Origin of the sequence: Burkholderia sp. BCC1988 (assembly GCF_905339895.1) — a bacterium.
Lineage (GTDB): Bacteria > Pseudomonadota > Gammaproteobacteria > Burkholderiales > Burkholderiaceae > Burkholderia.
This window is the reverse complement of sequence record NZ_CAJPHA010000015.1, coordinates 1-57,310: the sequence shown is the minus strand read 5'-3', so window position 1 is coordinate 57,310 and position 57,310 is coordinate 1. Positions and strand designations below refer to the sequence as shown.

Annotated in this window: 51 protein-coding genes and 1 riboswitch (1 of these 52 cut by a window edge); of the genes, 23 read left to right on the top strand and 28 right to left on the bottom strand. The window is 68.8% G+C overall.

Translation table 11 applies throughout. The features are described from left to right. From U4012_RS21605 to U4012_RS21580, 6 genes are all read left to right on the top strand, one after another. A protein-coding gene (locus tag U4012_RS21605; protein WP_124487543.1) for an ABC transporter substrate-binding protein crosses the window boundary here: on the top strand, positions 1-739 show its 3' portion. It extends 290 nt beyond the left edge of the window; 739 of the gene's 1,029 nt are visible here — the last part of the coding sequence; its start codon lies beyond the left edge, outside the window; it ends in the stop codon at positions 737-739. 15 nt (positions 740-754) lie between these two features. Continuing rightward, a complete protein-coding gene (locus tag U4012_RS21600) occupies positions 755-1,579 on the top strand; it encodes an ABC transporter permease (protein WP_321801351.1) in 825 nt (274 codons plus the stop codon). A gap of 10 nt (positions 1,580-1,589) precedes the next feature. Continuing rightward, positions 1,590-2,486 (top strand): ABC transporter permease, encoded by an 897-nt coding sequence (locus U4012_RS21595; RefSeq protein WP_321801349.1) that lies wholly within the window; start codon positions 1,590-1,592, stop codon positions 2,484-2,486. A gap of 24 nt (positions 2,487-2,510) precedes the next feature. Then, positions 2,511-3,542 (top strand): ABC transporter ATP-binding protein, encoded by a 1,032-nt coding sequence (locus U4012_RS21590; protein WP_124487540.1) that lies wholly within the window; start codon positions 2,511-2,513, stop codon positions 3,540-3,542. 47 nt (positions 3,543-3,589) lie between these two features. After that, positions 3,590-4,414 (top strand): phosphodiesterase, encoded by an 825-nt coding sequence (locus U4012_RS21585; RefSeq protein WP_044844950.1) that lies wholly within the window; start codon positions 3,590-3,592, stop codon positions 4,412-4,414. A 465-nt stretch (positions 4,415-4,879) separates the two neighbouring features. Further along, complete coding sequence (locus U4012_RS21580) at positions 4,880-6,079, top strand: MFS transporter (protein ID WP_321801346.1); 1,200 nt, start codon at positions 4,880-4,882, stop codon at positions 6,077-6,079. 21 nt (positions 6,080-6,100) lie between these two features. Here U4012_RS21580 and U4012_RS21575 read toward each other — a convergent pair whose 3' ends face one another. Then, positions 6,101-7,300: an EamA family transporter gene (locus U4012_RS21575; protein WP_044848005.1), complete on the bottom strand. Its 1,200-nt coding sequence runs from the start codon at positions 7,298-7,300 to the stop codon at positions 6,101-6,103. A gap of 502 nt (positions 7,301-7,802) precedes the next feature. Here U4012_RS21575 and U4012_RS21570 point away from each other — a divergent pair. Next, positions 7,803-8,156, top strand: coding sequence for a type II toxin-antitoxin system RelE/ParE family toxin (locus U4012_RS21570; protein WP_044848006.1), 354 nt, complete (start codon positions 7,803-7,805; stop codon positions 8,154-8,156). Further along, a complete protein-coding gene (locus U4012_RS21565) occupies positions 8,153-8,434 on the top strand; it encodes a helix-turn-helix domain-containing protein (protein WP_124487536.1) in 282 nt (93 codons plus the stop codon). The genes U4012_RS21570 and U4012_RS21565 overlap by 4 nt, the downstream gene beginning before the upstream one ends. A 42-nt stretch (positions 8,435-8,476) precedes the next feature. Here the strand turns inward: U4012_RS21565 and U4012_RS21560 are convergent, their stop codons facing one another. From U4012_RS21560 to U4012_RS21550, 3 genes are all read right to left on the bottom strand, one after another. After that, complete coding sequence (locus tag U4012_RS21560) at positions 8,477-9,265, bottom strand: molybdopterin-dependent oxidoreductase (RefSeq protein ID WP_124487535.1); 789 nt, start codon at positions 9,263-9,265, stop codon at positions 8,477-8,479. Between the two features lie 29 nt (positions 9,266-9,294). Continuing rightward, positions 9,295-9,927, bottom strand: a complete 633-nt coding sequence (locus U4012_RS21555; RefSeq protein WP_321801342.1) for a cytochrome b/b6 domain-containing protein — start codon at positions 9,925-9,927, stop codon at positions 9,295-9,297. Between the two features lie 109 nt (positions 9,928-10,036). Further along, entirely contained in the window at positions 10,037-10,303 is a 267-nt protein-coding gene (locus U4012_RS21550) for a pentapeptide MXKDX repeat protein (protein WP_044848009.1), read from the bottom strand. A gap of 270 nt (positions 10,304-10,573) precedes the next feature. After that, a riboswitch (TPP riboswitch) is annotated at positions 10,574-10,690 on the top strand. A 124-nt stretch (positions 10,691-10,814) separates the two neighbouring features. On the opposite strand from U4012_RS21550, the gene thiC reads away from it, so the two are divergent. The 5 genes from thiC to U4012_RS21525 all read left to right on the top strand — a co-directional run bounded on the left by thiC (position 10,815) and on the right by U4012_RS21525 (position 16,518). Next, positions 10,815-12,746 carry a phosphomethylpyrimidine synthase ThiC gene (thiC, locus tag U4012_RS21545; RefSeq protein ID WP_044848010.1) on the top strand — a complete coding sequence of 644 codons (1,932 nt, stop codon included), beginning with the start codon at positions 10,815-10,817 and terminating at the stop codon, positions 12,744-12,746. A gap of 254 nt (positions 12,747-13,000) precedes the next feature. Further along, the gene (locus U4012_RS21540) at positions 13,001-13,216 is read left to right on the top strand and encodes a glycine zipper 2TM domain-containing protein (RefSeq protein WP_044848011.1); all 216 of its coding nucleotides are present in this window, start codon (positions 13,001-13,003) and stop codon (positions 13,214-13,216) included. Between the two features lie 209 nt (positions 13,217-13,425). Next, positions 13,426-13,686, top strand: a complete 261-nt coding sequence (locus U4012_RS21535; protein ID WP_044848012.1) for a hypothetical protein — start codon at positions 13,426-13,428, stop codon at positions 13,684-13,686. A gap of 166 nt (positions 13,687-13,852) precedes the next feature. Beyond that, positions 13,853-14,779 (top strand): DMT family transporter, encoded by a 927-nt coding sequence (locus tag U4012_RS21530; RefSeq protein WP_321801337.1) that lies wholly within the window; start codon positions 13,853-13,855, stop codon positions 14,777-14,779. Between the two features lie 458 nt (positions 14,780-15,237). Continuing rightward, positions 15,238-16,518 carry an EAL domain-containing protein gene (locus U4012_RS21525; RefSeq protein WP_044848014.1) on the top strand — a complete coding sequence of 427 codons (1,281 nt, stop codon included), beginning with the start codon at positions 15,238-15,240 and terminating at the stop codon, positions 16,516-16,518. Between the two features lie 43 nt (positions 16,519-16,561). On the opposite strand, the gene arfB is transcribed toward U4012_RS21525, so the two are convergent. The 4 genes from arfB to recC are packed head-to-tail and all read right to left on the bottom strand — an operon-like array spanning position 16,562 to position 26,305. Beyond that, the gene (gene arfB / locus U4012_RS21520; protein ID WP_044848015.1) at positions 16,562-16,966 is read right to left on the bottom strand and encodes an alternative ribosome rescue aminoacyl-tRNA hydrolase ArfB; all 405 of its coding nucleotides are present in this window, start codon (positions 16,964-16,966) and stop codon (positions 16,562-16,564) included. After that, positions 16,963-19,269, bottom strand: a complete 2,307-nt coding sequence (locus tag U4012_RS21515) for an AAA family ATPase (RefSeq protein WP_321801333.1) — start codon at positions 19,267-19,269, stop codon at positions 16,963-16,965. Before U4012_RS21515 ends, arfB begins: the two co-directional genes overlap by 4 nt. After that, positions 19,266-22,970 (bottom strand): exodeoxyribonuclease V subunit beta, encoded by a 3,705-nt coding sequence (gene recB / locus U4012_RS21510; protein WP_321801331.1) that lies wholly within the window; start codon positions 22,968-22,970, stop codon positions 19,266-19,268. The genes U4012_RS21515 and recB overlap by 4 nt, the downstream gene beginning before the upstream one ends. Continuing rightward, positions 22,967-26,305: an exodeoxyribonuclease V subunit gamma gene (gene recC / locus U4012_RS21505; RefSeq protein ID WP_321801329.1), complete on the bottom strand. Its 3,339-nt coding sequence runs from the start codon at positions 26,303-26,305 to the stop codon at positions 22,967-22,969. Before recC ends, recB begins: the two co-directional genes overlap by 4 nt. 181 nt (positions 26,306-26,486) lie before the next feature. Here recC and U4012_RS21500 point away from each other — a divergent pair, with 181 nt between their 5' ends. Both U4012_RS21500 and U4012_RS21495 read left to right on the top strand, forming a co-directional pair. Further along, positions 26,487-28,778 (top strand): FUSC family protein, encoded by a 2,292-nt coding sequence (locus U4012_RS21500; RefSeq protein ID WP_321801327.1) that lies wholly within the window; start codon positions 26,487-26,489, stop codon positions 28,776-28,778. 308 nt (positions 28,779-29,086) lie between these two features. Continuing rightward, complete coding sequence (locus tag U4012_RS21495) at positions 29,087-30,454, top strand: amino acid permease (protein ID WP_124487526.1); 1,368 nt, start codon at positions 29,087-29,089, stop codon at positions 30,452-30,454. Positions 30,455-30,618: 164 nt separating this feature from the next. Here U4012_RS21495 and U4012_RS21490 read toward each other — a convergent pair whose 3' ends face one another. Further along, entirely contained in the window at positions 30,619-30,780 is a 162-nt protein-coding gene (locus tag U4012_RS21490; RefSeq protein WP_124487525.1) for a hypothetical protein, read from the bottom strand. A gap of 243 nt (positions 30,781-31,023) precedes the next feature. Here U4012_RS21490 and U4012_RS21485 point away from each other — a divergent pair, with 243 nt between their 5' ends. Genes U4012_RS21485 through U4012_RS21475 form a run of 3 tightly spaced genes read left to right on the top strand, consistent with a single transcriptional unit; the run spans position 31,024 to position 34,508 of the window. Next, positions 31,024-32,064, top strand: coding sequence for a Fe(3+) ABC transporter substrate-binding protein (locus U4012_RS21485; RefSeq protein WP_321801323.1), 1,041 nt, complete (start codon positions 31,024-31,026; stop codon positions 32,062-32,064). Then, positions 32,054-33,730, top strand: a complete 1,677-nt coding sequence (locus tag U4012_RS21480; protein ID WP_321801321.1) for an iron ABC transporter permease — start codon at positions 32,054-32,056, stop codon at positions 33,728-33,730. The genes U4012_RS21485 and U4012_RS21480 overlap by 11 nt, the downstream gene beginning before the upstream one ends. Positions 33,731-33,734: 4 nt before the next feature. Further along, positions 33,735-34,508: an ABC transporter ATP-binding protein gene (locus U4012_RS21475; RefSeq protein WP_321801319.1), complete on the top strand. Its 774-nt coding sequence runs from the start codon at positions 33,735-33,737 to the stop codon at positions 34,506-34,508. Positions 34,509-34,602: 94 nt separating this feature from the next. On the opposite strand, the gene U4012_RS21470 is transcribed toward U4012_RS21475, so the two are convergent. From U4012_RS21470 to U4012_RS21455, 4 genes are all read right to left on the bottom strand, one after another. Next, positions 34,603-35,073, bottom strand: coding sequence for an Lrp/AsnC family transcriptional regulator (locus U4012_RS21470; protein ID WP_044848024.1), 471 nt, complete (start codon positions 35,071-35,073; stop codon positions 34,603-34,605). Between the two features lie 293 nt (positions 35,074-35,366). Then, positions 35,367-36,008, bottom strand: a complete 642-nt coding sequence (locus U4012_RS21465; protein WP_321801317.1) for an NAD(P)-dependent oxidoreductase — start codon at positions 36,006-36,008, stop codon at positions 35,367-35,369. A gap of 141 nt (positions 36,009-36,149) precedes the next feature. Then, on the bottom strand, positions 36,150-36,605 hold the full coding sequence (locus U4012_RS21460; protein ID WP_044848026.1) for an Rrf2 family transcriptional regulator: 456 nt from the start codon (positions 36,603-36,605) through the stop codon (positions 36,150-36,152). Between the two features lie 90 nt (positions 36,606-36,695). After that, complete coding sequence (locus tag U4012_RS21455) at positions 36,696-37,124, bottom strand: hypothetical protein (protein WP_044848027.1); 429 nt, start codon at positions 37,122-37,124, stop codon at positions 36,696-36,698. A 194-nt stretch (positions 37,125-37,318) separates the two neighbouring features. Between U4012_RS21455 and U4012_RS21450 the strand changes: the two genes are divergently transcribed. The 3 genes from U4012_RS21450 to U4012_RS21440 all read left to right on the top strand — a co-directional run bounded on the left by U4012_RS21450 (position 37,319) and on the right by U4012_RS21440 (position 41,050). Beyond that, complete coding sequence (locus U4012_RS21450) at positions 37,319-37,453, top strand: hypothetical protein (protein WP_321801581.1); 135 nt, start codon at positions 37,319-37,321, stop codon at positions 37,451-37,453. Between the two features lie 253 nt (positions 37,454-37,706). Beyond that, the gene (locus U4012_RS21445; RefSeq protein WP_321801313.1) at positions 37,707-38,900 is read left to right on the top strand and encodes an ammonium transporter; all 1,194 of its coding nucleotides are present in this window, start codon (positions 37,707-37,709) and stop codon (positions 38,898-38,900) included. A gap of 191 nt (positions 38,901-39,091) precedes the next feature. Further along, positions 39,092-41,050: a PhoX family protein gene (locus tag U4012_RS21440; RefSeq protein ID WP_321801311.1), complete on the top strand. Its 1,959-nt coding sequence runs from the start codon at positions 39,092-39,094 to the stop codon at positions 41,048-41,050. A 159-nt stretch (positions 41,051-41,209) separates the two neighbouring features. Here the strand turns inward: U4012_RS21440 and U4012_RS21435 are convergent, their stop codons facing one another. From U4012_RS21435 to U4012_RS21375, 13 genes are all read right to left on the bottom strand, one after another. After that, positions 41,210-41,824, bottom strand: coding sequence for a type II secretion system protein (locus U4012_RS21435; RefSeq protein WP_321801309.1), 615 nt, complete (start codon positions 41,822-41,824; stop codon positions 41,210-41,212). Then, positions 41,821-42,291 (bottom strand): type II secretion system protein, encoded by a 471-nt coding sequence (locus tag U4012_RS21430; protein WP_321801307.1) that lies wholly within the window; start codon positions 42,289-42,291, stop codon positions 41,821-41,823. The genes U4012_RS21435 and U4012_RS21430 overlap by 4 nt, the downstream gene beginning before the upstream one ends. A gap of 9 nt (positions 42,292-42,300) precedes the next feature. Further along, the gene (locus tag U4012_RS21425; RefSeq protein WP_044848032.1) at positions 42,301-42,834 is read right to left on the bottom strand and encodes a type II secretion system protein; all 534 of its coding nucleotides are present in this window, start codon (positions 42,832-42,834) and stop codon (positions 42,301-42,303) included. A 3-nt stretch (positions 42,835-42,837) separates the two neighbouring features. Next, positions 42,838-45,180 carry a type IV pilus secretin PilQ gene (locus tag U4012_RS21420; RefSeq protein WP_321801304.1) on the bottom strand — a complete coding sequence of 781 codons (2,343 nt, stop codon included), beginning with the start codon at positions 45,178-45,180 and terminating at the stop codon, positions 42,838-42,840. Continuing rightward, on the bottom strand, positions 45,181-45,816 hold the full coding sequence (locus tag U4012_RS21415; RefSeq protein WP_124894395.1) for a hypothetical protein: 636 nt from the start codon (positions 45,814-45,816) through the stop codon (positions 45,181-45,183). It abuts the gene before it with no gap. After that, positions 45,813-46,379 carry a hypothetical protein gene (locus tag U4012_RS21410; protein ID WP_124487511.1) on the bottom strand — a complete coding sequence of 189 codons (567 nt, stop codon included), beginning with the start codon at positions 46,377-46,379 and terminating at the stop codon, positions 45,813-45,815. The genes U4012_RS21415 and U4012_RS21410 overlap by 4 nt, the downstream gene beginning before the upstream one ends. Then, positions 46,376-46,906 (bottom strand): membrane protein, encoded by a 531-nt coding sequence (locus U4012_RS21405; RefSeq protein ID WP_044849141.1) that lies wholly within the window; start codon positions 46,904-46,906, stop codon positions 46,376-46,378. Before U4012_RS21405 ends, U4012_RS21410 begins: the two co-directional genes overlap by 4 nt. Then, positions 46,903-47,778 (bottom strand): hypothetical protein, encoded by an 876-nt coding sequence (locus U4012_RS21400; protein WP_321801300.1) that lies wholly within the window; start codon positions 47,776-47,778, stop codon positions 46,903-46,905. The genes U4012_RS21405 and U4012_RS21400 overlap by 4 nt, the downstream gene beginning before the upstream one ends. Further along, on the bottom strand, positions 47,759-49,477 hold the full coding sequence (locus U4012_RS21395) for a GspE/PulE family protein (protein WP_321801298.1): 1,719 nt from the start codon (positions 49,475-49,477) through the stop codon (positions 47,759-47,761). Before U4012_RS21395 ends, U4012_RS21400 begins: the two co-directional genes overlap by 20 nt. A gap of 17 nt (positions 49,478-49,494) precedes the next feature. Next, on the bottom strand, positions 49,495-50,697 hold the full coding sequence (locus U4012_RS21390; RefSeq protein ID WP_124487507.1) for a type II secretion system F family protein: 1,203 nt from the start codon (positions 50,695-50,697) through the stop codon (positions 49,495-49,497). Positions 50,698-50,753: 56 nt separating this feature from the next. Continuing rightward, on the bottom strand, positions 50,754-51,215 hold the full coding sequence (gene gspG / locus U4012_RS21385; protein WP_415750393.1) for a type II secretion system major pseudopilin GspG: 462 nt from the start codon (positions 51,213-51,215) through the stop codon (positions 50,754-50,756). A gap of 171 nt (positions 51,216-51,386) precedes the next feature. Next, the gene (locus U4012_RS21380) at positions 51,387-52,061 is read right to left on the bottom strand and encodes a response regulator (RefSeq protein WP_124571829.1); all 675 of its coding nucleotides are present in this window, start codon (positions 52,059-52,061) and stop codon (positions 51,387-51,389) included. Between the two features lie 29 nt (positions 52,062-52,090). Then, the gene (locus U4012_RS21375) at positions 52,091-52,741 is read right to left on the bottom strand and encodes an SCO family protein (RefSeq protein WP_321801570.1); all 651 of its coding nucleotides are present in this window, start codon (positions 52,739-52,741) and stop codon (positions 52,091-52,093) included. Between the two features lie 673 nt (positions 52,742-53,414). On the opposite strand from U4012_RS21375, the gene U4012_RS21370 reads away from it, so the two are divergent. Continuing rightward, a complete protein-coding gene (locus tag U4012_RS21370; RefSeq protein ID WP_321801294.1) occupies positions 53,415-54,533 on the top strand; it encodes a PAS domain-containing sensor histidine kinase in 1,119 nt (372 codons plus the stop codon). 13 nt (positions 54,534-54,546) lie between these two features. Here U4012_RS21370 and U4012_RS21365 read toward each other — a convergent pair whose 3' ends face one another. After that, positions 54,547-55,326: a response regulator gene (locus U4012_RS21365; RefSeq protein ID WP_044849151.1), complete on the bottom strand. Its 780-nt coding sequence runs from the start codon at positions 55,324-55,326 to the stop codon at positions 54,547-54,549. A gap of 533 nt (positions 55,327-55,859) precedes the next feature. Between U4012_RS21365 and U4012_RS21360 the strand changes: the two genes are divergently transcribed. Further along, positions 55,860-56,498, top strand: a complete 639-nt coding sequence (locus U4012_RS21360; protein WP_321801291.1) for a lytic transglycosylase domain-containing protein — start codon at positions 55,860-55,862, stop codon at positions 56,496-56,498. A 157-nt stretch (positions 56,499-56,655) separates the two neighbouring features. Here U4012_RS21360 and U4012_RS21355 read toward each other — a convergent pair whose 3' ends face one another. Further along, complete coding sequence (locus U4012_RS21355; RefSeq protein ID WP_321801568.1) at positions 56,656-57,165, bottom strand: DUF1269 domain-containing protein; 510 nt, start codon at positions 57,163-57,165, stop codon at positions 56,656-56,658. Positions 57,166-57,310: the final 145 nt, after the last annotated feature.

Sequence of the window (57,310 nt, the reverse complement as noted above, 5' to 3'; positions counted from 1 at the left end):
GAAGGACAAGGGCGTGATCGCGCCGTACAAGCCCGCGCACTGGAACGACATCCCCGCGAACCTGAAGGACCCGCAGGGCTACTGGTTCGCGATCCACTCGGGCACGCTCGGCTTCTTCGTGAACAAGGACGCGCTCGACGGCAAGCCGGTCCCGCGCTCGTGGGCCGACCTGCTGAAGCCCGAATACAAGGGCATGGTCGGCTACCTCGATCCGTCGAGCGCGTTCGTCGGCTATGCAGGCGCCGTGGCCGTCAACCAGGCGCTCGGCGGCAGCCTCGACGACTTCAAGCCGGGGCTCGACTGGTTCCGCAAGCTGAAGGCGAACGCGCCGATCGTGCCGAAGCAGACCGCGTATGCGCGCGTGCTGTCCGGCGAGATTCCGATCCTGCTCGACTACGACTTCGACGCGTATCGCGCGAAGTACAAGGATCACGCGAACGTCGAGTTCGTGATTCCGAAGGAAGGCACGATCGCGGTGCCCTACGTGATGAGCCTCGTGAAGGGTGCGCCGCACGACGCGAACGGCAGGAAGGTGCTCGACTTCGTGCTGTCCGACGAAGGCCAGAAGCTGTGGGCCAATGCGTACCTGCGTCCGGTGCGCGCGCAGACGCTCGGCGCCGACGTCGCCGCGAAGTTCCTGCCGGCGAGCGAATACGCCCGGGCAAAATCGGTCGACTTCGGCAAGATGGCGGCCGGCCAGCAAGCGTTCGGCCAGCAATACCTGCAAGTGATGCAGTAAGCGCCGGACCACGCCATGCTCGACCTGACTTTCCCGCTGCGCTGGCGCGTCGCCCTCGTCGCGCCGGCGCTCGCGGTGTTCGCCGCGTTCTGGCTGCTGCCGATGGCGGCGCTCGTGCGGGTGTCCGCCGACGGCGCGTTCTTCGCGCAATACGCGGCTCTGCTCGGCAACGCGCGTTACATGACGAGCCTCGGCGAAACGATTGCGTTGTCGGCCGGCGTCACGCTCGCGACGCTGGCGCTGTCGACGATCTCGGGCCTGCTGCTCGCGCGCCGCGAATTCGCCGGCAAGCGCGTGCTGCTCGCGCTGCTCACCTTTCCGCTCGCGTTCCCGGGCGTCGTGGTCGGCTTCATGGTGATCATGCTCGCCGGCCGGCAAGGGCTGATCGGCATGCTGTCCGCGAAGCTGACCGGCGACAAGTGGGTGTTCGCGTATTCGGTCGCCGGGCTGTTCGTCGGCTACCTGTACTTCTCGATCCCGCGCGTGATCGTCACCGTGATCGCGGCCGCGTCGAAGCTCGACGCGTCGCTCGAGGAAGCCGCGCGCTCGCTCGGCGCGTCGCCGTGGCGCATCTTCGTCGACATCGTGCTGCCGGCGCTCGCGCCGGGCCTGGTCGCGGCCGGCGCGATCTGCTTCGCGACCGCGATGGGCGCGTTCGGCACCGCCTTCACGCTCGCCACCGACCTGAACGTGCTGCCGATGACGATCTACACCGAGTTCACGCTGAACGCGAACATCGCGACGGCCGCCGGCCTGTCGATCGTGCTCGGCATCGTCACGTGGGCCGTGCTCGCGCTCGCGCGCCGGTTCACCGGCCACACCGCCGCCGCCGCGGCCTGAGGATTCCTTCATGCAATCGCTTTCCGGTTCGTCCGCGCCGTCGCCGGCGCCCGCTCCGTCGCACGCGAACGGCGCCGCCCGACGCGCGCCGCGCGTGTCGGGCGCGCGCGCGATCGCCGCGCTGCAATGGGGCGTCACGCTGCTGCTGTGCGCGTTCCTGATCGTGCCCGTCGTGATGTCGGTACTCGCGGGCCTCACCGTCAACTATTTCCGCGGGCTGTCGAGCGGCCTCACGCTGCGCTGGCTCGAACAGGTGTGGCAGCAGTACCAGGGCTCGGTCGCGCTGTCGCTCGGCGTCGCGTTCGCGACGCTCGCGATCGTGCTCGCCGTCGGCGTGCCGGCCGGCTATGCGCTCGCGCGCAGCAAGAGCCGCGTCGCCCGCGTGATCGAGGAAGCGCTCGTGCTGCCGGTCGCGCTGCCGGGCCTCGCGTCGGCGCTCGCGCTGCTGGTCGTGTACGGCGGCTTCACCGCGTTCCGGATGAGCCTGTGGTTCATCGTCGTCGGCCACGTCGTGTTCACGCTGCCGTTCATGGTGCGCGCGGTCGCGGCGGTCGCCGCCGGCGCCGACCTGCGCACGCTCGAGGAAGGCGCGGCGAGCCTCGGCGCGTCGTTCGTCACGCGCTTCGTCACGATCGTGCTGCCGAACCTGCGCCCCGGCATCGTCGCGGGCGCGCTCGCGGTGCTCACGCTGTCGATCGGCGAATTCAACCTGACCTGGATGCTGCACACGCCCGACACGAAGACGCTGCCCGTCGGGCTCGCCGATACCTATGCGTCGCTGCGCCTCGAAGTCGGCAGCGCGTACACGATCGTGTTCCTGCTGATGACGCTGCCGCTGCTCGTCGCGATGCAGTGGCTCGGCGTCGATCCGTCCGGCACGCGCGCGCCGAAGCGTCGCCCGCGCTGACCCTGCGCTGACCTTACCCTTCCCATGAAACTCGATTCCACCCCCATCACCCTGACCCGCTGCGCGAAGACGTTCCGCGGCACGCGCGTGCTCGAACCGCTCGACCTGTCGATCGGCGCGGGCGAGACGCTCGTGCTGCTCGGCCCGTCGGGCTGCGGCAAGACGACGACGCTGCGCCTGATCGCGGGCCTCGACACGCCGGATGCCGGCGGCACGATCCGGTTCGGCGGCGACGACGTGACCGCGCTGCCGATCGAGCGCCGCCAGGTCGGCATGGTGTTCCAGAACTACGCGCTGTTCCCGAACCTCACGGTGCGTGGCAACGTCGGCTACGGACTGAAGATCCGCAAGACCGAGCCGCGCGCGCTGCGCGAACGCGTCGACGAGTTGCTCGCGATGATGCGGCTCGACGCGCATGCGGACAAACCCGTCGATCAGCTGTCCGGCGGCCAGCGCCAGCGGGTCGCGCTGGCGCGTGCGCTCGCGGTGCGCCCGCGCGTTCTGCTGCTCGACGAGCCGCTGACCGCGCTCGACGCGAAGCTGCGCGACGTGCTGCGCCGCGAGATGAATGCGCTGTTGCGCGAGCTCGGCGTGACGACCGTCTACGTCACGCACGACCAGGCCGAGGCGATGGAGCTCGGCGACCGGATCGTCGTGATGGGCGCGGGCCGCATCGAGCAGATCGGCACGCCGCGCGACATCTACTACCGCCCGGCGAACCGTACGGTCGCGCAGTTCATCGGCACGCTGAACCGGCTTGCAGGACAATGGCAGGACGGCGCGCTCGTGACGACGGGGGGCGCGATCGTCACGCCGCACGCCGCCGACGAGTGGTTCTTCCGTCCGGAGGATGCGCAGCTCGCCGATCCCGCGCATGCGCCGCTGCGCGGCGCGATCGGCGCGTGCGCGTTCCTCGGCGAACGCACGCGGCTCACGATCGAGCATGCGGCACCCGACGCGCTCGTGATCGACGTGCCGGGCCGCATCGAGCTCGCGCGCGGCACGGCGGTCGGCCTCACGATCGCGCCGGAAGGCCTGATCGCACTCGCCGCGTAACACCGCCCCACCATAACCACGATAACCACACATTCCGAGGAACGACGATGCTGCTTGCTCAAATCAGCGATCTCCACATCAAGCGTCCGGGCCAGCTCGCGTACCGGCGCGTCGACACGGCCGCCGCGCTCGCGCGCTGCATCGCGAAGCTGAACGCGCTGGTGCCGCGCCCCGACGCGGTGCTCGTCACCGGCGACCTGACCGACTTCGGCCACGACGACGAATACCGCCACCTGCGCGACCTGCTCGCGCCGCTCGAGATTCCGTATTACCTGATGGTCGGCAATCACGACGATCGTGCGGGGTTGCGCCGCGCGTTCGCCGATCGTCCCGAATTGCAGGACGGCGAGTTCGTGCAGTACGCGCTCGACGTCGGCGCCGTGCGCGTGCTCGCACTCGATTCGCAGGTGCCCGGCACGAGCCACGGCGACCTGTGCGATGCGCGGCTCGCGTGGCTCACCGCGCAACTCGACGCTGCGCGCGACCGGCCGGTGATCGTCGCGCTGCATCACCCGCCGTTCGTGTCCGGGATCGGACATATGGACGCGCTGCGCCTCGCGCCCACCGCTGCCGCGAAACTCGACGCGCTGCTGCGCCGCTATCCGAACGTCGAGCGCGTGCTGTGCGGCCACGTGCACCGGACGATGTTCACGCGCTTCGGCGGCACGCTCGCGTCGGCCGTGCCGGCGCCCGCGCACCAGGTCGCGTTCGATTTGCGAGCGGACGCGCCGTCCGCGTTCCGGCTCGAGCCGCCCGCGTTCGCGGTGCACGTCCATACGCCGGACATGGGGATGACGTCCCATCACGTGTACGTGGACGAAGGCGACGGGCCGTATCCGTTCTATGAGCCGAGCGGGGAACTGGTCGACTGAACGGTACGCAATCGCGGATGCATGACGAGCGGTTGCGGCTGGTCGGGGCCGCGTCGAATGATTGCGGTTGATTGCGGCTGAGCACGGCCGGCGATGCTGTGATCGCGCCAGCCGCGCAGCCTCTGCGCCTGCGCTTCTGCCAGCCTCTGCGCCTGCGCTTCTGCGCTTCTGCGCTTCTGCGCTTCTGCGCTTCTGCGCTTCCGTGCTTCCGTGCTTCCGGGCTTCCGGGCTTCCGGGCTTCCGGGCTTCCGGGCTTCCGGGCCTATGGGCTTCTGGGCTTCTGGGCTTCTGGGCTTCTGGGCTTCTGGGCTTCTGGCCGCTGAGCCGCTGAGCCGCAGCGCCGCAGCGCCGCCGGCACGATTCCCGGTGCTCCGGTATGATCGGCACGCTCGATCGGCGCCCGGCCGCCTGCGCCACCGACGCCGCGCCGCGCGCCACGCCGCCCAACTCCGTTCCGTTGCCGCCATGTCCGCCGCCTCCACCGACCGTCCGACCGACACCGCCTCGCCCCACTACTCGCGCAGCCTGCTGTTGCTGCTCGCGACGATCGCGGGCGTGTCGGTCGCGAACATCTACTACAACCAGCCGCTGCTCGACAGCTTCCGCTCGGCCTTCCCGGACGGCGCGTCATGGATCGGCGCGGTGCCGACCGCGACGCAGCTCGGCTATGCAGCCGGGATGTTCCTGCTCGCGCCGCTCGGCGACCGCTTCGATCGCCGCGGGCTGATCCTGATGCAGATCGCGGGCCTGTCGATCGCGCTGATCGTCGCCGCGGCCGCGCCGTCGCTGGCGGTGCTGGCCGTGGCGAGCCTTGCGATCGGCGTGCTCGCGACGATCGCGCAGCAGGCCGTGCCGTTCGCGGCCGAGATCGCGCCGCCGGCCGAGCGCGGGCATGCGGTCGGCACCGTGATGAGCGGCCTGCTGCTCGGCATCCTGCTGGCGCGCACGGCGGCCGGCTTCGTCGCCGAATATTTCGGGTGGCGGGCGGTGTTCGGCGCGTCGGTCGCGGCGCTCGTCGCGCTGGCCGCGGTGATCGTGCTGCGGCTGCCGCGCAGCTCGCCGACGTCGACGCTGCCGTACGGCAAGCTGCTCGGCTCGATGTGGCACCTGGCGGTCGAACTGCGCGGGCTGCGCGAGGCGTCGCTGACGGGCGCCGCGCTGTTCGCCGCGTTCAGCGCGTTCTGGCCGGTGCTCACGCTGCTGCTCGCCGGTGCGCCGTTCCACCTCGGCCCGCAGGCCGCAGGGCTGTTCGGAATCGTCGGCGCGGCCGGTGCGCTGGCTGCACCGTACGCGGGCCGTTTCGCGGACACGCGCGGCCCGCGCGCGATCATCTCGCTCGCGATCGCGCTGCTCGCGGCGTCGTTCGTGATTTTTGCGCTGTCGGGGACGAGCCTCGTCGGGCTCGTGATCGGCGTGATCGTGCTGGATGTCGGCGTGCAGGCCGCGCAGATCTCGAACCAGTCGCGCATCTACGCGCTGAAGCCCGACGCGCGCAGCCGCGTGAATACCGTGTACATGGTGTGCTACTTCATCGGCGGCGCGCTCGGCTCGTCGGCCGGCGTCGCCGCGTGGCACGCCTTTGGCTGGATCGGCATGTGCGCGGCCGGCCTGCTGTTTACCGCACTCGCCGGCTGGTCCCACCATCGCGGCGCACGTCGCGACTGAACGCCGCGTCGCGCACCGGCGTCATGCGTCGGCCCGCGACGCGGCCGGATTGACGGCCGGCGGCGGCGTGAATGCCTGCGCGGGATCCATGACCGCGGCCGGGTCCACGACGGCGGCCGGTGCGGGCACCGCAAGCGGTACCGCGGAAGGCGCGAGGATCGGTGCCGGCTCCGGCATCGCCGCCTGAGCCGGTACTGACGCCGCATCCGCCGTCGATTCGGCGGCGACGGTTGCCGCGGTCGCCACGGTCACCACGCCCGGCGCAGCATCGGCCGCCGCGCGCGCCGCGGGCCGGCGCGCGGGATCGAACAGGAACGACAGCCCGACGCTGCCGAGGATCGCGACGGTGGCGACCACGGTTGCCGTCGTCACGGGCTCGCCGAGCATCAGCGCGCCGAGCGCGACCGCGACGATCGGGTTCACGTACATGCAGCTGCTCGCGATGATCGGGCTCGTGTGGCGAATCAGGTAGCCGTACGCGACGTACGCGGCCATCGTGCAGAACACCATCAGGTACACGAACGCGAACACCGGCGCGACCGCGACCTGCTCGATGCGCTCGCCCATCAGCCACGCTCCGATCGTGGACATCAACCCGCCCAGGCCGATCTGCAGCGACGTCGACAGGAACAGGTCGGACGGCAGCTTGAGCCGCGTCGCAAGATGCGCGCCGCCCGCCCAGAACAGCGCGCCGGCCAGCACGCAGATCGTGCCGAGCGCCGAGTTCGCGGCGGCCGCGCCGCCCGAATTCAGCACGACGATGCCGACCATCCCGAGCGCGACGGCCGCCCACTCGCCCTTCGTCACCGCGCGCCCGGCGACCGCCGCGATCACGGTCGCGAACAGCGGCACCGTCGCGACCATCACCGCGGCCGAGCCGCTGCTGACCGTGCGCATCCCGAGCGCGATCGTGCCCGACGACAGCGCGACCAGCATCGTGCCGACGATCGCCGAGTTACGGATTTCGAGCAGCGTCGGCCATTCGGGCTTGCGCCGCAGCGCGAAGATGAACAGGCCGATCCCGCCGAGCAGGTTGCGCAGCCCCGACAGCAGCAGCGGCGGGAACGACTGCAGCGCGAAATGCAGGCCGCTGTAGGTCGAACCCCAGACGAAATAGATGAAGACGAGGGCGAGCGCGACGCGGCCGCCGCGGCTTTGCGGCAGGCGGATCCGGATCGGCAGGCGGGCGAGGAAATCGAGGAGGCGGTCGAGCGGGGTCATCGTTCAGCCCGCCCGCACGAGGTGTCGCGTGCTCCGCTGAAAGACGCCGGAGAGACCGGCAAACGGCCCTGACTGGACCGGGAAGGCGGAGACGGACGTGCGGAACGACATGGCAGTGCGAACGGCGACGAATAAGAACCGGCAAGCGGCGGCAGAGGGTCGAAAAGCGGGCGCGAGCCGCTTCGGCTGCGCACGCTCGGCATTATGGCATCAAGGATTCGAAAGCATCATCAGACCAGTCTGAAAGCTTATCGACTGACGTTTCGGCGCGACATTTTTCGGCATCCGGACCAACCGGATCGGGGGCCGGATACGCGCGGCGCGGGCGTCGCGCGGGCCGCCCGGCATCCCGTCCTGCAGCAGCGATCGCTCCATCGGCCTGATGGCCAGTCATGCGCTTCAGCGGTCGCTTCGCGCTTATGGTGATGATCGGCGACGGTCGGCAGGCGCGTCCGGCCGCCGACATTCGCCCTTTCGACCCGCACACCACCCATACAAAATTTTGTATAATTCCACCATTCTTCCGCCGAAGCCGGTCGTGTTCGTCGGCACCGCACTCGACGACCTGCGCGGCTTTCCGCTTCTCGCGCGCCGCGAAGCCGGCCACCAGATCGACCAGGTGCAGCGCGGCCTCGCGCCCGACGACTGGAAGCCGATGCGCACCGTCGGCCCGGGCGTGCGGGAAATTCGCCTGCGCGATGCGAGCGGTGCGTTCCGGATCGTCTACGTCGCGACCTTCGCCGACGCGATCTACGTGCTGCATTGCTTCCGCAAGCAGTCGGCACGCACCTGCAAGACCGATATCGACCTGGCGGCCCGACGCTACCGGGCGCTGATGATGGAGAGGAAACGATGAGCAACGAACGTCATGCGAGCGTCTGGGACGCACTCGAAGGCCGGCCGGCCGAAGCCGAGAACATGAAGCTGCGCTCCGAGCTGATGATCGCGCTCAAGCAGCGCATCGCGCAGCTCGAGCTCAGCCAGGCGCAGGCCGCGCAACGGCTGGGCGTCACGCAGCCGCGCGTGTCTGATCTGCTGCGCGGCAAGATCAACCTGTTCGGGCTCGACGCGCTCGTGAACATGGCGGCGGCGGTCGGCCTGCGCGTCGACCTGCAGGTGCGCGAATCCGTGTGACACGCCGCGACGCACGGCAGCACGCGTTCGCGCGCCGCCGCTTCACGATCCGCCGAACCAGTTGTACCCCTGATCGACCCAGTAGCCGCCCGGGAAGGTATCGGTCACGAAGATTTCCATGATGTGCTTCGGATTCTTGTAGCCGAGCTTGGTCGGCATCCGCAGCTTCATCGGGAAACCGAATTCCGGCGGCAGGCGATGGCCGTCGTAGTCGAATGCGAGCAGCGTCTGCGGATGCAGCGCGGTCGGCATGTCGATGCTTTCGTAGTAGTCGTCCGCGCATTTGAAGCCGACGTATTTCGCGTGCGTATCGGCGCCGGCACGCGCCAGAAACGCGCCGAACGGCGTGCCGCCCCAGCGGCCGATCGCGCTCCACCCTTCCACGCAGATGTGCCGCGTGATCTGCTCCGCGTGCGGCAGCGCATACAGCTCGTCGAGCGTCCACACGCGCTTGCCCGTCACGCGGCCCGACAGCACGAGCCGGTACGTCGATGCGTCGACGTGCGGCACGTCGTCGATGCCGTAATACGCGTTGAACGGGAACGGCCGCGTGATGTCGGCCTCGGTGTAGGTCGGCGCGAGCCGCTCGCCGCTGAAGAGCCACGCCTGCACGCGATCGTTCATGCGCGACACCTTCTCGAGGAACGTGTTGACCGACGCGTCGTCCTTCAGCGTGCAGCCGGTCAGCATCGTCAGGCCGCCGAGCGTCAGGATGCGGCGATTGAACAGCCGCCGCGACGGCATCTCCAGCTCGCGGCGCACGTCGAGTTCGAGCGACTTGCGGTCGAGCGTCCAGCGCGAATCGGCGCGCCTGTATTCGGAATCCGACATGATGATTTCCTTCACCCGGAGTTGACCGGTCAGCGCCCGCGCAGCATCGCGAGCAGCGAGCGCGGCACCAGCAGCGCCATCGCGACGTGCACGAAGAAGAACGCGACGAGCAGCGACATCGCCCAGAAATGCACGACGCGCGCGTTGTCGTAACCGCCGAACAGTTCGCGCAGCAGCGGAAACTGCACCGACTTCCAGATCGTCAGCCCGGACAGCACCAGCACGATCAGATCGACGATCGCGACCAGGTACGCGGCACGCTGCACCGCGTTGTAGACGCTCAGATCGTCGTGCGCGAGCCGGCCGCGCAGCGCGGCGCGCACGTCGCGCCACACGGACGCCGGCGTGACGGGCAGCATCTTGCGCGCGAGGCGCCCGGTCGCGATCGACATCGTCAGGTAGAACAGCCCGTTGCCGACCAGCAGCCACATCGCCGCGAAATGCCATTGCAGCGCGCCGCCGAGCCAGCCGCCGAGCGTGATGCCGTGCGGAAACACGAACGGCGGATAGATCGGCGACGCATCGTAGATGCGCCAGCCGGACAGCGCCATCAGGATCGCCGCGAGCGCGTTGAGCCAGTGGCTCACGCGCACCCACAGGGGATGAATCTTGCGGGCGGGCGGCGTGACGGCCGCGCGCCCGGTGGCGGGAACGGTTTGCATGATGAAAACTCCCGGAACGCGTCGACGAGACGGGTCGAGTCGAGACAAAACGAGACGCGGGCGGCCGTCGTCGAGCACACGCGCCGGCCGCACGCCCTGCCCGGCTCCGTCAGTTCGACGGCGCCATCTTGTCGTCCGACTTCGCCTTGCCCATCTCGTCGTGCGACATCGCGTCTTTCTTCATCGCGTCCTTCTTCATCGCATGCTTCTTCATGGCGTCCTTCTTCATTGCGCCGTCCTTCGCCATCGCGTCGTGCCCCATCGCGTCCTTCGACATCGACGAGCCGTTTTGCGACATCGCGTCGTTCTGCGCATACGCGCCCGTTGCAAGCGTGGCGAAAGCAGCGACACAGGTGGCGATCAGTACGTTTTTCATGACATCTCTCCAAAACATGGGTTTAAGGAGCCGAATAGACGGACGACGTCGCGGGAAATGACAGCCGCTGCGAAATTTTTTTTGTGAGGTCGCGCGAAGGCGCGCCATGTTGCACCGCTTCGCCGCGGCCGGCCGAGCCGTGGGCCCGCGCGGCGGCGACGCGCGCTGTCATTTCGACGGGCCATCACACCGCCCGCCATGCTGCGGCCGCACCGGGACGGCCGATCCCGTCCCGGTTGAAACCGCCGCCAAGCCAGTGTATCGTGTGCGCTGCTAACGCGGGGGTCCTGCAATGCGTTCGGTCAAACAACCGGCATTGCGGGTGAGAAATACCCTTTGAACCTGATCTGGATAATGCCAGCGCAGGGAAGCGTACGGATTTCACCGCCATCCTTCTGACGAAATCCGCCGCCTCACCAAGCCTCGTCTCCTGCTTAGCTCGAGCCCCACATTCGTCAAGGGCTCCGGGCAAGCGCCGAAGCGCCTGCCCGGCGCTCACACAGGAGATTGCATGAACGCCAATCCGAAGTTTCTGTCTGCCGACGCCCACGTCGACGCTGCTGCCGTCGCGCCGCTGCCCAATTCGCGAAAGGTGTATGTAACCGGCTCGCAGCCCGACATCCGCGTGCCGATGCGTGAAATCACGCAGGCCGACACGCCGACCGGCTTCGGTGGCGAAAAGAACCCGCCGATCTACGTGTACGACACGTCGGGCCCCTACACCGATCCGGACGCGAAGATCGACATCCGCGCGGGCCTGCCCGCGCTGCGCCAGCGCTGGATCGAGGCACGCGGCGACACCGAAGTGCTCGACGGCCTGTCGAGCCAGTACGGCCTCGAGCGCGCGGCCGACCCGGCGACCGCCGACCTGCGTTTCCCGGGCCTGCACCGCAACCCGCGCCGCGCGCAGGCCGGCAAGAACGTCACGCAGATGCACTACGCGCGGCAGGGCATCATCACGCCGGAAATGGAATACATCGCGATCCGCGAGAACCAGCGCCGCGCCGAATACATCGAGAGCCTGAAGTCGAGCGGCCCGAACGGCGCGAAGCTCGCCGCGATGATGGGCCGCCAGCACCCGGGCCAGGCGTTCGGCGCCGCGGCCTTCGGCGCGAACGCGCTGGCCGAGATCACCCCCGAGTTCGTGCGCGACGAAGTCGCGCGCGGCCGCGCGATCATCCCCGCGAACATCAACCACCCGGAATCCGAGCCGATGATCATCGGCCGCAACTTCCTCGTGAAGATCAACGCGAACATCGGCAACTCGGCCGTCACGTCGTCGATCGGCGAGGAAGTCGACAAGATGACGTGGGCGATCCGCTGGGGCGGCGACACGGTGATGGACCTGTCGACCGGCAAGCACATCCATGAAACGCGCGAGTGGATCATCCGCAACAGCCCGGTGCCGATCGGCACGGTGCCGATCTACCAGGCGCTCGAGAAGGTCAACGGCAAGGCCGAGGACCTGACCTGGGAAATCTTCCGCGACACGCTGATCGAGCAGGCCGAGCAAGGCGTCGACTACTTCACGATCCACGCGGGCGTGCGCCTGCAATACGTGCCGCTCACCGCGAACCGGATGACGGGCATCGTGTCGCGCGGCGGCTCGATCATGGCGAAGTGGTGCCTCGCGCATCACAAGGAAAGCTTCCTGTACGAACACTTCGAAGAGATCTGCGAGATCATGAAGGCGTACGACGTGAGCTTCTCGCTCGGCGACGGTCTGCGCCCCGGCTCGATCTACGACGCGAACGACGAAGCGCAGCTCGGCGAGCTGAAGACGCTCGGCGAGCTCACGCAGATCGCGTGGAAGCACGACGTGCAGGTGATGATCGAAGGCCCCGGCCACGTGCCGATGCAGCTGATCAAGGAGAACATGGATCTCCAGCTCGACTGGTGCAAGGAAGCGCCGTTCTACACGCTCGGGCCGCTGACCACCGACATCGCGCCGGGCTACGACCACATCACGTCGGGCATCGGCGCCGCGATGATCGGCTGGTTCGGCACCGCGATGCTGTGCTACGTGACGCCGAAGGAACACCTCGGGCTGCCGAACAAGGACGACGTGAAGGAAGGGATCATCACGTACAAGCTCGCCGCGCACGCGGCCGACCTCGCCAAGGGTCACCCCGGCGCGCAGGTCCGCGACAACGCGCTGTCGAAGGCGCGCTTCGAGTTCCGCTGGGAAGACCAGTTCAACATCGGCCTCGACCCGGACAAGGCGCGCGAATTCCACGACGAGACGCTGCCGAAGGATTCCGCGAAGGTCGCGCACTTCTGCTCGATGTGCGGCCCGCACTTCTGCTCGATGAAGATCACGCAGGACGTGCGCGAGTTCGCGGCGCAACAGGGCGTGTCGGAAAGCGAAGCGCTGAAGAAGGGGATGGAAGTCAAGGCGGTCGAGTTCGTGAAGACCGGCGCCGAGATCTATCACCGTCAGTAAGCCGGCCAGCGAACGCGGCGGTCCGCACGGACCGCATCGTGGCGCACTGCACCAAGCCCGCTTTCGAGCGGGCTTTTTTTGCGTGCCTGCGCATGCGTCGTGCCTGCCGGCGCAAGGGAAACAATTGATTACGAAACCGCCCGAGCCTTAACAAGTCCTTACAGCAGCCCGGTGGGACGGCAGGTAGATTGGTTTCATGCGCGGCCGCGATGCGCTCGTGCGACCTTCCGTTCACTATCGCGAGGACAACCATCATGAATGCTTCGATTCGGCGTTTTGGGGTATGCGCGCTGCTCGTCACGACGGTGGCCAGCCTGTCGGCCTGCGATTCGATGACGCGGCGCCAGCGCGATACGGCAATCGGTGCGGGTGTCGGCGGCGTCGCGGGCGCGGCGATCGGCGGCAACGCATTGTCGACGCTGGGCGGCGCAGCCGCCGGCGGCATCATCGGCAACCAGGTCGGCAAATAAGCCGACCGGCTTACCCGGCTGCCGCGCGACGCGCGGCAAGCTCCGGCCTGACGGCGTTTCCGCGCGGCGGAAGCGCCGTTTTTCGTATGCGGCGCCGCAACACGACGCAGCGGCCCGGAAATGATCCGTTACCGTTTTGCGCATCTTGTCATCGCCGCGCGGCCTAAGCTTAAGCATCTGCCGATTGCCGGCTCCGCCGGAGAGACATCATGAACAGGACCCTCGTCGCACTCGCCGCCGCGGCGCTCGCGTGCACGACGCTCGCCGGCTGCTACTACCCGTACGGCTATTATCCCGGCGGCTATTACGCGGCCGCACCGGTACAGCCGGCGCCCGTGTACGTCGATCCGGGCCCCGCCTACTACTACCCGGCGCCTGCGTATGCGCCGGCATGGGGCGGTTATTGGGGACCCGCGCTGTCGCTCAATTTCGGCTTCGGCGGACGCGGCGGCTGGCACCACCATCACTGAGCGCGCCGCTCCATGCGCAGCCGGTCTCGTGCGGCCGGTCGCCCCGGGCCGGCGAGCGGCGACCGGCGACATTCCCGTTTCTTGCCGTTTCATCCGATCGTGAAACGACGGCGCGGTAACGCGGTGTAAGATCCTTTGCATCCCGTCCCCTCGCCCGCCACGCTCGATGTCACCCAAGAACGCCTTTCTGCTGACCGTCCTCGCCGCCCTGTGGGGCGCGTCGTTCCTGTTCATCCGGGTCGGCGTCGGCGACTTCGGGGTCGCGCCGTTGATGGCGCTGCGCGTGGGTATCGGCGCGCTGTTTCTCACCGGCTTCGCGCTGACGCGCTTCAAGCCCGCCGAGCTCGGCGCGCAGCTGCGCCGTCGCGCTTGGCCGTTGTTCGTCGTCGGCGCGCTGAACTCGGGCATCCCGTTCTGCCTGTTCGCGTTCGCCGAACTGACGCTGTCGGCCGGCGTGACGTCGGTGATCAACGCGACGACGCCGCTGTGGGGCGCGCTCGTCGCCTACCTCTGGCTGAAGGACAAGCTGTCGCTGCCGCGCGCGCTCGGCCTCGTGATCGGCTTTGCCGGCGTGCTCACGCTCGTGTGGGACCAGGTCGCCAACGCAAGCGGCAGCACCGGCGCCAGCGCCACCGCGCTGGCTGCCGCCGCCGCGCTCGGCGCGACGCTGCTGTACGGCATCGCGGCCAACTACACGAAGCGCACGCTCAGCGGCGTCGACCCGCTCGTCAACGCGACCGGCAGCATGATCGGCTCGACCGTGCTGCTGCTGCCGTTCGCGATCGCGACCTGGCCCGCGGCTGCCGTCAGCGCGCATGCGTGGGGCGCCGTGCTCGCGCTCGGCATCGCCTGCACGGGCATCGCGTATTTCATCTTCTTCTATCTGATCGCGCATGTCGGCCCGGCGCGCGCGATTACGGTGACGTTCGTGATCCCGGTGTTCGGCCTGCTGTGGGGCGCGCTGTTCCTCGGCGAACATGTGTCGGTCGTGATGATCGAAGGCTGCGCGATCGTGCTCGTCGGCACCGCGCTTGCGACCGGCGTGATCAAGCGGATTCCCGGATTGGGCCCGCGCGGCGGCGAAGCGACCTGAGCGACGCGCTGGGCCCGCACCCTGCCGGTTGCAGGTTTCCCGCGACGCGCCGGCCACCGTTCGTCGAGCGCCGCGCATGGACCGGAGCGCGACGGCGCAGGTCGTTTTGCATCTGATGCCGATGCAGCCGCATGGCTTGCCCGTTTTTCCGTTTTCCTGATCCGCCGGTCTTCTTCGCACGCAATGCACGCGGCACACGCGGCGCTGTCGCCGCGTGCACGACCGGCGGCCCTTGCGTGTCGCGCTTGCGGGCGGACAGCCCGGTGCACGCGACGGTGTAGCGTTTGCGTCTGGAGTTACCCTGATACGCGCGCCGCGCCATTCCCGTTACACTCGTAACACTCATCCGCAGAAGGCGGTCACGATGCACCACGTTCTTTCGCGTCCACCTGCGCGTGCGACGGCTTCTGCGTGGCGCGCACGATACCGTCCCCCGATCGCCCCAGGGCGTCGTTGACATGAAGGCCGCCCGCGACATCTCTCTCGATTCCCTGCTCGAACGCCTGACACCGACGCCCAGCGGCTGGATCGCCACGTATCGCGACACGACGCTGCGCAGCGTGTTCCAACCCGTGCTGTCGATCACGCACAAGCGCGTGGTCGGCTATGAAGCGCTGCTGCGCGTCGTGGACGAGAACGGTACGCTGGCTTCGCCTGTCGCGCTGTTCGACAAGACGCGCGCTGCTGCCGACGCGCTGCTGCTCGACCGGCTCGCCCGCTGCCTGCATACGGCCAACTTCGTCGCGCAGGGCATCGGCGACGGCTGGCTGTTCCTGAACGTGACGCCACGCGTGCTCGATTCGGGCCTCGTGCAGCGCGAATTCGTCGAGGCGCTGTGCCGTCATTTCGCGCTGCCGCCGAACCGCATCGTGCTGGAAGTCGTCGAGCAGCCGTCGCGCGACGAAGCCGCACTCGCCCGCACGATCGACATGATCCAGCATCGCGACTTCCTGATCGCGATCGACGATTTCGGCACCGGATTCTCGAATTTCGACCGCGTGTGGCGCGCGCGACCCGATATCGTCAAGCTCGATCGCTCGCTCGTCGAGCGCGCGAACGCGTCGGCCGACGATCGCCGCATCATGCATCACCTGGTATCGATGCTCCACCAGGCCGGCGCGATGGTGCTCGCGGAGGGTGTCGAAAGCGACGACGCGCTGCAGACGCTGATGGAAGCCGATATCGATTTCGTCCAGGGCTTCCAGTTCGGCCAGCCCGATGCGTCGATCGCGCACGCGAGCGCCGCGGCGCCCGCGATGCTCGACGCCGCGTGGCAACGCTTCATCGCGCGCCGGCATACACCGGCGATCGCCGAGCAACCGGGCTTCGATGCGATCGAGCGGCTCGTGCTCACTGGCGCGGCTGCCTTTTCCGCGAGCGGCAACCTGCAGGACGCCGCGCAGCGCGTATTCGCGGTGCCGGCCGCGCGCCGCGTGTTCGTCACGGACGAGATCGGCGAACAGTTCCTGCCGTCGATCGGCGCGCGCCCCGAGGATGGCCAGGCGAGCGGCACGCGGCTCGCACCGCTGTTCCCGGAGACGCACAGCAACTGGTCGCGGCGCCCGTACTTCCAGCGCGCGATCGCGGCGCCGGGGCGCGTCGCGCTGATGGGCCCGCACTTCTCGCTGACCGAAGGCCGCGACTGCTACACGGCGGCCGTCGCGATTCGCGCGCAAAGCCGCCTCGTCGTGTTCTGCGTCGACTTCGTGCTCGACAGCGCGGGCACCGTGATGCGCTGACGGGCGCGGCGGCGCCCGCCATGCCGGCCGGGTCGGCCTTCCGTCAGTCGATCACCTTCCCTCTTCCGGATTTCACCACGCTGCGGCGCGACTTGTGTTCGAGCCGCCGCTCCTTCGATGCGCGCGTCGGCCGTGTCGCCACGCGCGCGCGCGGCGTGAACGCGACGCTGCCGATCAATGCATCGAGCCGCGCGAGCGCTGCCTCGCGGTTTTTCTCCTGGGTGCGGTATTCCTGCGACTTGATCACGACGATGCCGTCGCGCGTGATGCGCTGGTCGGACAGCGCGAGCAGCCGCTCCTTGATGACGGGCGGCAGCGACGACGCGCGGATGTCGAAGCGCAGGTGAATCGCGCTCGATACCTTGTTGACGTTCTGGCCGCCCGCGCCCTGCGCGCGCACGGCGGTCCATTCGACTTCGGCCGGATCGAGCGTGTAGCGGATCATCATCGCGTCGTCTCCTTGCGGCGCCGCGCGAGTGCCTCGTCGACGCGGGCCGCGAGGCCCGAATCGCGTTGCGTGCGCGTCGCGACCGCCTGCGCCAGCACACGCCGCGGGCCGATCACCTGCACGCGCGTACGCGCGCGCGTGACGGCCGTATAGACGAGTTCGCGCGTGAGCACGCGGCTGAACGACGCCGGCAGCACGAGCGCGGCCTCGTCGAATTCGGAGCCTTGCGATTTGTGGACGGTCAGCGCGAACGCCGTTTCGTGCGGCGGCAGCGCTGCAGGCGACACGGCGCGCGCGGAGCCGTCCGCGCGGCGGAACCACACGCGCAGCACGCCGTGCGCGTCCGGCAGCGCGATGCCGATGTCACCGTTGAACAGCCCGAGCGCATAGTCGTTGCGCGTCACCATGATCGGCCGCCCGGTGAACCAGTGTGCGCCGACCGCGAGCGGCACGCGCGCGGCATGCCGCACATGCGTGGCCACCAGCGCATTGACGTGCTCGGCGCCGCGCGAGCCCGTGCGCGTCGCGCACAGGATCCGGAAGCGGTTGAGCGCATCGAACAACGGCAACGGGTCGGGCACCGGCGCGGACAACGCGGCGCGCAACGCATCGAGGTAGGCGCCGAACCGGCGCGCGAGCCGCTCGACGGTCGACGCCGCAAGCGTGTCGCCCGCATCGTCATGAAACGACGCGGCCGCGGCCTCGTCCGTCGGCAACGCGTCGAGCGCGCCCTGCACGTCGCCGCGGCGGATCGCGAGCGACAGGCGGCCGATCGCCGAATCGAGACCGAAGCGGTAATTGCGTTCGAGCCACACGACGCAGTCCGCGAGTGGTGCGGGTGCGGGGAACGCGGCGGCAACGCCGTCGTCGGTGCGCGTTGCGACGGTCGACGCCCACGCCGAATCGCCCGCGGCGGCCGGATCGAACGGCGTGAGCTCGACCGCGTCGAGCCACGCGAGTTCGCCGGCCTCGATCCATGCAGGATCGGTGGCCGCCGAGGTGCGATCGGTGTCGGTCGGTGCAAGCGCCGCAGGCGGCAACGAAGCCGCGGGTGGCGCGGCATCGGCAGGCGAAACCGCTTCAGCCTGCGGCTCGTCGTCGAACAGCGACGCCTGGCGCGTATCCACGTTCCGCCGCGCCGACGCCTTGCGCGCGGGAGCAGCCGGTAACGGAACGGATGCTGGCGCCGGAATTGGCGCGGCAACCGCCCCGGCCGCGCCCGCCGCCTCGCCGTCCGGCACCGGCAACGCCGCGACGAACGCCGCCTCGTCGACCCCGAGCGCGTCCGCGATGCGCGTGCGCGCCGTGGCGGTAAACGTCGGCCGGGCGCTGAGTTCGGCGAACACGGCGCCGGCCTCGACCGCGGCAAGCTGGTCCTTGTCGCCGAGCAACACGAGCCGAGCGCCGGGCGCGAGCGCATCGAGCAGATGCGCAGCGAGCGCGACGTCGATCATCGACGCCTCGTCGACCACGATCAGGTCGTACGGCAACGGATTGTCGCGATGATGGCGGAAGCCCGCCGCGCCGCCGCCGCCCAGCAGGCGGTGCAGCGTGTACGACGTGTCCGGCAGGCGCGCGGCAAGTTCCGGCGGCAGGTCGCCCGCCCGCGCGTGCAGCGCTTCCTGCATCCGCTGCGCGGCCTTGCCGGTCGGTGCCGCCAGCGCGATGCGCAAGCCCGGATGCGCGTCGAGCAGGCACGCCAGCACGCCGACGACGGTCGTCGTCTTGCCGGTGCCGGGGCCGCCGCTGACAATCGTCACGCGTCCCGTCAGCGCGACGATCGCCGCGACGCGCTGCCAGTCCACGTCGCCCGTCGCGGGCCCGAAGTAACGCGCGAGACTGTCGCGCAACCGGTCCGGCGACAGCGCGTCGCCCGGCGCGGCGACGCCGGCCTGCGCGACGAGCGCATCGGCGAGCCGACGTTCGTAGTCGAAATAGCGCGACAGATACAGATGGTCGAGCCGGTCGACGATCAGCGGCCGCTCGTCGCCGCGCGCGAGCGTGCCGAACGCCACCACGCCGCTCGCGGCAAGCGCCGCGCGCACGTCGTCGACCGGTTCCTCGTAGCGTTGCGCGAGCGCGCCGAGCGACACGCACACGTGACCGCCCGCGGTCGCCCGGCTCGTCGCGAACGCGGCGCGCGCCGCCCAGCGCGCGGCCGCGGCCGGCGCACCCGCGCGGCGCGACAGGTCGCCGATGCGCCGCGCGAACCCTTCCGCGAGCGCGATGCCGAAATCCGCGGGCTCGGGCAGGCGCGCGACGAGGCCACCGGTGAATTCGAGCGTATCGTCGGTGACGTTCATGCGCGGCCCCCTTCCATCATCCGGTCGAGCGCGTCGACGAGCTCGCGCGCGGGCCGCCGCGCATGCACGCCGGCCGGTTCGCCGCCGCTGCGCCAGCCGGGCCGCACGCCGCGCACGAACAGGTACAGGTAGCCCGCCATGTGCGTGTCGTAGTCATAGTCGGGCAGCCGCCCGCGCAGATAGCGATGCAGCGCGACCGTATAGAGCAGTGCCTGCAGGTGATACGCGTGATCGGCCATCGCGACGTCGAGCGCGCGCGGACCATAGGCATCCGGCGTATTGCCGAGGTGGTTCGACTTCCAGTCGACGATCCAGAAGCGGCCGTCGTGTTCGACGATCATGTCGATGAAACCCTTGATGAAACCGACGAGCATGCCCGCGTCCAGCGCAACGTCCGGATAACCGTGCGCGACCAGCAACCGGCGCAGCGCGCCCAGCTCGAGCGACGGCGCCGGAAACAGGAAACCCATTTCGTCGAGCCGCCTGGCGGGATCGAGATCCGCAAGCCGCATGCCCGGCACGAGCTCCGTGCGCACGACATCGCCGACGAGCCGCGCCATCATCGCCGGCAGGCGCGTCGCGAGTTCGGGCTCGGCCTCGACCGGCCGGTCGTGCAGCGCGCCGAGCGCCGCCCGGTGCCACGAATCGGGCTCGGTGAACCGGCTGAGTTCGAACAGGCGGTGCAGGCATTCGCCCGCTGCCGCACCGCGCGGAAACACGAGGATGTCGTCGTCCGGCGGCTCGACCGCCGCCGTGTCGGCCACGACGAATGCGTCGTCCGGCGCCACTGCGGCAAGCGCATCGTGATCGGGCCGCAGCTCGTCGTCCGGCACGAGCGCGACGCCTGCTTCCTCGCGTGCCATCGACGCGGTCAGCGAACTGAAGCTCGCCATCCGCCACGCATCGCGCAACACGCGCGTCGCATGACGTGCCGCGAGCGTCTGCGATGCATCGTGCCCGGCCGCGAGCCGCTCACGGCGCGCCGGCACCGGCAACGGTGCAACGCTCACGGGCCCGCTCGCGAGTGCTTGCCACGCCGCGTCGAGCGCCGCTTCGTCGGGCGGCTCGTCGAGCCACGCGTCGAACGACTGGCCGGCGCCGGCCACGAGCCAGTTCAGCACGCTGCGCCGCGCCTCGCGGGTCGAGCGCGACGACAGATAAGGCCCGGCGACGAGATAGCACCGATAGACCGCGCGCGTGAGCGCCACGTAGACGAGCCGCGCGCGTTCGGCCGCCTGTTCGCGCAGCGCCTGGCGCGCGGCATGCTCGGCGGCCTCGTCGTCGCACCCGTAATGCAGCACGGCGTCGCCCGCGTCGTCGTGATACTCGCGGGCGTCGGGCAGCGCCGACGCGGGCGGCTCGCGCAGCCCGCCGTCGTTCAGGAACGGACAGAACACGACCGCGTATTCGAGGCCCTTCGACTTGTGCACGGTCACGATCTGGACGAGGTTGCGATCGGATTCGAGACGCAACTGGGCTTCCTCGCCGCCGCCGTCGAGCCGTTGCGCGGCGAGCCAGCGCAGCGTCGGCGCGATGCCCGGCTGCGCGGACGCGCGCGCCTGCGTCAGCTCGGCCAGATGGTTGATGTCGGTCACGCGGCGTTCGCCGTCCGCGCCGGCCATCAGCCGCTCGGCGATCCGCAACTCGCGCGTGAACGTGCGCCACATCACCGCGAAGCCGCGTTCGCGCCACAGCAGCCGATAACGCGAGAAGCGCTCGACCCAGCTCATCGCGTCCGCACTGTCGTCCGCTTCGCGCGACGCGTCGCCGTCGCCCTGCTCCATTCGCCACAGCGCACCCGCATCGAGGCCGAACCAGTCGGCTGCCAGCGCCGCGCGCAGGCGCCGCAGGTCGCCCGGCGCATCGATCGCCGCCAGCACGCGCTCGAGCTGCTCCGCGTCGCCGGTCGAAAACACCGACGCCTGCGCGAGCTCGACGCTGCCGATGCCCCACGTCGCGAGCATGCGCTTCACGAGGCTGCCCTGCCGGTGCGTCTGAACCAGCACCGCGATGTCGCCCGGCGACAGCGGCGTACGCCCGAGCCGCACATGCCCTTCGCGCGCGCCGCGCATCAGCCGGGCAATCTCGGCCGCGCACGCCTGCGCGGCCTGTGCCTGCGCGTCGCGCTTGAGCAGCGTGCCGTCACCGCCCGGCAGCGCCCAGATCCGGAAATCGCCGGCCGGGACTGGATCGGTGCCGTCGACGAACGGTGCGCGCACGCGCGTGCCGGCCCGCACCGCGTAATAGTCGAGCCCGTCGAGCACGAACGCGCGCGGGTTCGACATGAAGAAGCGGTTGCACGCATCGACGATCGCCGGCGTCGAGCGCTGGTTGACCGCGAGCGTGTAGCACGCGCTCGCGCTGGCTCGCGCGGCGAGATACGTGTGCAGATCCGCCGCACGGAAGCTGTAGATCGCCTGCTTCGGATCGCCGACGAGAAAGAGCGGGCCGCCCGGCGCGAAGATCCGGTCGAAGATCGCGAACTGCAGCGGGTCGGTATCCTGGAATTCGTCGATCAGCGCGGCCGGATAGCGCGCGCGCAGCGTCTCGGCGAGCCACGGATGCGCATGCAGCGCGTGATACAGGTTCGCGAGCAGGTCATCGAACGACACGACGCGGCGCGTGCGCTTGCGTTCGGCCAGCGCGCCCGGTGCGGTGTCGAGCCAGTCGGCGATCAGCGCGAGCCAGCGCGCGCGCTGCGCGGCCTCGGCCGCGGCCACCGCCGCTTCGAGCGCATCGGCGACATCGAAGAACGCATGCTCGGGCGTTGCGCCGCCCTTTTTCGTCGCTTTCACGAGCGCGGTGCGCGTGAGCTTGAGCGCCGCCTTCGGCAGCGCGGCCGCGGCATTGCCCTGCGCGAAATGCGCGGACCATGCTGCGAGCGCATCGGCGAGCGCGTCGGGCTTGTGCGAACGCTGGTTGAGCGCGGGCTGCGCGGTGCGCAGCAACGCATCGATCGCGTCGCGCTCGGCGGCCCACATCCGTGCGGCCTCCGCAAAGCACTCGGCGGCAGCGGCCTCGGCCGATTCGTCCGGTTCGACGACGCCGTCCCAGCGCAGCGCGGCGAGCGGCTTCTTCAGCCGGCGCGCCAGTTGCGCGTCGAGCGCGGCAGGCCCCGCGCCCGAATCGACGAGCCACGTCGCGAAGCCCGGCCAGCGTGCGGCCAGCGGTTCGACGCGCGTGCGCCAGAAGTCGGCCGCAAGCTCGAAGCGCAGCGCCGCATCGTCGGCCTGCATGTCGAACGCGAACGGCATCGCGGCCGCGAACGGCGCTTCCTGCAGCGCACGCTGGCAGAACGCGTGGATCGTGTGGATCGCCGCCTGGTCGAATGCGCGCAACGCACGCCGGATCCGCTTGGCGGCAGTCTCGGGGTCGAGCGCGCCGGCTGTGCCGAGCGTCGTCTCGAGCAGGCGCGCGACGAACGGATCGCCGCCGTCGTCACCGGTATCGAGCGCATGGGCGAGCTGCGCCAGCCGGCCGCGGATCCGCTCGTGCAATTCGGCCGTCGCCGCCTTCGTGAAGGTCACGACGAGGATTTCGTCCGCGCCGAGGTCCTTCTCCAGCAACAGGCGCACGTAAAGCGCGCAAATGTTCCAGGTCTTGCCGGTACCGGCCGACGCCTCGATCTGGTTGACGCCGTCGAGCGGGCACGCGAACACGTCGAGTTCGAGCGCCGCCTGCGGCTGGGATGCGGCGCTCATGCGACCTCCTTCAGGTGTTCCAGCATCGGCTCGAACACGAGCCGCGCGAGCGTGCCGAACGGCTCGTCGAGCGACGGATGCGCGCCGCGCCATGCGATCGCGATGGCCGGATCGTCGGCTTCGCTCACCACGCGCTCGTTGATCCATACGCTCGCGGCCTTCGCCTCGCCGTCGGACACGCACGCCCATGCGCTGCGCGGGAAGAAGCGCAGCGGCATGCGCCGCCCCGCGCGAAACAGCGCGGCGAGCGGCGCGAGGCGCTCGAGCGGCGCCGCGACCGGCGTCAGCTCGAAGGCGCCGCCGCTGCCGAACCACAGCGTGCGGCGCGGACCCTCGGGCTCCACCGCGCAATAGACGAGATGCGCGAGCCACGCGGACAGGTAGTCGCGCGCGCTCGGCCGTGCATAGCGATAGATGATCTGGCCGGCCGGCGTCAGCCGGTTCAGCGTGCCGTGCAGCTCGAGCGGCGCACTCACCGCATCGCCAGACAGCATCGCGTCGTCGGCGCCGAACAGCGCGTGGTCGGTGTCGGGCCATGCGGGCGCGATCGCGAGCGTGAACGGCCGCCGCTCCATGCCGTCGGCCAGCGCACGCCGCACGTTCGACGCGAGCTGCGTCATCGAGCCGAGCGCCTGGTCGCGCCACACCGCGCCCGTCGCGCCGCCCGGCAGTTCCGGGCTGGCGTCCGCGATGCGCAGCGCATGATCGTGCACGCCGCCTTCGTCCGATTCGATCAAAAGCGGCAGCACGCGCTCGGCGAGCGCGTCGCTGCCCGCGAAGTCGAGCGCGAACGGTTCGGTATCGAGCAGTTCGGCCTGCGCGTCGGACAGCACGATGCCGAGCCGCGCACGCAGCAGCGCGCGGGCCGGATGCCGCCAGAAACGTTCGAATTCGCTGAACGCGACGGGCTCGACCGGCTCGGCCGGCAGCGGCTGCGCGAAAAACGGCTGCTCGCGCGTCGCGTCGCGCGCGGCTTCGGCTGCCAGCAGCGACGCGAGTGTCGCGCGCTCGGCGTCGTACGAAGCCAGTTCGCTGCCGGGCCGGAAATACTCGGCCGCGAACGGTTGCAGCGGATGTTCGACGATGAACGCGCGCCGCGCGGCATCGACCGCGTCCGGCGCGGCGTCGTCGCCGGCCGTGACGAGCGCGAGATGGTCGAGCAGTTCGTCGACGAGCGCCGCGGGCGGCAACGGCGCGTTGTCGCGAATGCTGCGCCCCGTATAGGCAATCAGCAGCCGGTCGCGCGCGGCGAGCAGCAGGTCGAGGAACAGGTTGCGCTCGTCGTCGCGGCGCTGCCGGTCGCCGAGCTTCGGCAACACGGCCATCAGGTCGAACTCGTCCGCGCGGGCGAGGCTCGGCAGCACGCCGTCGTCCATCCCGAGCAGGCACACGACGCGGTACGGCAGCCCGCGCAAGCTCGTCAGCGACGAGAACGTGACGCCGCCCCACGGCACCCCGCCGCGCGCCGGATCGTCGAGCGCGGCGGCCAGCCCCGCGCGCACGACGGCCGCGGGCAACGCCTCGTCGGGCGCGCCTTCCGTCATCGCGGCGAGCATCGCGTCGAGCGCGTCGCGCACGCCCGAGAGCGCATCGGCATACGCGGCGCCGGAGTCGAAGAACCGTGCGAGCGTGTCGGCGAACAGTTCGCTCCATGCGCGCGGCGTGTGTGCGTCGGCGAGCCGTCGCGAGAAGCCGTCGAGATCGTCCGTGAAGCGCGCGAGCCGGCCGAGCAGTTCCGCCTCGCTGCCGGTGGCCGCCTCGATCGGCAGCCACGCGCCGACCGGTGCCGCGCCTTCGGGCATCGCATAGCCGAGGAACAGCCGCGCGAGCGCATCGGAAAACGTATGGCGCGGCGCCGGCACCGCCGCATCGTCGCTCGCCGTCGGCGACAGCCCGCGCCGCGCGCCGGCGGCCGCGAGCCAGGTCTGCACCGTCTCGAGCGCGGCCGCGTCGATGCCGTAACGGGCCGCCACCGCGTCGACGCGCAGCCATTCGACCAGCTCCGGCGCGCCGACCTGCCGTTCCGGCAACGCGAGCCATTCGAGCAGCACGCGCGCGACCGGGTTCGCCTGCGACGGCGGCAGGCCGGTGATCCGGTAAGGCACGCGCGCGCCGCCGGCGCCCGCCGTGCCGAACACGGCATCGATCAGCGGCCCGGCCGCGGCTAGATCGGCGACCGCCACCAGCACGTCGGACGGCTGCAGCGTCGCGTCCGCATCGAACCACGCGAGCAGGCGGTCGTGCAGCACCTCGAGCTGGCGCGCGAGGCTGTGGCACACGTGCACCTCGATCCCGCGCTCGACCGGCGCTTCGCCGAGCGCGGCCTCCGGCTGCAGGTCGAGGATCGCGTTCTGTACGCGCGCAAGCCAGGTCGGCGCGGGATTCCCGACGAAACGCGACGCATCGCCCGACGCGGCGCTTTCAGTCAGTTCGTGCAACATGTGCAGCTGCGCCTGCGTCTGCCGGCCCCACTCGGCGAGCAGCGGATGGCCGACTTCCTGGTAGTCGAGCCGGCCGGCCGCGTCGAGCGCCTCGGCATGCGCGGCGGTGACGATGTCGAACCAGAATTCGCGGCACGGGTTGAGCGCATAGACGCGCACGTCGATCCAGCGCGACAGCTCGCGCAGCAGCGCGACGTGCAGCGGCGGCATCGTCGGCAGCGCGAACACGCTGACCGATTCAGGCCAGTCGGCACGCGGGACGTTTTCGGGATCGAGGTTGCGCGCCTCCACGAGGAAGCGATGCGCGGGCGGCGTGCCGCTGTCGCTCAGCTCCGCGAGCAGCGCGCGCCACAGGGCGGCCTGCCAGCGCTCGTCGTCGCGTGCGGCGTCGCTGATCCCGCGCGGCACGGCGTCGCCCGCGAGCACCGATTCGCCGGCCTGCCATGCGGCCAGCCATTCGGGCCGGTAAGTCAGGTAATGATCGAGCACGGCCGCGACGCGCTGCGCGAGCTCGTAGCGCATTGCATCGTCGGACGCGGACAGATACGCGGCCAGCCGCGGCGACGCGAGCCACGGCGCGCCGCCCGCGCCCTGCGCGAACAGCCGGTAGCAGCGCCACACGAGGCGATCGGGTGCGAACGGCGAGCGTGCCGGCACCGTCAGCACGCGGCCGATCTGCGCCCACAGCCATTGCGCGAGATACGTGAACTCGACGTTCGCGCACACGCCGTGGCGCGCGGCGATGTCGAGTTCCAGACGGCGGCGCAGCGCCGCGCTCGGCACGATGACCTGCTGCGGCGCCCACGGGCCGTTGCGGGCCGGGAACGCGGCCAGGTCGTCGAGCAGCGCGTCGGCCAGCGTCTCGTGACGGTTCGAATAGAAGAGATGGAGCATGAAGCGGGTGTCGGAGCCTCGCGCCGGACGGGCCGGGCGAACGGGAGCACCAAGGATAGCAAAAGGGCCGTCGCGATGAACGTCGTCCGAACGGCCAGGTTTTGCGGACCGCGAAATACGATAGACTCGTCGCCAGTCAATACGCCGCCCCGGGCGTCTTCGTCTGTCATTCAGCCCATCGATGCGCTATTCGGTCGAAATCAGAAAGTTTTTCTACAGCCAGTACTTTTTCGGCGGCCTGCGGATCGCGGTCGGCGTATCGCTGCCGGCCGTGCTGTGCCTGATCGTGTTTCACAACCGGGAGCTCGGCTTCACGATCTCGACCGGCGCGCTCGGCGCGTGCGTCGTCGACATGCCGGGCCCGCTGAAGTACAAGCACAACGAAATGCTCGCGTGCAGCGTGATCGGCTTCCTGGCCGCGCTCGCGACCGGCCTCGCCACGCCGAACATCTTCGCGCTGTGGCTGACGATCGTGCCGCTCACGTTCGTGCTGTCGCTGATCGTCGTCTACGGCAACCGCTGGCCGCAGATCAGCTTCGCGACGCTGTTCATGATGGTGATGACGCTCGAGGAGAAGTTCACGCCGCTGCAGGCGTTCATCAATGCCGGCTGGATTCTCGCGGGCGGCCTCTGGTACACGTACTGGGCGACGCTCGTGTCGCAATGGCAGGCGCGCCGGATCGAGCAGCAGGCGCTCGCCGAAAGCCTGTTCGCGTGCGCCGACTACCTGCTCGCGCGCGCGCGGTTCTACGATCTCGACGCCGATCTCGACGAGTGCTACCGCAATCTCGTCGCGAAGCAGATCACCGCGGTCGAAACGCAGGAAACCGCGCGCGACATCGTGTTGCGCAACCTGCCGAAGCTGCGCCGCGGCAAGCTCGATCCCGGCCGCGCGACGATGTACAACCTGTTCATCAACAGCGTCGACCTGCACGAACTGTTCGTTGGCGCACACACCGACTACCCGCTCATACGCAACACGTTCGGCGGCTCCGACCTGATCATTTTCTATCGCGACCTGATCTGCAAGGCGGCCGCCGATCTCGAGGAGATCGGTCTCGCGGTGCTCGAGAACCGCGCGCCGCATTCGCGCATCAGCGTGAAGGCCGAACTTCGCGCGATCGAGTACGAGATCGAGCTGATGCGCAAGAAGAGCTTCCCGGCCACCAACGCGGAAGCCTACGCGGCCGTGCTCGCGACGTTCCGGCGCATCTGGAGCGCGACGCGCCTGATCGACCGGATGCGCCGCAACCTGTCGGGCCATGCCGACCCGCAGCAGACCGAACTGAAGATCGACAAGGCGCTCACGCGCTTCCTGCAGCGGCGCCGGATGTCGCCGCTGCTGATCTTCTCGAACCTGAACATGCGCTCGCCGAGCTTCCGCCACGCGCTGCGCGTGACGATCGCGGTCGCGGTCGGCTTCTGGCTCGGCCGGCTGCTGCCGCTCACGAACGCGTACTGGATCGTGATGACGACCATCATCATCCTGAAGCCCGGCTACTCGCTCACCAAGCAGCGCAACGCGCAGCGTATCGTCGGCACGCTGATCGGCTGCGCGGCGAGCATCGCGCTGATCTACACGGTCAAGGAGCCGCACCTGCTGATCGCGATCATGTTCGGGTCGATGGTGATGAGCTACAGCCTGCTGCTGTTCAACTACGCGGCGAGCGTCGTATTCACGTCGTCTTATGTACTGCTGATGTTCCACCTGCTCGCGCCGGGCAGCATGCGGATCATCGGCGAGCGCGCGATCGACACGGTGGTCGGCTGCATGATCGCGATCGCCGCGAGCCGCCTGTTCCCGTACTGGGAATACCGGCTGATGGGCAAGCTCGTCACCGACATGCTGACGTCGACCCGCAAGTATTTCGAGGCCGTCTGGCGCGCCGGGCGCGGTGCATCGGCGCCGCCGGTGCCGGCCGCCGACGGCGCGGCGGTCGTGCCGGTCGTCGCCGCGGCGATCGAGACACCGGCCGCCGCCCTCGACGACGACTACCGCTACCGCCTCGCGCGCAAGGACGTGCACATCGCGTTCGCGAACCTCGGCCAGGCGTTCCAGCGGATGATGATCGAGCCGAAGGCGCACCAGCGCTTCGTGCCCGAACTGAACGACCTGCTCGTGCAGACGCACGTGCTCGGCGCGCAGATCACCGCCGCCGCACCGCTGATCCGAAGCGCATGCGCGGCCGACGCGCACCTCGTCCACGACGATGCGCTGCGCCGCGGCCTGTCCGCCGTGCTCGAGAATCTCGAGAAGGCGGAAGCCGGCGAGCCGCCGCCGGCCGACCAGCTCGACGCGACGAAGCAGATCACGCGCGAGCTCGACGCGATGGTCGTGTCCGCGGAAAAATCCGACGCGGTGGGCGCCGAGCTCACGCACGACCTGAAGGTGCTCGCGCACCAGTGCAAGCAGATGCTCGCGTCGTCGCTGCTGATCCGCAAGGACGCAAGCGTCATTCGCCTGCCCGCATGACGGCATGAAGTTGTCCCGCCGCCGGCCGCCCGCGCATGCAAGCGGGCCGGCCGGCGGCGCGCCCCGCTCCCGCAATCCCCTTCCGACCCATGCTCCGCCCGCCCCGCACGCCCCACAGGGCCCGCGCGCCCGCCGCGCGATGGCCCCACGCCCGATTCCGCCGGTTGCGCCAGTCAGGGAATACCCGATTCCGGTCACATGGCCCGGCTTGTTATCATTCGTTCACATTTAAGTTGTATAGACAACTTGAGCCATCGGGACCGGCCCCGCTTGCCCGGTCCGTCGCATAAAACGATATCGGAGACTCGATGAAAAACTTGCAGCGCCACCTGAGCGCGCGGCACATCCGCTTTCTCGCGCTGGGCTCGGCGATCGGCACCGGCCTGTTCTACGGCTCGGCGTCCGCGATCCAGCTCGCGGGCCCGGCGGTGATCCTGGCCTATATCCTGGGCGGCGCGGCCGTCTACATGGTGATGCGCGCGCTCGGCGAGATGGCCGTGCGCGAGCCCGTCGCCGGCTCGTTCGGCCACTACGCGACGGAAAACCTCGGGCCGTTCGCGGGCTTCGTCACCGGCTGGACCTACACGCTCGAAATGGTGATCGTCGCGATCGCCGACATCACCGCGTTCGGCATCTACATGGGCTTCTGGTTTCCGGACGTCCCGCAATGGATCTGGGTGCTCGGCGTCGTCGCGGTCATCTGCGGGCTGAACCTGTGCCACGTGAAGGTGTTCGGCGAGCTCGAATTCTGGCTGTCGATCATCAAGGTCGGCGCGATCGTCGCGATGATCGGCGGCGGCGTCGCGATCCTGCTGAGCGGCATGCATTTCGGCCATTCGGCCGACGCGCCGACGTTCGCGAACCTGTGGAACCATGGCGGCTTCTTCCCGAACGGGATCGGCGGGTTGATCGCGTCGCTGTCGGTCGTGATCTTCGCGTACGGCGGCATCGAGGTGATCGGGATGAGCGCCGGCGAGGCGAAGGACCCGGAGCGCGTGATTCCGCGCGCGATCAACGCGGTGCCCGCGCGCATCCTGCTGTTCTACGTGCTGACGATGGTCGTGCTGATGTCGATCAGCCCGTGGACCGGCGTCGGCAGCGACGGCAGCCCGTTCGTGCAGATCTTCTCGGCGCTCGGCGTGAAGTCGGCCGCGACGATCCTCAACCTCGTGGTGATCAGCGCGGCGATCTCGGCGATCAACAGCGACATCTTCGGCGCGGGCCGAATGATGTTCGGGATGGCGCGGCAGGGCCAGGCGCCGCGCGTGCTGATGACGACGTCGCGGCACGGCGTGCCGTGGGTCACGGTGCTCGTGATGGCCGGCGCGCTGCTGGTCGGCGTGCTGCTCAACTACCTGATGCCGAAGGACGTGTTCCTGGTGGTCGCGGCGATCGCGACGTTCGCGACCGTGTGGGTATGGCTGATGATCCTGCTGTCGCAGGTCGCGATGCGCCGTCGCCTGTCGAGCGCGGAAGTCGCGGCGCTGAAGTTCAAGGTGCCGCTGTGGCCCGTCGCGCCCGCGCTGACGATCGCGTTCATGGGCTTCGTGATCGTGATGCTCGGCTGGTTCGAGGATACGCGTGTCGCGCTCTACGTCGGCGCGGCATGGCTCGCGCTGCTCGCGGCCGTGTTCTACGCTCGGATCCGCCCGAAGTTTGCGCCTGCGTCACGATGACGCACGCCTGATCCTTGCATGCGGCGCGCCGGCTTCGGCGCCCGCGTCTCTCCCGGCGTAACGCGGCGCTTCGCGCGTCGCCCGCCGCCGCTTCCCGCTTCCCACACACACATCGCTGGCCGCCCGACCGGGCCACGCAGCGATCATGCGCATCCGTGTCCGCGTCAGTGCGACGCTGCGCTCGCGGCCTCGGCCGGATGGGCCTCGTCGTACGCACGCTTCTGCGAGATCGCGTTGTACAGGATCGTCCCGATCACGAACAGCACGACCACGACGATCAGGATGCTCACGTTGCGGACAGGGTTCTTCTTGCGCTGATCGTTCATGGTCGGTGCGGCTCCGTCGAATTCGTTGAAGCGGGCATTCTACGCGCTTGCGCCCGTGCCGCGACGCCCCGTCTCCGTGTCCCTCCCCGTTCCTTCCGCATCACTTTCCATCACCTTTCATTTGATAATCATTCCCATTTCGATCTAGAATCCGAAATCTTTCGCTTTGTAATGTTTCGGGTCGCTCGGGCGGCAGGCACGCCCCGGAACGCTTCCTCGTCCGCCTGCCTCATCGGAGTCTCCATGTCGAATCCGCGCACCCGCCTGCTGCCGCTCGCCGGCGCCCTCGCCCTTGCCGCCGCGTTCGCGCCGCTGGCCCACGCGGCCGAGGAAGTGAGCCTGTACACCACCCGCGAACCGAAGCTGATCCAGCCGCTGATCGACGCGTTCACGAAACAGAGCGGCGTCAAGGTCAATACGGTGTTCGTGAAGGACGGCCTGCTCGAGCGCGTGAAGGCGGAAGGCGCGCAGTCGCCGGCGGACGTGCTGATGACGGTCGACATCGGCAACCTGCTCGATCTCGTCGACGGCGGGCTCGCGCAGCCGGTGCGCTCGAAGGTGCTCGACGACGCGATCCCCGCGAACCTGCGCGGCGCGCAGGGCGACTGGTACGCGCTGTCGCTGCGCGATCGCGTGCTGTACGTGGAGAAGGACCTGAAGGTCGACGCGTTCCGCTACGAGGATCTCGCCGATCCGAAATGGAAGGGCAAGGTCTGCATCCGCTCGGGGCAGCATCCGTACAACACGGCACTCGTCGCGGCGATGATCGCGCACGACGGCGAAGCCGCGACCGAAAAGTGGCTGCGCGGCGTGAAGGCGAACCTCGCGCGCAAGGCGACGGGCGGCGACCGCGACGTCGCGCGCGACATTCTCGGCGGCATCTGCGACGTCGGCCTCGCGAACGCGTACTACGTCGGTCACATGAAGAACGCGGAAGCCGGCAGCGACGCGCGCAAGTGGGGCGACGCGATCAAGGTCGTGCGGCCGACGTTCGCGAACGCGAAGAGCGGCGGCACGCACGTCAACATCAGCGGCGCGACCGTCGCGAAGCACGCGCCGCACAAGGCCAACGCGGTGAAGCTGCTCGAGTACCTCGTGTCGCCGGAAGCGCAGGCGCTGTATGCGCAGGCGAACTACGAATACCCGGTGCGCGCGAACGTGAAGCTCGACCCGGTGATCGCGAGCTTCGGCACGCTGAAGGTCGACCCGCTGCCGCTGGCCGACATCGCGAAGCACCGCAAGGCGGCCAGCCAGCTCGTCGACAAGGTCGGCTTTGACAACTGATGCAGCGTTCGTGCGCGCGCGCCGCCGGCCGCTCGGTTCGCGCGCGGGCAGCCTCTGGCTGGGCGCGGCCGTCGCGATCGCCGCGGTGGTCGCCGCGCCGCTCGCGGTGCTGGTCGCCGCCGCGCTCGGCGCCGATCTCGCGCACTGGCAGCACCTCGCCGAATTCGTGCTGCCGCAGGCGCTCGCCAATACGCTGCTGCTGCTCGCGGGCGTCGGCGCGATTGTCACGGTCGTCGGCACCGGCTGCGCGTGGCTCGTCACCGCGTACGATTTTCCGGGCCGCCGGACGCTGACCTGGGCGCTGCTGCTGCCGCTCGCGGTGCCCACCTACATCGTCGCGTTCGCGTATCTCGACCTGCTCCACCCGATCGGCCCCGTGCAGGGCGCGATCCGCTGGCTGCTCGGCTTCGACAGCCCGCGCCAGTTCCGCCTGCCCGACCTGCGCTCGCTGCCCGGCGCGATCTTCGTGCTCGGCTTCGTGCTGTATCCGTATGTGTACCTGAGCACGCGCGCGATGTTCGTCACGCAGTCCGCGAGCCTGCTCGAAGCCGCGCGCACGCTCGGCGCCGGACGCATCGCGACGTTCTGGCGCGTCGTCGTCCCGCTCGCGCGGCCCGCGATCGCGGTCGGCGTGAGCCTCGCACTGCTCGAAACGCTGAACGACATCGGCGCATCGGAATTCCTCGGCGTGCAGACGCTGACCGTATCGGTCTACACCACGTGGATCACGCGCTCCGATCTCGCGGGCGCCGCGCAGATCGCGCTCGCGATGCTCGCGATCGTGGTCGGCATGATCGTGCTCGAACGCCACGGGCGCCGCCGCCAGCGCTACGCGCACGGCCGCCGCATGCGTCCGCTCGCACCGCGCAAGCTGACGGGCGCGGCCGCGTGGAGCGCCGCCGCGCTCGGCTGGCTGCCGGTGCTGCTCGGCTTCGGCGCGCCGGCCGCGTACCTCGCGGTCGAGACCGGCAAGCGGCTGCATCTCGTCGGCGGCGTATCCGCGCAGTTGCTGACCGGGCTTGCGAATACGCTGACGATCGCCGCCGCCGCAACGGTCACGACGCTCGCATGCGGGCTGGTCGTCGCGTGGGCGGCGCGCGCGCAGCGCGACAGCGCGCGCGCGGGCCCGGCCCGCGTGTGCGCGCGAATCGCGAGCCTCGGCTACGCGGTGCCGGGCACCGTGCTCGCGATCGGCCTGCTGATCCCGTTCGCGGCCGCCGACCGGCTGCTGGGTGCCGCGCTCGGCCGCGACGGGCTGCTGCTGATGGGGTCGGCGGCCGCGCTCGTGATCGCGTACACCGTGCGCTTTCTCGCGATCTCGGCCGGCAGCATCGAAGCCGGCCTCGCGCGCATTCCGCCGTCGCTCGAACAGGCCGCGCGCTCGCTCGGCGAGACGGCCGGCGGCACGCTGCGCCGCGTGCACCTGCCGCTGCTGCGGCCCGCGCTCACGACGAGCGCGCTGCTCGTCTTCGTCGATGCGATGAAGGAGCTGCCGGCGACGCTGCTGCTGCGTCCGCTGAATTTCGACACGCTCGCGACCTGGCTGTATGCGGAAGCCGCGCGCGGCACCTACGAGGAAGGCGCGGTCGCCGCGCTCGCGATCGTGCTGGCCGGGCTCGTGCCCGTGATCCTGCTCGCACGCACCCGTCACAAGATCGGAGCCTGACACCGTGAACCTGCTCGAACTCGACGACCTCTGCGTCGCCTACGATACGCCGCACGGCCGCCGCTCGGTGGTCGAAGGGCTGAGCCTCGCGCTGCCGCGCGGCGACATCGGCTGCCTGCTCGGCGCATCGGGCTGCGGCAAGACCACCGTGCTGCGCGCGATCGCGGGCTTCGAGCCCGTGCGCATGGGGCGCATCGTGCTGGACGGCACGCCCGTCTCGGCACCGTCGCTCGACGTGCCGCCCGAGCGGCGGCGCATCGGCATGATGTTCCAGGACTATGCGCTGTTCCCGCACCTGAGCGCGGCCGACAACGTCGCGTTCGGCCTGCGGCGCATGCCGAAGGCCGAGCGGCGCGCCCGCGTCGCGGACCTGCTCGAACTCGTCGGCCTCGCCGCGTCAGGCAGCGCGTATCCGCACGAACTGTCGGGCGGCCAGCAGCAGCGCGTCGCCCTCGCCCGCGCGCTCGCGCCGTCGCCTGAGCTGCTGCTGCTCGACGAGCCGTTCTCGAATCTCGACGTCGATACGCGCGAGCGGCTCGCATTCGAGCTCCGCGACATCCTCAAGCGCACGGGTCACACCGCGATCCTCGTCACGCACAACCAGGCTGAAGCGTTCGCGATCGCCGACCGGATCGGCGTGATGAAGGACGGCCGTCTCGCGCAATGGGACACGCCGTACGCGCTGCATCACCATCCGGCCAGCCCGTTCGTCGCGGAGTTCGTGCGCCGCGACGCGCTGGCGGACGAACGTGCACGCGCCATGTCGCGCGGCCGCTGAGCGGGCCATTACGACGACGTCGGGCCACGGCGGCGGGAACACGCAACCCACCCGCACCGACGCGATGCGCCGCGACGCGTTGCCGTTCCGCGCGCTACGCCGGCTCGGCCAGATCGCGCACCGGCAGCGCGGTCGAATACTTGATCTGCTCCATCGCGAACGACGAGCTCACGTCGAACAGCGGCACCGCGCGGATCAGTTGCTTGTACACGCGATCGAAATCGTCGATGCCGGCCACCACCACCCGCAGCAGATAGTCGGTCTCGCCGCTCATCCGGTAGACCTCGACGACTTCCGGCATGTCGCACACGACCTGCGTGAAACGCTGCGCCCACTCCTCGGTGTGCTGGTTCGTGCGGATCGCGACGAACACGGTCGTGCCGACCCCGAGCTTGCGCGGATCGCACAGCGCGACCTGCGCGCGGATCGCGCCGGTTTCCTTGAGCCGCTGCACGCGCTTCCAGCAGGGCGTCTGCGACAGGTTCACGCGCTGCGCGAGTTCCGCGATCGGCAATGTGGCATCTGCCTGCAACAGCTCCAGCAGCTTGCGATCGATGGCATCCATTTACCCAGTCCCTCGTAGATAGAAATTTTTTCTATACATCCTGCATGACGGGGAACAATATGGAAACCGCTGCGCGGCGTCGACCGGGATAAATACCAATCAGGCTGGGACGGATCCGCGTCGCGCACGGGTCGCGTGCGCATCGCTCCATGAATCATCGGCGCCCAAACGAAACGGGCGATTCCACCCGTCGAGATGGAATCGCCCGTGGTCACTGCGGCTGCGCTGCGCTGCGTGCCGCGCGCCGCTCACGGCGAATGCGGCACTTGCGTGCCGCCTCGCCACGATGCCGCTCAATACGCGACGGTCGCGATCTCGCGCACGAAGCTGTCTTGCTCGAGCGCATCGACGAACGCGACCGCATAGTCTTCCGCCGAGATCTTGCTGTTGCCCTGTGCGTCCACGATCAGCTTGCCGACGCCCGTGCGGAACGTGCCCGTGCGCTCGCCCGGTGCGATCAGCGCGGCCGGCGCGAAGAACGTCCAGTCGAGATCGCCGACCGTCTTCAGATAGTCGAGCGCATCGCGGTGCGCGAGCGCGACCGCCTTGTACGCGTCCGGGAAACCTTCGGTGTCGACCAGCTGCTTGCCCGGCGCGACCTCGAGCGACCCGGCGCCACCCACCACCACGAGCCGCTTCAGGCCTGCCTGGCGCGTGCTTTCCACCAGCGCCTTCGCCGCGGCGACGACCTTGGCGGGATCGTCCTGTTTCGGGCTGTACGCGCTGGCGACGACGTCGTGGCCCGGCAGCGCGGCCGCGATGCTGGCCGCATCGAACAGGTCGGCCGCCTTCGCGGTGATGCCGTCGGCCGCCGCCGCCGGATGGCGCGACAGCGCGGTCACGCGATGGCCGCGGTGCGCGGCTTCCGCAGCAATGCGCGAGCCGATCATCCCGGTGGCGCCAAACAGTGCGATGTTCAAGGAACGTTGCGTCATGTCGATTCTCCAGAAATAAATAAGTAACTACAGCAATTACATATAAGACCGAAAAAAAAAACGGAGCCTCACTCCGTCGCGCCGGGCGCCGCGCAATGCGCGCCATCCGGCCTCCTGCCCTGCCTCATCCGCTGCCTGCGCTCAGCCGCTCGCGCTCCCCGCCGGCCGGCCGCGCTGCTCCGATGCGAGCACGTCGGCCGTGACGTCCGCGAGCGTGCGCGTGGCAAGCGATGCTTCCATCGCGCGCTGCGCGTCGCCGATATAGTCGATCAGCACGCCCTGGATGTGCCGCCCGACGAGACACGCGGGATTCGGCGCCTCGCGGTGCAGCGCGAACAGCTGCGCGTCGTCGACCGCGCGATACACGTCGAGCAGCGTGATCTCGCCCGGCTCGCGCGCCAGCAGCGCCCCGCCGCCCGCGCCGAGCTGCGACGTGGTCAGCCCCGCGGCCGCCAGCATCGACAACAGACGGCGAATCAGCGCCGGATTCGTGTTCACGCTGCCCGCGATGATGTCGGACGACAGCGGCGCGCCTTCCTGCATCGACAGCAAGGCGAGCACGTGAACGGCAAACGCGAACCGGCTGCTGGTATTCATTCCTCACTCACTCGGCGACGCCGGCCCGAACGGCAGCCGGCGACAATATGTAACCACTATAATTACATTTCGCGGATTGCGCAAGGCCCGCTACTCGCCGCTGGCCGGCTTCGCACCCGACGCGTTCTGCTGGCTCCACTGCTGGAGCTTCTTGCCGGCCTCCGCGATCTTCGCGCCGGCTTCCGATGCCGCGTGCGCGACGACCGCGGAAGCGGCCGCATCGATCTGCGCCTGCGCGGCGGACGCGAGGCCGCTCGCCGACAGCGGCGGCACCGCCGATGCCGCGCTCGCGATGCCGGCCTTCGCGGCATTGATCTGCTGGTTGACGGTGCTCGCCACCTGGTCGAGCGCCTTGGCCGCGTTGTTCGCGGCGTCGGCGGCCGCGCTCGCGGCCGTATCGGGTTGCGTGGCCGGCGTGCCGGACTTCTCGCAGCCTGCGAGCAACAACAGCGCGCCGACGGCCGCGGCCGCCAGCACGGACCCGGGCATGCGACGCGCCCGCGAAGTCTTCATCTTCATCAGCAATCTCCGGCCGTGCGCCGCACGGCCTGCAGGGTTGGACCGGTGTCGATGATACCGCCTCCGCAACGGGGCCAACGCCGACTCCCGATTAAGAATGCCTTTCAATTTCGGAATTGTCTGATTCAATCGCACGCGCGCCCACACTGAATTGGGCAGGCTCCAATCCGCTCTACGCGCTTTCCGCTTCCTTCATGGCTTTCCTCATCGACTGGTTCATCACGCTGGCCGCCGTGCTCGCCGCCACCCTGTTCCTGTGTCTTCGCGCCCCCTCCGCGACGCGCCTGCGTGACGCCGGGCGCCCGCGCGCGCTGTTCGCGCGCCGCTGACGCGCCACACCGGTGCATCGCGGCGCACCACGCCGCACCGCGGAGCGCATCGAACGCACCAGTTGCGCACGCATCGCACCACGCACGTGCATTCGTTATGGCAGCCGCGGCGCATGTGGCCTGCCCCGCCATCGTGCAGGCATCACCGGAATGCCGCACCAAACGGCCCTCTGCACCAATTGCACGCAGCCGTTCACCAAGTTGGCCCGATACTTGCATTCCTCGCCCGTTTTTTGCGCAAGGAAGCCACGGCATGGATGGTCTGAAACCCGGCGTCGATACACTGTTCCTGTTGATCGGCGCCGTCATGGTGCTCGCGATGCACGCGGGCTTCGCATTTCTCGAGCTCGGCACGGTCCGCAAGAAGAACCAGGTCAACGCGCTCGTGAAGATCCTGGTCGACTTCTCGGTGTCGACGCTCGCGTACTTCCTCATCGGCTATACGATCGCGTACGGCGTCGAGTTCTTCGACGACATCGGCACGCTGTCGCAGCACAACGGCTACGCGCTCGTGCGCTTCTTCTTCCTGCTGACGTTCGCGGCGGCGATCCCCGCGATCGTGTCCGGCGGCATCGCGGAGCGCGCGAAATTCAATCCGCAGCTCGTCGCGACGCTGATCATCGTCGGCTTCATCTATCCGTTCTTCGAAGGGATCGCATGGAACGAGCGCTTCGGCGTGCAAGCCTGGCTCACGCACGCATTCGGCGCGCCGTTCCACGATTTCGCGGGCTCGGTCGTCGTGCACGCGTTCGGCGGCTGGGTCGCGCTGCCGGCCGTGCTGCTGCTCGGCGCCCGCCACGGCCGCTATGCGAAGGACGGCCGGATCGCCGCGCATCCGCCGTCGAACATCCCGTTCCTCGCGCTCGGCGCGTGGGTGCTCGCGGTCGGCTGGTTCGGCTTCAACGTGATGAGCGCGCAGACGCTCGACAAGATCAGCGGCCTCGTCGCCGTGAACTCGCTGATGGCGATGGTCGGCGGCACGCTCGCCGCGTGGATGGCCGGCCGCAACGACCCGGGCTTCACGTACAACGGCCCGCTCGCGGGCCTCGTCGCCGTCTGCGCGGGCTCCGACGTGATGCACCCGATCGGCGCGCTCGTCACGGGTGCCGCAGCCGGCGCACTGTTCGTCGCGATGTTCACCTGCGTGCAGAACAAGTGGCGCATCGACGACGTGCTCGGCGTGTGGCCGCTGCACGGCATGTGCGGCGCGCTCGGCGGCATCGCGGCCGGCGTGTTCGGGCAACCCGCGTTCGGCGGCCTCGGCGGCGTGTCGTTCGTGTCGCAGCTGATCGGCACGCTCGGCGGCATCGCGATCGCCAGCGCGGGCGGCACGCTCGTGTACGGCGCGCTGAAGGCGACCGTCGGGCTGCGCCTCGATCGCGAAGCCGAATTCGACGGTGCCGACCTGTCGATCCACCGCATCTCGGCGACGCCCGAGCGCGACTGAGCGCAAACGCTTGCGACCGGCGTCCGGCAGCCCGCCTGACGGACGCCCGACACATCATTACGTTTTCTATTCAAAAAACTTTCATCTAGCGTCCCTACACTTCGGTCCAGTTTTCAACTTGCCTTCGCGTTGCTTGCTGATCGCCTGCTTCGCGGAAGGCCATTCTTCCAATATCTGAAACTGGACTCCACATGCCCGCGTTGCCCAATGCTTCCCGTCGTCAGGCCCTGAAGATCCTCGCCGGCGCGCCCATGCTGCCCCTCTCCGGCCTCGCGCTGCCGGCCCTGCTGACCGGCTGCGGCGGCGACGACAATCCGGTGGCGGCGACGCCGGCCGCCGCGTACACGTCGGCGACGTTCTCGGCGATGGCCGCGCCCACGCTCGACAACGCGGCCGCGATGGCCACGACGACGGTCGGCTCGACGCTGTCGGTGGCGTTCTCGGACGGCTCGTCGCGCAACTTCAAGCTCGCGTACCGGCCGTTCTTCGTGACGGGCGACATGGTGCCGGACGGCAAGGGCGGCACGACGCTCGCGGGCGGCTATTACGACATCAACAACCAGCCGATCATCGACCGCTCGGTGGCGGGCAAGGAGCGCCAGTTCTACTCGGACTGCCCGGACGGCAGCTCGCTGCTGACGCTGAAGAACGCGAGCGTTGCCGGCGTGAAGGGCAACACGGTCTTCGCGGTCGTGCAGTTCGAATACACGACGCGCGACCAGGCAAGCGCGTCACAGTACGGCCAGCTGCCGTCGCCGATCGCGGTGATCACGCTCGACCAGGATCCGTCCAGCGGCGCGCTGAAGGTCGTCAAGTATCACAACGTCGACACGTCGAAAGCGCACGGCCTGTGGATCACGTGCGGCGCGAGCCTGTCGCCGTGGGGCACGCACCTGTCGAGCGAGGAATACGAGCCGGATGCGACGAAGGCCGCGACCGACGCCCAGTTCAAGGCATTCAGCCGGAACACGTTCGGCGACGAGACGAAGGCGAACCCCTACCACTACGGCCACCTGCCCGAGATCACGGTGAATCCGGACGGCACCGGCACGGTGAAGAAGCACTACTGTCTCGGCCGCATCTCGCACGAGCTGATCCAGGTGATGCCGGACCAGCGCACCGTGATGATGGGTGACGACGCCACCAACGGCGGCCTGTTCATGTTCGTCGCCGACAAGGCGGCCGACCTGTCGGCCGGCACGCTCTACGTCGCGAAGTGGACGCAGACGTCGTCCGCCGGCGCGGGCAGCGCGACGCTCACGTGGATCAAAATCGGACACGCGACGAGCAGCGAGATCGAGACGCTCGCGAACACGCTGAAGGCGTCGGACATCATGGACCTGACGACGACCGACCCGAACGACGCGAGCTACACGAAGATCCACTTCGGCGGCAAGTTCAACTGGATGCGCGTGAAGCCCGGGATGGAAAAGGCGGCCGCGTTCCTCGAGACGCACCGCTACGCGGCGCTGATCGGCGGCAGCATGGCGTTCACGAAGCTCGAAGGCACGACGGTCAACGCGAAGGACAAGATCGTCTACACGGCGATGTCGCGGATCGAGACGTCGATGGTCCAGGGCAATGCGGTGTCGCGCGACGTCGCGGTGGACAAGAAGATCGCCGCGGGCGCCGTCTATGCGCTGAACCTGAAGGCCGGCCAGCGCGACAAGTCGGGCAGCGCGATCGACAGCGAGTGGGTGCCGGTCGACATGAGCGCGCCGGCCGCGCTCGTCGGCGAGGACCTCGCCGCGGCCGATGCGCTCGGCAACCTCGCGAACCCGGACAAGATCGCGAACCCCGACAACCTGAAGTTCTCCGAAAAGCTGCGCACGCTGTTCATCGGCGAAGACTCGGGCATGCACGTGAACAACTTCCTGTGGGCGTACAACGTCGACACGAAATCGCTCGCGCGCGTGCTGTCGTGCCCGGCCGGCGCCGAATCGACGGGCCTGCACGCGGTCGACGAGATCAACGGCTGGACCTACGTGATGAGCAACTTCCAGCACGTGGGCGACTGGGAGACGCCGCTGCACGACAAGGTCAAGGCGACGCTCGACCCGCTGGTGCGCGCGAACTACAAGGACCGCTTCGGCGCGAGCGTCGGCTACCTGACGGCCGAGCCGACCAGCATCAAGCTCGCGAAGGCCTGAGCCTCTGGCCGGGCGTCCTTAACCGGGCGCCCCTAGCCGGGCGCCCCTTTCTTCATCACGTTTCATTCGTCGGCGCTCCACGCCGTTTTACGCGCGATGCCCGTTGCGGGCGTCGCGCTTTTTTGCGTGCGGCCTGTATCGCGTGGTGCCGAATCCGCGTCAACGCAAGCCCGTCGGCACCTGTCCGGGCAGCGAGCCGCCCGGAAAACCGGACAGGCTCGGCACACTGGCCGGCCGCGCCGGCGCCGCCGGCGACGCTTCGTCGGCCGATGCGGCCATACCCGGTGCGAGGTAAAGAAACTTCCATTGCCGATAGGTTTCGAGGCCCTCGAAGTCCCTGTATCGATCCGGAAATCCCGCGCGCTTGATCGGCGCGCCATCCGAGCTGCTGGATACGCCGTAGAACCGGTCGGCCCGCCACAGGAACGACCAGTCGTTCTTGCCGCTGACCGGATCCGGATATGCGCGGCGCAGATGATGCATGGGCGTGGCAAAGCGCGTATCGTCCAGCAGGTCGTCGACCGTTTGCGGATATACGCGCCCGACACGGTAGTACGCGACGATGGCCCTGCGGTACTGATCGCCGACGAACAGCAGTTGCCGCTCCTGTTCGCGGCGCCGCTGCAGCGACCAGACGTCCAGCGCGCCGGCCAGCGCGATCGACATCAGCATCAGCGCGATCAGCAGCGCGAGCAGCACGAGCCCGCGCTGCCGCCCGCCGCACAGGCGGGCATGCATCGCACGCGCGCGCGCGGCCCGCCCGGACCGGCTCATTTCACGGCTCCGGCCACGCCCGCCGTTGCCGCCGTTGCCGCCGTTGCCGCCGTTGCCGCCGTTCCCGCCGTTCCCGCCGTTCCCGCCGTTCCCGCCACGCCCGGCAGCGCGCCTTGCACACCGCTCGCGGGCCCCACATCGTAGACGCCCGGCTTGGTGTCGTCCGGCGATGCGATCGTCGCCCATTTGTCGTCGCCGTTCACCGGATCGACCGGAACCGCGCGCAAGTAGTGCTTCGCGACCAGTTCGTCGAGCGTGTCGGGGTATTGCCCGTTGTCACCGTAATACTGGTCGATCGCATTGCGCATCACCGCGAGGTTCTGCCGCCGCACCTGTTCCTTCCCGCGCTCGATGCTGTGCATGTAGCGCGGCACGGCCAAGGTCAGAAGCAGCCCGATGATGGCCATCACGACCACGATTTCGATCAGCGTAAAGCCGCGGATCCTGCGCATGCGAGCGGGTTTCATGATGAACCGTCACCATTGTTTGTACGGAATGCCGTTGATGCCGACACGAGCGGATTTCGAGGTCACGTCGAACACGTCCTTGCCGGGCTCCATGCCGGCAGGAGCCGCGTCGGCCGACGGGTCCGGCGGCGTGCCGTACGCGCGCACATCCCAGGTGTCCTCGGCCGGCGTATCGGGATCGCCGGCGAAGAACGGATCGCGCGGCACGCGGCGCAGGAACGTCATCATGCCGCCCTTCGGGTCGCGGACGTTCTTCACGCCCGTCACGAGCACGGCCAGCGACGGCGGATAGCCGGACGCTTCCGCCTCCTTTTCGATCTGCCCCGCATCGCTCGCATCCTTGTACGCATCGAGCGCCGTGCGAATCTCGCGCAACGCGGCACTCAGCTCCTGCTCCTTCTGACGCTGCACGATCAGTTCGGAGAACGGCATGATCGCGAGCGCGAGGATCGACACGAGCGCGAGCGTGATGACCATCTCGATCAACGTGAAGCCGCGCCGGCCGACGCGGCCAATGCGAGGCGCTGCGCGGCGGGCGTTCACGGCTCACTTCCCGATCGGGCGAAGCGGGTTTTCGTTCGGGATATCGCCCGCCGGCATCTGCAGCGTCGGAGCGGGCGACGCCGGCGCGGCGGCCGGCGCATTGGCCGCCGCGGCCGCCTGCTCGGCCGGTGCCGGCGACGCAACCGGCGTCACGGTGGTACCCGGCGCGGGCGCCACTTCATTGCCCGCCGGCGCGGCCGCCTGCGCCGCGCCGCCAGCCGGCTGCTCCGCCGCGGCGGCCCCGGGGGCCGGCGCGGGCAATCCCGGCTGAGACCTCGAAAACCGCCCGCCGTACGGGTCGGGCGGCGGCGTCGTGCGCGGTGCGGCCGGCAGCTGCCCGAACGCGCCGCTCTGCGGCGATGGCTGCGCACGGTTCGCCGCGGCCTCCAGCGGCGACGCCGCCGCGCCGCCCGACGTCCCGCCGCCCACGCTGCCCGGAACGACCTTCGCCTCCGGCGCCGCGGGTGCCTTCGCCTCTGGCGCCGCCGGCGCCTTCGCATCCGTCGCCGCGGGCGACTCCGCATTCAGCGCCACCGGGTCGAGTCGCAGCTGGTCGGCGTGCACGTTGACGTCGGTGCCCGACCACACTTCCTGCGTGTCCGCATCCGCCGCAACCTGCGGGCGGACGATATGCGGCGTGATCTGCAGCACGATCTCGGTCTTCTTGTGATCGCCGCCGTGATCCGAGAACAGGCGGCCGAGCACCGGCAACTGGCCAAGGCCCGGCACCTTGTTCGCGTTGCGGCGGTCCTCGTCCGAGATCAGGCCGCCCATGATCTGCGTTTCGCCGTCCCGAAGCCGCAGGCTGGTCGACGCGCTGCGCGTGCCGATCTGATACGCGAGCGAGCTCAGCCCCTGCGAGTTGCCGCTCGAGATCGTGTTGGTGATGTTGCTGACTTCGAGATTCAGCTTGATGCCGACGTCGCCGTCGCGATAAACCTGCGGCTCGACCTCGAGCTTGATGCCCACGTCGAGGTACTGGATCATCTGCGTAAATGACGGGCCGCTGGTGCTCGGCGTGCTCGAGCTCGAAATCACCGGCACCTTGTCGCCGATCATGATGCGCGCCTTCTCCTTGTTGCGCGCGCGGATGCGCGGGCTCGCGAGCAGGTTCGCGTCGGTGTCGGTCAGCTTGAAGTCCGCGGTGGCCGACAGGCCGCTCACGTTCAGCGCATTGATCGGCAGATGATGCAGCACGCCCCAGGTATCGGCCGAGCTCGGCGTCGACACCGTAAACGAGTTCGGCCAGTTGATGCCGAGTTGCGATATCCGGTCGTGCGATACCTCCAGCACCTCGACCTCGAGCATCACCTCCGGCTCCGGCAAGTCCTGGGCGGTGATCATTTCCTCGGCGACCTTGATCGTGTCCGGCGTGCCGCGGATCGTCACCGAGTTCGCGCGCTCGTCGATCACGGCCTCCTTCACCTTCAGCAGGCTCTTCAGCAGCGACTGGATCTGCTTCGCATCGACGTTCGACAGCTGGAACGTGCGCACCTTGAGCTCCTGGTATTCGAGCTCCTTGGCCGGCGTCGCCGGGTAGATGAACAGCGTGTTCGCATTCATCTGCTTCTTGTCGAGCTGGTTCTGCAACAGGATCATGTCGACCGTGTCCTGCAGCGACGCGTTCTGCACGAAGATCGTCGTCTTCAGGTCGGCGCGCACGTCGCGATCGAAAATGACGTTCAGCCCGGACGTCCGCGACAAGGCCTCGAACACCATCCGCACGTTCGCGTCGCGGAACTGCAGCGACACCGGCGTGCGCATGATCGACGACGCCGCGAGCTTGTCGTCGCGGTCCGCGTGTTGCTGGCGGCGCTTTTCGTCGAGTTCCGCCTGCATCCGCATCGCCATCGCGTTGGCCGGATCCTCGACCAGCACACGATGCACGCGTTCGGCGGCCTGCGTGTACGAACCGCGCTTCATCATGCGGTCCGCTTCCTGCAGGATCGCGAGATGCTTGCGGTCCTGGTCGATCATCGCGCCGATCCGGCGCGCGCGCTCGCTGGTCGGATCGAGCTGCTTCGCCATGTAGACGGAGCGCGCCGCGTCGTCGAATTCGTTCTGCTGACGAAACGCGTCCGCGTTGTCGAGCAGCTGGCCGACCGCGTCGTTGCGCTCGTGCAAGGCGTCGATCTTCACCTGCGCGTTGGTCGGATCGTCCTGGAGGTTCGGCACATGCGCGCAGCCACCGCATGCGAGCAGCGCCACGGCGATCGCCAGCGCGCGTTGCGTCGCGCAGCGGGGCGCCGGTGCGGGTCGCGCACCCGCCGGGGTGACGGAGCAAAGGCGTGTCGACGGGCCGCCGTCCCCGTTGCGGCGCACATCCCGTGTCAGTACGGTTTCCATTTACTTTCCTTCCACTGAAATGGGCACCATCTGGATCTGGTTCAGCGGCAGATAGGTGAGCACCACGTTCGACTCGGACACCGACTCGACGCGATACTGGCTGTCGATCACATCGCCCGGCGAAACGATCAGCAACTGGTCTCCGTTGCCGAGAAACACTTGCGGCTTCGCCGACTTGGCATCCTGCTGGCCGAGATAGATGAACGGCACCGGCGGCGCGGTCGGCGGCGCCGGACGCGTTTCGGGCGGCGGCGGCTCGACGGGCGGCGGCGGCAGCCATGACGACGCCGTGAAGGGATCGTGCGCAGCTTCGACGGACACGGGCGCACGCAATGCGGCGAGCTGTTCCCGCGCGGTCGCCGCCGCGTCATGCGGCGCGGGTACGTCATGCGCCGCGGGCAACGACGCGGGCGCAGGCGCCGCGGCATGCGAGGCCGCCGCAAGGCCTGCGCGTGCGCGTGCCGGCGCGGGCGCCACGCGCGCACCGTCGCGATGGACGATGCCGCTTGCAGCGGCCGGAGCCGGCTGCTGCATCGCCGCCACCAGCACGCGATATCCGGTACCGGCGACGACGAGGCAGCCCAGCACGAGCACGAGCCGATTGCGCGACGCGGGTTTCATGACGGCGGAGATCATGGCTGGGCGCTCCGATAGACGAGTTCGAAACGAACCCGCGCGTCGAGAATGCTGCTGCCCACCGCCGGACGCTCGACGTGGATTTCCTGCAGCGCCGCGTTCGGCACGTGGTTCAGCACCGACGCGAGAAAATGCCGGATCGCGCCGTACTGATCCTTCACGGGCAGCAGCACCTGGTAGCGCGTAAAGCGCGCCCCCGACTCGGTCGTCATCTGGTACTCGGCGGAGCCGAGCGCCAGATGGCTGTCGCGCGCCTGCTCGAAGATCGACGCGATGTCGTCCGCGCTTTGCGAAAAGCGCGGAAAGAGCGCCGGCAACGTGTCGAGCGTCGTCGCGTCCGCCGCCGTGCCGCGCACGTCGGCCGGACGATGGCCGCGTGCGGCGCGCACGACGCCCGCCGGCGCCTGCATCGCGCGCGTGTCGGCCTCCACGCCGGCGAGCGCCGCATACGTGATGCCCGCGGCACCGAGCATCAGGATCCCGGCGAGCCCCGGCAGGCCGAATGCACGCCGCCACGCGAACCGAAGCGTGAGCAGACGGTCCGCGAAACGATCGGCTTTCATGATTTCCTCCAGACGGCCGTGATCTGGAAACGCACCGGCTTTCCCGCCACGTTCTCCTCGACGAGGTGGCCGTTGAGCGTCGCCTCGCGCAGCACGTCGCTCGTCTGCAAGTACTTCAGGTACGCGATCATCGCGTCCGGGTCCTTCGCTTCGGCCGTGATGCGAATCTGGCCCTGTGCCGGGTTCTGGTCGATGCCGATCAGTGCGACGTCATGGCCCGGATAGTCTTCGACGATCGAGAAGAGCGTCTGCCACGGCACGGTCAGTTCGCGCAGCACGGCCTGGCTCTGCTTTTCCGCGAGCCGGGCGGCCGCGGTCGGCGGCGGCTTCACGACGTGTTGTTGCGCGAACGTGCGATGCTGAACGAGCGCCAGCGCGTCCCGGATGCGATCGTTCTCCGCATACGCGTGCCAGAGCCGGACGGCGCACGCGCCCCACAGCAGCGCGGCGACGCCGAGCAGGATCGCGCCGCTCACGCCGATACGGGCGCGGCGCCGGCAAAAATCGATGTCGAGCGTGCGGCTCATGATGCGTACTCCAGCAACCGGCGCGCAGGCGAACCGTCGAGCGCCGCGCGGCCCGGCAGCACGACCGCGGCAAAACGCGCCTCGAACGGCGCGGCATCCGTGTCGACGCCGCACAGATAGACCTTGCAGTCGTCGCGCGTCAGGCCCGTGCGCGTCGCCGAGCGCTCGAACAGCTGCTCGGCGAGTTCGGCAAGCCTCGACGCATCGCCGGACTCGCCCGGAAAGAGGCGCTGCGCGTCGTACGCGGTCCACTCGCCGCGCTCGATCATGACCGCCTGCAGCAACGCCTCGCCGACGACGAGCAGCATCGCGTCGCCGTCCGGCTTCACCGCGACCCGATCGAGCGTCTCCGGAAGCCCCGCGCGCAGGCAGCGGATGCGGACATCACCGGCGGCGCCCGTCCCGAGAATGCCGTCGTACAGCGTGCGCGGCAGCGCGCTGGCAAAGAGCACACGGCCGCCGCGCCGCACGTCGAAGCGCGTGACCAGCGACTCGGCGGCGACCCCGTAGGTGTCGGAGAAATGCGCAAGCGCGATGTCCTCGAGCTCGCGCGCGTGCAGCGCGCGGAAGTCGCCGCGCAGGATCGCATGGCAACACCAGAAATCGTCGAGCACGATGTGCGCGCCGCGCACGGGCGGCCGCTTCGCATTGCCGTCGCTGCCGGCTGTCGTGGCCGTCGCGGCCAGCGCGGCAGCCAGCGCGTCGAGCACCCCCGTCTCGCTCCCGAACCGTTCGTCGGGGATGACGACGCTGAGCGGATCGGCGGCGAACCCGCGCCGGCCCGGCCGCCACAGTGCGCGCGGGCGGATGCCGACGACGATCTCGCGCGTGCCGACGCCGATCGCGAGCCGATCATTCGACCATGGTGACACGATTGATCTCCTCGAGCGTCGTTTCGCCGCGCCTCACCAGGTCGATCGCCGATGCGCGCAACGTCGTCATGCCGTAGCGCAGCGCCGCCGCCTTGATGTGCCCGAGCGGCGCGCGCTCCGACAGCAGTTGCCGCAGTTCGTCGTTCATGCGCAGCGCTTCCGCGATCGCGCGCCGGCCGCGATAGCCGCTGCCGCGGCACATCGCGCACCCGGTACCGCGGCGAAACAGGTAGCTGCCGGCCGTGTCCGGGTCGATGCCCGAGCGGGCGAGCGCATCCGCGTCGACCGTGTCCTCGTCCAGGCAGTCCGGACAGCACTGGCGCAGCAGCCGCTGCGCGATCACGCCGTTCAGCGCCGATACGAAGCTGTACGGATCGACCTCCATGTTCGTGAAACGGCCAATCACGTCGAACACGTTGTTCGCATGCACGGTGGTGAACACCTGGTGACCGGTCAGCGCGGCCTGCACGGCGATCTGCGCGGTTTCGGGATCGCGGATTTCGCCGACCATGATCTTGTCCGGATCGTGCCGCAGGATCGACCGCAAGCCGCGCGCGAACGTCAGGCCCTTCGCCTCGTTGACCGGTATCTGCAGGATCTCGCCGAGCTGGTATTCGACCGGATCCTCGATCGTCACGATCTTCTCGAGCCCGTTGTTGATTTCGGTGAGGATTGCATAAAGCGTCGTGGTCTTGCCGCTGCCGGTGGGGCCCGTGACGAGCAGCATCCCGTACGGCATCGACGCGACCGACCGCATGAAGCGCGTGTCGGCGGGCTGGAACCCCAGCGCCTCGAGCGTCAGGCCGCCCGACGCCTGGGACAGCTGGTAGCGGTCGAGAATCCGCAACACCGCGTCCTCGCCGAACTGGTTCGGCATGATCGATACGCGAAAATCGATCTCGCGTCCGGCGTACATCGCCTTGAAGCGCCCGTCCTGCGGAATGCGGCGCTCCGCGATATCGAGCTCGGAGATCACCTTCACGCGCGACAGCACCTGGTCCGCGACGTCGCGGCCCTCGACGCGCCCCACCACCGTCAGCACGCCATCGACCCGGCACTTGATCATCAAGCCGTTCGCCCGGCATTCGAGGTGGATGTCGCTCGCCAGCATCTTGAGCGCGTCGTAGATCGTCGAGTTGAGCAGACGCACCACCGGGCTGTCGTCGCTGCTGATGCCCTGCAGCGTCAACGCGAGCGACGCCGGATCGGGCGCACTCAGGATCGGATCGTCGAACGCGAGCGAATCCATCGCGCGGATGTCCTTCTCCCGCACGGCGAGATAGGCGCCCAGGTCGCCCGCGCTCGCGAGCGCCCATCCGTACGGCAGCGCCGGGTGCGCACGCATCCGGTGCTCGATCCAGCCGCGCGTGCGGGCATCGAGCGGATCGGCGATCGCGAACAGCAGCGCGCCGCAGTCGGGATCGCGCAGGCACACGCAAAGGCGCGCCGTTGCCTCGACGAACGGCACCAGCTCGAAATCCGGCTCCAGGCGATTCAGTTCGCGCATGCCGATCGGCTTCATCCGGAATTGCGACGCGAGCCGCTCGCGCATCTCGTCCGCACCCAGCGCCGTCTGCGCCGTCAATGCCTCGAGCGCGCGCAGGCCCGAACCGTGCCGTTCGCCGAGCGTGCGCAGCAGGTCGCGCAGTTCGGCGTCCGCGTCGGGCGGGTTGTCGGGGGAGGATGTGAGGGTGTCCACGCGCGTCTCCGGGGTGGCTACTGAATGCTCGACGCGATCTCGAAGATCGGCATGTACATCAACACGACGATGCCGCCGATCACCACGCCGATCACGATCATCATCATGGGTTCGATCAGCCGCGAAATCAGGTCGATCGTGCGCGACACCTGCGCTTCCTGAAACGCGGCGATCCGGTCGAGGACGGGCCCGAGCCCGCCGGTCTTCTCGGCCACCGTCAGCAGGCGGTAGCCGATCGCATTCGCGAGACCGGCCTGCTGGAACGCGTCGGACATCTTCGCGCCGTTGCGGACCTGCTGCAGCGCGCGCGCCAGCGCGGCCTGGTCCGCGCGGCCGACGAGGCCGCGTGCGAGATCGAACGCGCGAATGGCGGGAATGCCGCCGTCGACCAGCATCGCCGTCGTGCGATAGAACTGCGACTGGCGAAACACACGGAAGTGTTGCCCGATGCCGGGCAGCGCCAGCAGCCGATCCGCGAGCCAGATGCGCAGTGCCGGCCGCCGCAGCGCGACACCGGCGGCCACCGCCAGCACCGCGAGGCCGCCGGCCAGCTCGGTGCCGTGCGCGTGCACCATGCCGCCCCACGCCATCAGCAGCCGCGACATCAGCGGCAGCTCGCGGCCGCTGTGTTCGAGCAGCGTCGCGAAGCGCGGCACCACGAAGCCGAGCAGGAACAGCACGACGGCCGCACCGACGAACAGCAGCACCGTCGGGTAGATCGCCGCCGACACGACCCGCGCGCGCAACTCGCGCAGCGTCGCGCTGTTGTGCGAATAGCGCGTCAGGCTGTCGGCCAGGCCGCCGGTCTGCTCGCTCGCCTTCACGCACGCCACCAGCACCGGCGGAAAGATCGGGCTCGCATGCTCGAGCGCCGCCGACAGCGACTGCCCTTCCTCGAGCTGCCGCAGCAGGTCGCGGCACACCTGTGCGGACGCTTCGCGCCGCGCGTTGCCGCCGAGCGTGCGCAGCGCGTCGACGAGGCCGACACCCGCATCGAGCAGCGCCGCCAGCTCGCGCGCGAACATGTCGACGTCGAACCGCGCACGCGGCATGCCGAGCCGGTTCGCGCCGCGCCGCTGCCGCCCGGCGTCCGTGCTGACCGATACGACGCGAAGGCCGCGCGCACGCGCGAGCGAGGCCGCGTTCGCCGGCGAATCGCTGTCGATGCGAAGCGTCTGCACCGAGCCGCTCGTATCGAATACATGCAGCACGAATTTCACGTCGAGCCTCCTTGCGAGCTGCTCACGACGCGCGCCGCGACCGCGGCCACGCGCCCCTACCACGACGAGATCGTCACGTTCTCGCCGGTACCGCCGCCGCGCCCGTCCTTGCCGAGCGAGAACAGGTCGTAGTCGCCGTGCTCGCCCGGTGAACGATACTGATAGGGCCGGTCCCACGGATCCACCGGGACGGCCTTCTGCAGATAGGGACCGCTCCACCGCGATGCGCTTTGCGGCTTGTTCACGAGTGCATCCAGCCCCTCCTCGGTCGTCGGATAGGTACCGACGTCGAGCCGGTATTGATCCAGCGCCTGGCCGAGCGACACGATCTGCGCACGCGCGATCTTGACGTTGGACTTGCCGACCTGTTCGAAATACCGTGGCGCCACGAGCCCTGCCAGCAACCCGATGATGACCATCACGACGAGCAGCTCGAGCAGCGTGAAGCCGCGACTCGCACACGCGGGGCACACGCGTCGTTCGTCACGCTGCCGCCGGCCCGGCCCGCCGGCCGGGATCGAGAACGATTCGTGGCTCACGGCTGCCTCCCTGTATCGACCCGCGGCACCGGCGCCGCCGATGCCGTTGATTGCATTCTTGTTCACGCCGGTACGGGTCAGAAGTAGGGAGTGCCGTCCATCCCCATGGGTAAATCCCCCCCTGTTGGGCCCTGCCCGAATGGAGGGGATTTACACACGGTCGTCGTCGTTCAGCGCGAGCACGCCGACGTCGATCGCGAAGTGAACGAGGCCGGTCAGGTTCACGACGCCGAGCTTGCGCATGAGATTGGCGCGGTGCTTGTCCACCGTTTTCGGGCTGACCTTCAGGCACTCGCCGACCTGCCGGCTCGTGTGCCCTTCGACGACGAGGCGCAACACCGTGCGCTCGCGATTCGTCAGCGCATTCCACAATCGCGCCCGGTGCGCGTTCGCGTCGTGCAGCCCGTGCAGGCCGGCGCGGGCGCGATAGGCGTCGAGGCTGACCACGCACTTGCCCTGCATCACGAAGCGCATCTCGCGCACCAGGTCGGCGAACGGCGAATCCTTGACCACGTAGCCGTCCGCGCCGGCGGCAAACGCTTCCCTGACGTTGTCTTCGCTGCGATGAACCGTGAGGACGATGATCCGCGCATGCGGCACGTCGCGCTTGATCGTCGCGATCGCTTCGAAGCCGCTGCCGCCCGGCATGGACAGATCCATCAGGATCAGGTCGGGCCGCGTCTTCTCGGCGAGACGGCAGGCCTCGACCCCGCCGCTCGCCGCGCCGACGATGCAGTAGTCGGCCAGCTCGGAAACCAGGTGACTCAGGCCGACCCGCAACAGATGCTGATCCTCGACGATCAGCACACGGTGCTTGTTGTCCAATTTCGACGCTCCTTTCAGAGACGCGATACCTAGTTGGACGCAACGACATCGCGATAGGCCGCGAGCAGCTCGGTCGGCGTCGCGAAGCCGTCGATACGCAGCCACGGCTGGCCCGGCGCGGCCCGCACGAACGTCACCGGCGTGTGGTTCATCTTGTCGCCGCGATACACGTTGAACGCGCGTTGCGCGGCGACGCTCGCATCGACGGTACCGGTGTAGTGCTGCCATTCGGGGCCGGCTTCGAAGCGTGCCGCGTAGGTCCTGAGCCGCTCGGGCGTGTCCGCCTCCGGATCGATCGAGATCGACATGATGTGCACCTTGTCGCGGTCGGCGCCAAGTTCGCCCTGCAGTTGCTCGAGCGTCTGGCTGATCATCGGGCAGATGGTCGTGCAACTGGTGTAGATGAATGTCAGGATCACCGGCCGGCCGTCGTCCAGTTCCTTGACCAGCGAGACGGTCCGGCCGTCGTCGCGCACGAGCTGGACCGACGGCTCGGCATACTGGACCATCGTGTGCACGGTGCCCGGCATCACGGCGTGATGATGCATGTGCATGCCGGCGGCTCCGGTCGCGCCGTCGGTCATCTGCGAGGCGGCCTTGTCCGCCGGTTTTGCGGCGGGTGCGGCCGGTGCGGGCGCGGCGGGGCTATCGTTGGCGGGCGCCGCGGCGGGCTGCGTCATGGGCTCGGTAGCGGGCTCCGTCGCCTGCTCCGCGGCGGGCTGCATCGCGGGCTCGGTTGCGGGCTCCATCGCGTGCCCTGCGGCGGGCTGCATTGCGGGCTCGGTGGCGGGTTCCATCGCGTGTTCCGCAGCGGGCTCCGTCGCGTGCTCCGCGGCGTGCGTCGCCGCGCTGTCGGCGGTGTTTCCGACGGAATCTTCGCCACCGTTCTGCATGGTCATTCCCGTCATGCTCTCGACGGCATCCGGCGCACCATTCTCCGTGACGCTCGTGCTCGCGGCGGCGTTTTCCGCGGCCGCCCCGCCGGCGTTCTCGATCGCGCTGCCATCGGGCGCACACCACGCGGGCGTCGCGGCAAGCGCAACGCCCGCGACCACGAGTGCGCCCATCGTCGATCTTCCGATCCTGTTCATACCAGCCTCCCTGAGACGCGCCCAGGCAGCGGACAATTCCGTGCCCCGCCACTGAAGTGTCATGAATCCGGTCGCGAGCGTCATGGGATGACGCCCCCCAAAGGCCGGTAGGACATGCCCGCTTGGCGGGATTTCCCGTTGCATACGGAAGGTATTTCCCCAAGACGTACGCGCGAAATCCCCATGTTGCGGGCCGAGTCGGTCACGTCCTAGAATGATCGAAACCTTACGGTTTCCTGAAAACTGCGCTTCGGGAGCTACCATGACTGAACGCCAGCCGGAAGGACCACGGATCAGGCTGCTCGATCTGATCGATGCGATGCGCAAGCTGCGCAGCGCGGTGCGTCCCGATGATCGCCGCAGTGCTGTCGTCACCGATGCGCGTGGAGCGGCGCTCGCCATTCTCGCCGACGACGGCACCTTCGTATCGGTCAATCGCAGTGCCGCGGCGCTGTTCGGCTACACGGCCGCTGAACTCGTCGGCCGGCATCTGTCCGACCTGGCGCCCGACGACGCCCACGCCGAGCTGGCGAGAGAGCTGTCCACGAGCGTCGCCCTTCAGCATCATTCGTTCACTGCGATGCTCAGCGGGCGAAGCGGCCATCCCGCGCGATTCGTCGTACATCAGCAGGCCCTTCCCGACGCGCACCTGTCGCTGACGCTGTTCGAGGAACCGTCGACGCCCGAGCCCGAACGGCGCGGCGCCGCGGCGAACGATGCGGGCGTGCATGCCTGCAACACCTATCTCCTGATGGGCCAGCAGAAGGAACGGCATCGGCTTGCCGCGGAATTGCACGACGGGCTCGGCCAGGCGCTGACGCTCATCAAGCTGATGAACGAGGACGCGCTCATGCGCATTCGCCGCGGCGAGATCGCCGACGCGACGACGCTGCTCGACGACGCCGTGCTGCGCATTCGCGAGACGATCGGCGAAGTCCGCCAGATCTGCGGCGAATTGAGGCCGCCGATACTCGACAAGCTCGGACTGCCGGCCGCGCTCGCTTCGCTGTGCCGGCGCATCGAGCGCGACGCGGACCCGCTGTCGGTGGAGTTCAATTGCGACGTCGACGACGACGACATACCGGATCATCTGAAGGCCGACGCGTTCAGAGTCGCGCAGGAGGCACTCCACAACATCGTCAAGCATGCACAGGCCACCGAGATCGTGCTCAGCCTGCAACACGATGCCGGCAGCCTGATGCTGACGATCGACGACGACGGCGTCGGCTACGAACGTCGCCCGCTTTCGACGGACGACGCGCGCACGGCCGGGCTCGGCCTGATCGGCATGCAGCACCGCATCGAGGCGCACGGCGGCACGTTTGCGATCCAGTCGTCCGCCGCGACGGGTACGCGCGTCTCGGCAACCTGGCCGCTCTGACGCGCAGCCGCGCTCAGCCCTTCACGCCGCCCGCCGGATAGTCGTCCAGCCGCGCGACGGCGCCTGCCGCCTGCACGCCGTCGGCGACTGCGTGCGTCGACACCTCGTCCACGTTTGGCTCCGCGCATTTCGCCGCGAGTGTCGTCAACAGACCCATGTTCATCGCGACGAGCACCAGCTCCGTCAGATTCGCGAGATGGAGCTTGTGCATCATGCTCGCCCGGTACTTCTCGATCGTCTTCGGGCTCAGGTTCAGGTACTGACCGACCTGCCGGTTGGTGCGTCCTTCCGCGATCAGTTTCAGCACGCTGCGTTCGCGTGCGGTCAGGATGTCCCACGCCTTTTTCGGCGCGGGCATTTCGCGACCGCTGACGAACGAGTCGACCATGTAGCCGTACACGTCGGCACTCAGATGCTTCTTCCCCTGCATGACCATGCGCATCGCGAGCAGCAATTCGTCGAACGAAACGTCCTTGAGCACGTAGCCGTCGACACCCGCGCGCAGCGCCTCGCGCACATACTCTTCGCTCTGGTGCACCGTGAGCGCGACGATCCGGACGGACGGCGTTCGACGCTTGATCGTCGCGCTCGCATCGATGCCGTTCATCCCGCGCATCGACAGATCCATCAGGATCAGGTCCGGCGCGAGCGTCATTGCCTGATGGCATGCCTCCTTGCCGTCCCGCGCTTCGCCGACGACTTCGTAATCGCCTTGTGCGCAAAGCATCGACCGGAGCCCGTTTCTCAGCAGATCGTGATCTTCTGCAATTATCACGCGATATTTAGTATTCACGACTTCCCCCAAGTGTTCCCGCGCTTGCACCCCCGTTGGACATCGATGCCTCGGTTGCACGGTGCCGGACGCCCTTTCTGATGATTTCCTCGGTCCGGTCTGGTGGTCCGCCTCGCGAGCGATTGGCCACGCTCCTCGTCCGAGCAAGGATCGCGCCACCGCGCCGCGCGCGAGCGCCCGCGCCGGGCATGCATCTGCGGAAACGTCGTGCGACGACGGGAATGTTTCAGGCGTGAATCGTTTCGGGGTGGTGCGTCGCATCAGTAAGACTACGGATGGCGGGACTATCCGATCGCTTTCGCCGCGCGAGCAATGATTTCTTCTGCAACCGCGGTTGCATCGAGCAGAAAACAACTGTTCCGCGTAAGGATCGTCAACTTCGCCGGATTACCGGATCCTGCCGGCGATTCCTTGTGTAACAGTTTTGCACCGCCACCGCGGCAGCGTCTCCGCCGGCCTCGAATTGTAGGAGGATGCCCCATTGTCGATGCGAACACCCGGCCACGAAAATGCAGATGCAGGAGGCCTGAAAGATGCACTGCCAACCTTCGTCCGGATTACGAAAGACCATCGTCGTCGCCGCATGCGCGGGAATCGGCTCGGCATGGTCGTGCGCCGCTCACGCGCAGATATTCGGCATGGTGGCGAAGAACGGGGTCATCGTCCTGACCAACGTGCCCACCACGGTCAATCTGAAAGTGATCGTCGCGGCCGCGAGGCCAGCCGCCAGGCCGGCCGCATCCACGACGAAGCGTGTCGCGCCGAAACACGTCGTCGCGTCGTCGTTCGAGGACGTGATCGCCGAAGCGAGCCGGTCGTTCAACGTTCCGCCCGAACTCCTTCGCGCCGTGATCGACGTCGAATCGGGATACAACCCGAAGGCGGTATCGGACAAAGGCGCGCTCGGGCTCATGCAACTGATGCCGGAAACGGCCCGGCGCTTCTCGGGCGGCGACATGTTCGATCCGCGCGCCAACGTGCTGACCGGCGCACGGTATCTGCGCTTCCTGCTCAACATGTTCAAGGAAAACGTCGAGCTCACGCTCGCTGCGTACAACGCCGGAGAGAATGCCGTGATTCGGGCCGGGTATCGCATCCCGTCGATGCCGCAGACGCGCGAGTACGTGCCGCGCGTGCTCGCGCGCTACAAGCGGCTGCTCGCCGCGAATTGAAAAACGCGGAAAAACGCGAAACACGCGCGACCCGCGGCAGCCTGCGCGCGGCAATGCTGCCGGCATCGCGCGCACGGCGCGTTGCCGGGCGCCATGAAGCGATGGCGTCCGGCAACGTGTAGCGCCGTAGCGGCCGGCATTCGGCCCGCCCCGCCACTCATGGAAATGCCGGGACAGTCGGATCCTCTCCCTGCAGATGCGCATCCCTATGGTGAAGCCTGATCGCGTCTTCGATCTCGCGAACGCGGTCGGTCGGCACGTCGATCATCATCAGCAGCTCGCCATGCTCGATGCCCTCCTCGAAACGCTTCAGGCGCGTGCTCGGCATGTCGATGCCGATCATCGTCGCCACCCATGCGCCGAAGGCCGCGCCGAACAGCGTGATCGCCACGACGATGCCGCCGCCGATCGGCAAACCCGCGGGCTGGACCAGCAGCAGGATCAGCCCAATCAGCATGCCGGTCGCGGAGCCGACCGCGGTGCCGCGCGCGAGCGACGGCAGCAGGTCGCTGCGTTGCACCAGCGTGGCTTCCGGCAAGTCGTCGCGCCAGACATCGTGATTCGCGAGGCAATGGATATGTCGCCACTCGATTCGCAGCGACAGCAGCTCGCCGACGATCGACCGCGCGCATTGCGCCGTCGGCAACAGAAAATAGACGCGTCTCATGGCAGCTCCTCCTGCGTCGCATCCGGAATGCGGCGATGCTCGTTCGGACATTCTGGTCCGGCACGCCGGCGGCGGGTAGGGGTAATGCTCGCCGAAGTGCATGGGTAGAACACGGTAGGAAACGCCCAGCATGCTTCAGAGTTGC

What these genes read in the sequence shown, in the direction of transcription:
- U4012_RS21600 (WP_321801351.1), top strand. Translation starts at nt 755, where the DNA reads ATGCTCGACCTGACTTTCCCGCTGCGCTGGCGCGTCGCCCTCGTCGCG.
- U4012_RS21595 (WP_321801349.1), top strand. Translation starts at nt 1,590, where the DNA reads ATGCAATCGCTTTCCGGTTCGTCCGCGCCGTCGCCGGCGCCCGCTCCG.
- U4012_RS21590 (WP_124487540.1), top strand. Translation starts at nt 2,511, where the DNA reads ATGAAACTCGATTCCACCCCCATCACCCTGACCCGCTGCGCGAAGACG.
- U4012_RS21585 (WP_044844950.1), top strand. Translation starts at nt 3,590, where the DNA reads ATGCTGCTTGCTCAAATCAGCGATCTCCACATCAAGCGTCCGGGCCAG.
- U4012_RS21580 (WP_321801346.1), top strand. Translation starts at nt 4,880, where the DNA reads ATGTCCGCCGCCTCCACCGACCGTCCGACCGACACCGCCTCGCCCCAC.
- U4012_RS21575 (WP_044848005.1), bottom strand. Translation starts at nt 7,300, where the DNA reads ATGACCCCGCTCGACCGCCTCCTCGATTTCCTCGCCCGCCTGCCGATC.
- U4012_RS21565 (WP_124487536.1), top strand. Translation starts at nt 8,153, where the DNA reads ATGAGCAACGAACGTCATGCGAGCGTCTGGGACGCACTCGAAGGCCGG.
- U4012_RS21560 (WP_124487535.1), bottom strand. Translation starts at nt 9,265, where the DNA reads ATGTCGGATTCCGAATACAGGCGCGCCGATTCGCGCTGGACGCTCGAC.
- U4012_RS21555 (WP_321801342.1), bottom strand. Translation starts at nt 9,927, where the DNA reads ATGCAAACCGTTCCCGCCACCGGGCGCGCGGCCGTCACGCCGCCCGCC.
- U4012_RS21550 (WP_044848009.1), bottom strand. Translation starts at nt 10,303, where the DNA reads ATGAAAAACGTACTGATCGCCACCTGTGTCGCTGCTTTCGCCACGCTT.
- thiC (WP_044848010.1), top strand. Translation starts at nt 10,815, where the DNA reads ATGAACGCCAATCCGAAGTTTCTGTCTGCCGACGCCCACGTCGACGCT.
- U4012_RS21540 (WP_044848011.1), top strand. Translation starts at nt 13,001, where the DNA reads ATGAATGCTTCGATTCGGCGTTTTGGGGTATGCGCGCTGCTCGTCACG.
- U4012_RS21535 (WP_044848012.1), top strand. Translation starts at nt 13,426, where the DNA reads ATGAACAGGACCCTCGTCGCACTCGCCGCCGCGGCGCTCGCGTGCACG.
- U4012_RS21530 (WP_321801337.1), top strand. Translation starts at nt 13,853, where the DNA reads ATGTCACCCAAGAACGCCTTTCTGCTGACCGTCCTCGCCGCCCTGTGG.
- U4012_RS21525 (WP_044848014.1), top strand. Translation starts at nt 15,238, where the DNA reads ATGAAGGCCGCCCGCGACATCTCTCTCGATTCCCTGCTCGAACGCCTG.
- arfB (WP_044848015.1), bottom strand. Translation starts at nt 16,966, where the DNA reads ATGATGATCCGCTACACGCTCGATCCGGCCGAAGTCGAATGGACCGCC.
- U4012_RS21515 (WP_321801333.1), bottom strand. Translation starts at nt 19,269, where the DNA reads ATGAACGTCACCGACGATACGCTCGAATTCACCGGTGGCCTCGTCGCG.
- recB (WP_321801331.1), bottom strand. Translation starts at nt 22,970, where the DNA reads ATGAGCGCCGCATCCCAGCCGCAGGCGGCGCTCGAACTCGACGTGTTC.
- recC (WP_321801329.1), bottom strand. Translation starts at nt 26,305, where the DNA reads ATGCTCCATCTCTTCTATTCGAACCGTCACGAGACGCTGGCCGACGCG.
- U4012_RS21500 (WP_321801327.1), top strand. Translation starts at nt 26,487, where the DNA reads ATGCGCTATTCGGTCGAAATCAGAAAGTTTTTCTACAGCCAGTACTTT.
- U4012_RS21495 (WP_124487526.1), top strand. Translation starts at nt 29,087, where the DNA reads ATGAAAAACTTGCAGCGCCACCTGAGCGCGCGGCACATCCGCTTTCTC.
- U4012_RS21490 (WP_124487525.1), bottom strand. Translation starts at nt 30,780, where the DNA reads ATGAACGATCAGCGCAAGAAGAACCCTGTCCGCAACGTGAGCATCCTG.
- U4012_RS21485 (WP_321801323.1), top strand. Translation starts at nt 31,024, where the DNA reads ATGTCGAATCCGCGCACCCGCCTGCTGCCGCTCGCCGGCGCCCTCGCC.
- U4012_RS21470 (WP_044848024.1), bottom strand. Translation starts at nt 35,073, where the DNA reads ATGGATGCCATCGATCGCAAGCTGCTGGAGCTGTTGCAGGCAGATGCC.
- U4012_RS21465 (WP_321801317.1), bottom strand. Translation starts at nt 36,008, where the DNA reads ATGACGCAACGTTCCTTGAACATCGCACTGTTTGGCGCCACCGGGATG.
- U4012_RS21460 (WP_044848026.1), bottom strand. Translation starts at nt 36,605, where the DNA reads ATGAATACCAGCAGCCGGTTCGCGTTTGCCGTTCACGTGCTCGCCTTG.
- U4012_RS21455 (WP_044848027.1), bottom strand. Translation starts at nt 37,124, where the DNA reads ATGAAGATGAAGACTTCGCGGGCGCGTCGCATGCCCGGGTCCGTGCTG.
- U4012_RS21450 (WP_321801581.1), top strand. Translation starts at nt 37,319, where the DNA reads ATGGCTTTCCTCATCGACTGGTTCATCACGCTGGCCGCCGTGCTCGCC.
- U4012_RS21445 (WP_321801313.1), top strand. Translation starts at nt 37,707, where the DNA reads ATGGATGGTCTGAAACCCGGCGTCGATACACTGTTCCTGTTGATCGGC.
- U4012_RS21440 (WP_321801311.1), top strand. Translation starts at nt 39,092, where the DNA reads ATGCCCGCGTTGCCCAATGCTTCCCGTCGTCAGGCCCTGAAGATCCTC.
- U4012_RS21435 (WP_321801309.1), bottom strand. Translation starts at nt 41,824, where the DNA reads ATGAGCCGGTCCGGGCGGGCCGCGCGCGCGCGTGCGATGCATGCCCGC.
- U4012_RS21430 (WP_321801307.1), bottom strand. Translation starts at nt 42,291, where the DNA reads ATGAAACCCGCTCGCATGCGCAGGATCCGCGGCTTTACGCTGATCGAA.
- U4012_RS21420 (WP_321801304.1), bottom strand. Translation starts at nt 45,180, where the DNA reads ATGGAAACCGTACTGACACGGGATGTGCGCCGCAACGGGGACGGCGGC.
- U4012_RS21415 (WP_124894395.1), bottom strand. Translation starts at nt 45,816, where the DNA reads ATGATCTCCGCCGTCATGAAACCCGCGTCGCGCAATCGGCTCGTGCTC.
- U4012_RS21410 (WP_124487511.1), bottom strand. Translation starts at nt 46,379, where the DNA reads ATGAAAGCCGATCGTTTCGCGGACCGTCTGCTCACGCTTCGGTTCGCG.
- U4012_RS21405 (WP_044849141.1), bottom strand. Translation starts at nt 46,906, where the DNA reads ATGAGCCGCACGCTCGACATCGATTTTTGCCGGCGCCGCGCCCGTATC.
- U4012_RS21375 (WP_321801570.1), bottom strand. Translation starts at nt 52,741, where the DNA reads ATGACGCAGCCCGCCGCGGCGCCCGCCAACGATAGCCCCGCCGCGCCC.
- U4012_RS21370 (WP_321801294.1), top strand. Translation starts at nt 53,415, where the DNA reads ATGACTGAACGCCAGCCGGAAGGACCACGGATCAGGCTGCTCGATCTG.
- U4012_RS21360 (WP_321801291.1), top strand. Translation starts at nt 55,860, where the DNA reads ATGCACTGCCAACCTTCGTCCGGATTACGAAAGACCATCGTCGTCGCC.
- U4012_RS21355 (WP_321801568.1), bottom strand. Translation starts at nt 57,165, where the DNA reads ATGAGACGCGTCTATTTTCTGTTGCCGACGGCGCAATGCGCGCGGTCG.